The organism is Pseudomonas triticifolii, from assembly GCF_014358015.1.
GTDB classification, from domain to species: Bacteria; Pseudomonadota; Gammaproteobacteria; order Pseudomonadales; family Pseudomonadaceae; genus Aquipseudomonas; species Aquipseudomonas triticifolii.
In genome coordinates this window covers 109,820-160,954 of sequence record NZ_JACONV010000010.1, presented here as the reverse complement: position 1 = coordinate 160,954, position 51,135 = coordinate 109,820, and the positions used below count along the sequence as shown (strand labels likewise).

The following is a 51,135-nucleotide window of genomic DNA, read 5'->3' as shown; positions in this document are numbered from 1 at the left end:
GTCACCGATGTGTCGCTTCAGCAACCGCATCGCCGGCAAGCCGCCTCCCACAGTGAGCGATCGTTTACAACGCAAACGGCAGCGGTATGGACGTTTCCTGCCGCTGTGCCAGGCGCTGTTCGAACTCTGCGGGGTCGTGGATCAGCACGTCCTGCCCGGCGAAGGTTTCTGCCGCGATCAAACGTGACAGCCAGAAACGCACACAGCCCACACGCAGCATCGTTGACCAGAGCCTGGCCTCCGCCGCATTGAACGGCCGCAGGGCGGCGTAGGCACCCAGCATGGCGCGAGCGCGTACCGGGTCAATCTGGCCGTCTTCGCGTGAGCACCAGTCGTTCAGCGCAATGGCCAGGTCGTAGAGCATCGGCCCCGAGCAGGCATTGTAGAAGTCGATCAGCCCGGTCAGGTGCGTGCCTTCGAACAGCACGTTGTCGCGAAACATGTCTGCGTGCAGGTTGGCGCGTGGCAGCGCCAGGATCTGCGACTTGAGGTCTTCGATTTCCTGCAGCGATGTGTCCAGCAGTGCTTTCTGCTCTTCGCCCAGGTGCGACAGGAAGTTGCGGCCCTCGCTCAGCATCCAGTCCAGGCCGCGGTCGGTCTTGCGTTCCAGCACGTGATCGCGTGTCGCGAGGTGCAGGTTGGCCAGCAACTCACCGATCTGTGCGCAATGCTGCGTGTTCGGCTGGCTGATGTGCTTGCCCGGCAGGCGCGGCTGCAGGAGCGCTGGCTTGCCCGCCAGCTCGCGCAATGCCTGGCCGTCGGTGGTGCGCAACGCATAAGGCACCGGCAGGTCGGCATCGTGCAGCACGTCCAGCAGTTCGATGAAGAACGGCATCTCCTGCACCGGTCCGCGCTCGACCAGCGTCAGTACGAACTCACCCTGCTCCAGGCTGATGAAGTAGTTGGTGTTTTCGCTACCGGCGGCAATGCCTTGAAAGTCACGCAGACGGCCGAGCCCATAGGGCGCAAGGAATGTTTCCAGCTCGGGCCGAGCCAGTGGGGTAAAAACGGACATATCAGGACTGCCAGCAATAAGTGAATGTAAGGTGTTACCAGCTGAATATTTCCCACTGCGGGATCAGCATGTCCGGTTGGTCCGAACGAATGAAATTGGGGCTTGTACCATCGGCGCGCACCAGGAAATAGGGTTTGCCATGCTTGGGGGTGATCTTCACCGCATAAAGAAAGCCGTTCTGGCGGTACTCCTGAATGGTCTTGTCACCGTCGGTGCGGATCGTGACATCCGGGGCCGCCGAGGGCGAATCTTCAGCGCTCATCGCGACCAAAGGGCAGAGTGCCAACAAGCCGGTCAACAACAGTCGATTTGCCTTGCGCATGATAACCTTGTCCCTTTGTCGTCAATGGTCCTCGCATTCTAGCGCCGACCCCGCCGAAAAGGTTGATTCTGCTCATGAGCCAAGCACCCCTCGTCCTGGTGGACGGTTCTTCTTACCTCTATCGCGCCTTTCACGCACTGCCTCCGCTGGCCACATCCAAAGGGCTGCCGACCGGCGCTGTCAAAGGCGTGCTGAACATGCTCAAGAGCCTGCGTCGGCAGTACCCGGACAGCCCGTTTGCCGTAGTGTTCGATGCCAAAGGCGGCACGTTTCGTGACACGTTGTACGCCGACTACAAGGCCAATCGCCCGAGCATGCCGGACGACCTGCGCGTGCAGGTCGATCTGTTGCACGCCTGCGTCAAAGGCCTGGGCTATCCGCTGTTGTGCGTTGAAGGCGTAGAGGCAGACGACGTGATCGGCACGCTGGCGCGCAGCAGTGCGGCGGCTGATCGTCCTGTGATCATCTCCACCGGCGACAAGGACATGGCGCAACTGGTCGACGGCCACATTACGCTGGTCAACACCATGACGGGCAGCGTGCTGGACGTGGCTGGCGTAAAAGAGAAATTCGGTGTCGGTCCTGAGCACATTATCGACTACCTCGCGCTGATGGGCGACAAGGTCGACAACATTCCGGGCGTTCCCGGCGTGGGCGAGAAAACGGCCGTCGGCCTGCTGGTCGGCGTGGGCGGCGGGCTGAAGGAGCTGTATGGCAACCTTGACGCGGTCGCGGCCCTGCCGATCCGTGGTGCCAAGACACTGCCCGCCAAGCTTGAAGAACATCGCGCCATGGCGTTCCTGTCCTACGAGCTGGCCACCATCAAGATCGATGTGCCGCTGGACATCGAGCTGGACCAGTTGCATTGCGGCGAGCCAGATCGCGACGCGTTGATGGAGCTGTACGCCGAGCTTGAGTTCAAGAGCTGGATTGAGGACCTGCAACGTGATGCCAAGCGCGCCGGGCAGGAGCTGGCGGTTGAAGAAGAGCCGGTGGTGGCCAGGGAAGCCGCCTACGAGGTGATTCTGGAGCAGGCGCAATTCGACGCCTGGCTCAAGAAGCTGGACGCTGCGCCACTGTTCGCCATCGTCACCCAGAGCAACGGCACCGACGCGCAGCGCGCGCAATTGGTCGGCCTGTCATTTGCCATCCAGACCCACGAAGCGGCGTACATCCCGCTGACTCATTCCTACATGGGCGTGCCGCAGCAACTGGATCGCGACACCGTGCTCAAGGCGCTCAAGCCGCTGCTTGAGGACCCGAACAAGATCAAGGTCGGTCAGCACGCCAAGTTTGCGATCAATCTGCTCGCCAACTGTGCGCTGGGTGGTGACCAGACTCAGGGCATCGACCTGCAAGGCGTCAAGTTTGACACGATCCTGGAGTCCTACGTGCTGGACTCCACCGCCACTCGCCATGACCGCGACAGCCTGGTGGCCAAGTACCTCACGCACACCCCGATCAACTTCCAGGACATCGCGGGCAAAGGTGCCAAGCAACTGACATTTGATCAGATCGCCATTGAGCAGGCGGGTAGTTATGCCGCCGAAGAGGCTGATCTGACCCTGCGCCTGCACGAAGTCTTCCAGGCCCGGCTGGCTGCGATTCCGACGCTGCAGCCCGTATTGAACGACATCGAGATGCCGCTGGTGCCGGTGCTGGCGCGCATCGAGCGTCAGGGCGCGCTGGTGGATGCCAACCTGTTGGGTATCCAGAGCGTGGAGTTGGGCGACAAGATGACGGCGCTGGAGCGCGAGGCCTTCGCCATCGCCGGTGAGGAGTTCAACCTGGGCTCGCCCAAGCAGTTGGGCGTGATTCTTTATGAAAAACTGGGCATGCCGATCATCAGCAAGACGGCGACGGGTCAGCCGTCCACGGCCGAAGCGGTGCTCGCCGAACTGGCCGAGCAGGATTTCCCGCTGCCCAAGGTGCTGATGCAATACCGCTCCATGAGCAAGCTCAAGAGCACCTACACCGACCGCCTGCCTGAACAGATCAACCCGCGCACCGGCCGTATTCACACCTCCTATCATCAGGCGGTGGCCGTGACCGGGCGTCTGTCGTCCAGCGATCCGAACCTGCAGAACATCCCGATTCGTACCGCTGAAGGCCGTCGTATCCGGCAGGCGTTCGTCGCGCCCAAGGGCTACAAGCTGCTGGCGGCCGACTATTCACAGATCGAGCTGCGGATCATGGCGCATCTGGCGCAGGATGAAGGCTTGCTGCACGCCTTCCGCAACGACCTGGACGTGCACCGGGCCACGGCAGCCGAGGTGTTTGGCGTCGAACTGGAGAATGTCACCAACGACATGCGTCGCAGTGCCAAGGCGATCAACTTCGGTCTGATCTACGGCATGAGCGCCTTCGGTCTGGCCAAGCAGATTGGCGTCGACCGCAAGCAGTCGCAGGCTTACGTGGATCGCTACTTCGCGCGTTACCCAGGCGTGCTCCAATACATGGAGCGCACGCGGGCTCAGGCGGCGGAACAGGGCTTCGTCGAAACCATTTTCGGTCGTCGCCTGTACCTGCCTGACATCAATGCCAAGAACCCTTCACTGCGCAAAGGCGCAGAGCGTATGGCGATCAACGCGCCGATGCAGGGCACGGCGGCCGATATCATCAAGAAAGCGATGATTGCCGTGAACGGCTGGCTGGACGAATCCGGGCTGGACGCGCGGGTCATCCTTCAGGTGCACGACGAACTGGTGCTGGAGGTGCGTGAAGACCTGGTGGATCAGATCAGCACCCAGATTCGCCCGCACATGAGCAGCGCCGCAGCATTGGCGGTGCCGCTGCTGGTGGAAGTCGGTGTGGGCAACAACTGGGACGAGGCGCACTGATGACGTAGTGGCGAAGTTGTCATCAATTTCGCCAAACGTTGTAGGAAATGTGAACTTTTCTTCATCGCTGGAACTTAACCGTCCAGACAGGAGTCAGAACACACGATTGGCTGACAAGCCAGTCATGCTCCTATGTTGTGTTAAGTGTTGGCAGATATCCGGATCTCACCCTAAGGTCCGGCCTTAGACCCCGAACTTCCCCCTCCCCATACGAAGTCCGGGGTTTTTTTTGCCTGCGATTTACTCGGCAGGCGCCTTGTCTTCCAGTTCCATCCAGTCGGCCAGCACGGTGTAGGCTTCTTCCAGGCCCATGCGCTTGGGTGCCGAGAACAGCTGAATGGTGACGGCCTCACCCCAGCCCTTGCGGATGTCCGACTGAACCTTGAGCAGTGTGTTCTTGGCTGCGCCGTAGGTCAGTTTGTCGGCCTTGGTCAGCAGAATGTGCATCGGCATCTTGCTCGCCACGGCCCAGTCCAGCATGAGCAGGTCGAAGTCGGTCATTGGATGGCGGATGTCCATCATCAGGATCAGACCCTTCAGGCTTTCGCGGCTGCCCAGGTAGGCTTCCAGGTGACGCTGCCAGTGCTGTTTGAGCGGGATCGGCACCTTGGCGTAGCCGTAGCCCGGCAGGTCGACCAGACGGCGATCCTCGTCCAGGCCAAAGAAGTTCAGCAACTGGGTGCGTCCCGGCGTCTTGGATGTACGCGCCAGGCTGGCGTGGGTCAGGGTGTTCAGTGCGCTGGACTTGCCCGCGTTGGAACGACCGGCAAACGCGACTTCAAACCCTTCGTCGTCGGGGCATTGGTCGACCTTGGCGGCGCTGAGCATGAAGGTGGCCTGTTGGCACAGACCGAGGATGGGGTTTTTGAGTTGCATGTGATTTCCGGTGAAGGCCCTGCCCGCAAGGCGTGTGGCAAGGGTGTCGTTTCCGTTTGGGTAGCGCGAGTATATAATGCCGCAACTTTTGTGTGTGCTTTCGTCTCCTGATGGGAGCCTGCACAGTCGAGCGAGATCAATATGCGCATTAGAACGCAGTCCGCTTTCAACCTGAAAGGTTTTTGCTGAGTCATCGGGCTTTAGGGCCGTTGTCACAGGATCAAAGGCGATGCCGCTGCGCTGTGTGGAATGTGCAGGGACAGCAGTGGCCAGCATTTGCCGACTGTCCTTCCGGACGCGCCAGTCATGGGCTACGCGACTTTTTACCCCCTTGGCTGATCGGATGACCTGATGAACACATTCCTCGTGAGTTTGCTGCTGGCGCTGGGCCTATGCGCCTCCTCCCAGGCTGCCGACCCGGCGGGCAACGCCACCGCCGGACAGGCAAAGACCGCCGTGTGCGGCGCCTGTCATGGCCCGGACGGCAACAGCCTGGTTCCCGGCTTCCCCAAACTGGCAGGCCAGGGTGAGCGCTACCTGCTCAAGCAACTGCGCGAGATCAAGGACGGCAAGCGCGTGGTCGTGGAAATGACCGGCCTGCTCAATAACCTCAATGATCAGGACCTCGCCGACATCTCCGCGTTCTATGCGGGGCAGCAAGGCAGTATCGGCGCAGCGTCACCGGATCTGGTGGCGAAGGGCGAGGCATTGTTCCGGGGCGGCAGGCTGGATCAGGGTCTGCCTGCCTGTACCGGCTGTCACTCGCCTGATGGCACCGGCAATATCCAGGCAGGTTTTCCTCATCTTGGCGGCCAGCATGCCGATTACATCAAGAAGCAGCTGATGGCATTCCGTGAAGGTGATCGGACCAATGACGGCGACACCAGGGTAATGCGTGCCATTGCTGCGAGGCTGAGCACACAGGATATTGAGGCGCTGGCGCACTACATTCAGGGTCTTCACTGAAACGTGGAAATTGCAGCTCTGGGTATGACCTGCTTCACGCCGCCTTCAAAAAGGGCCACGTGCCTGCCCTTTTTTGCGGTTGCCAGCGTTACACTAACGAACTCAAGCCTTCGCGTTCGGTCGAAAACACCGTCGCTTGAAGGCGACTCAATCTGCCCAGGAGTAAAGCATGCGTAATCTGATCATCAGCGCCGCGCTGGTTGCCGCCAGTCTGTTCGGTATGTCCGCTCAAGCTGCCGAGCCTATTCAGGCAGGCAAGCAATACGTCGAGCTGAGCAGCGCTGTGCCGGTTGCACAACCCGGCAAGATCGAAGTCGTGGAACTGTTCTGGTATGGCTGCCCGCACTGCTACGCGTTTGAGCCGACCATCAACCCATGGGTTGAAAAACTGCCATCTGACGTCAACTTCGTGCGTATTCCAGCCATGTTCGGTGGCCCATGGGATGCCCATGGTCAGCTGTTCATCACCCTGGACACCCTGGGCGTAGAGCACAAGGTCCACGCCGCTGTGTTCGAGGCGATTCAGAAAGGTGGCAAGCGTCTGACCGACAAGAACGACATGGCTGACTTCGTCGCCACTCAAGGTGTCGACAAGGAAAAATTCCTGAGCACGTTCGACTCCTTCGCCGTGAAGGGCAAGATCACGCAGTACAAGGAACTGGCCAAGAAGTATGAAGTGACCGGTGTTCCGACCATGATCGTCAACGGCAAGTATCGCTTCGACCTCGGCTCTGCCGGTGGTCCGGAGGCGGCCCTGCAGGTTGCCGACCAGTTGATCGCCAAAGAGCGAGCGGCTGCCAAGGCCGCGAAGTAAGCGCCGCTCATGGGCCGCTGGGGCAAGGGCACAGAACGAGTCGTTGGCCTGCATGATCCGCGGGTCAACGAACATCATCTGACGCAAACCGGTTTGCCGGAAGACGGCAGGCTGCGGCTGCTCAGTTTCAATATCCAGGTCGGTATCAGCACTGAGCGGTACCGGCACTACCTGACTCGCAGCTGGCAGCATCTGCTGCCGCATGTGGGGCGCGCGAGTAACCTGAAGAAGATCGGTGAGCTGCTTCACGACTTCGATCTGGTCGCTCTGCAGGAAGTCGATGGCGGCAGCATGCGCTCAGGCTTCGTCAATCAGGTCGAGCACCTCGCCCAGCTGGGTGGTTTTCCGTATTGGTATCAACAACTAAATCGCAACCTCGGTCGCTTTGCTCAGCACAGCAATGGCGTACTGAGCCGTCTGCGCCCGGCCAAGATCGAAGATCATCCATTGCCCGGCCCTGCGGGGCGTGGTGCGATTCTGGTTCGCTTCGGCGAAGGGGATGACGCGCTGGTGGTGGTCATGATGCACCTGGCACTGGGCACGCGTACCCGAACCCGGCAACTGGCCTACATCCGTGAACTGATCGGCGGCTATCGTCATCAGGTGTTGATGGGCGACATGAACACCCATGCCAATGATCTGCTGGAGCATTCGCCGCTGCGCGACCTGGGCCTGCTCGCGCCGCAGATCGAAGCGACGTTCCCCAGCTGGCGGCCGCAACGCTGCCTTGATCACATTCTGCTCAGCCCGACCCTGACACTCGAACGCGTGCAGGTACTGGCCCAGCCCATTTCCGATCACCTGCCGGTTGCTGTCGAGATTCGCCTGCCTGCGTCACTGTGTGGGGACTCGTTGCCTGTGCCTTCTGGTGGAAGCCTTGCATGAGCGACGACGCGGAGCGTTGGAAAGAGAAGTACCTCAAGGGAATCGAACAGCAGGATAAGCTCGAAAAGCGCTGGGATGCGCGGCTCGACCTGCTGCGTCGGGGCCTGGTGCGCAGCAGCCTGGCGGCAGAAGGCTCGGACCGGGCCGTCGATGAATGCATGAAGGAAATGCGCGAAATCGTGCGCAAGGACGACATGGATGCCGGGCTGGCGGCGCTGATTCCCCGTCTCGAAAAGGCGGTGCTGGATTCCGAGCATCGTCGTGAGGTACGGGTCGGGCAAATCAGTGCAGCGTTGACTGCACTGGTCACGCAACTGCAGGCGCTGGATCTGCCACGCGAGGTGCGCAAACCGCTCAAGCGCTTTGCCAAGGGGCTTGAAGAGCGCGCTTCCCAGGCCCGCGAACTGCCGTTGCTACTCAGTGAGCTGAGCGGATTGCAGGGCAAGGCTCTGACGCTTCTGGAGAAAGCCGACGAAGGCCATCGTCCCGGATTGCTGGAGCGCCTGTTCGGCTCTCGTGATGAGCATGGCGAGGGTCATCCTCAACCTGACGCAACGCGCCCTGATGCTCCTTCCGAGCCACAGGCTGTTGCCCCTCATCCACAGCAGGCCGAGTCGCGCTCCGAGCCTGACGAGCACGAGGAAAAAACCGCCACGGCAATTCCTGCTGCTGAGCCTGCGAGGCTCGTCGATCCGGCTGCCGAATCTTCCCCACAAGCCGCTGTCATTGCCCCGGTTGAAACGCCGCAATCAACGCCTGAAGTTCATGCGCCAGTCGCTCAGGTGGCTGAACCCACACCGTTGCCGGTCGATATGCCGCCCGCGCCACTGGCTGCGCTGGTTTCGGCGCCTGTGCGCAGCGAGACGCCGATTGAGGGCCTGGTGACGCCGACACCAACGGTCCCCTATCAGCAACAGCCTGCCAGTCCGGTGGTCGAGTCGTCGGATGACACTGACGAAATCGAAGCAGAAGACGGCCCGGAGGGCGAGGAAGGCTATGCCCTGCCCTCGGCGCCTGAGCCCAGCTACAGTTCGGTGGCCGCGCATATCGAAGAAACGCTGCTGGGCCTGCTTGCTGACCTGACCTTGTCCGAGCATTACCGGCCTCAGGTCGAAGCGATGCAGTTACGCCTCAAGCACGGGCTGAACTGGTACGAACTCTTGCCGATCCTCGATGATCTGGCAGTCCTGATGCTCGCCATCAACAATGGCGGGCAGCAGGAATTCGGCATCTACCTCAAGCAATTGAACGAGCGGCTTGAGTCCTTTCAGAGTCATCTGCAGGCCGCCAGCGAGGATCACGCTGAAAACCGCTCCACGGCGCGTGTCCTCAACGAGCAGTTGCGTGAACAGGTCGGCGGGCTGCAAAGCAGCGTGCAGGACGCCTCCGATCTGCCCAGCCTCAAGCAAGTGCTGGATAACCGTCTGGAAGGCCTGCTCAGCACTATGGACCATTACCAGCGTTCGCGGGACGAGCGTGAGCAGGAGGTCGCGTCACGGCTGCAAGGCCTGGCCGCCCGTGTGGCGAGCATGGAGCAGGAAGCGCTGGGCTTTCGGACCCATCTGGAAGAGCAACGGCAGAAGGCGCTGCTCGACCCGCTGACCGGGTTGCCGAATCGCGCGGCGTGGGGCGAACGGCTCGAACAGGAGATCGGCCTGTGGCAGCAGCGCAAGAACAGCCTGCTGGTCGGCATTCTGGATCTGGATCATTTCAAGCGCATCAACGACGGCTACGGGCATCTGGCAGGCGACAAAGTGCTGAAAATCGTCGCCAGTGTGCTGAAAAAGCGCCTGCGCCCCGGTGACTTTCTGGCGCGCTTCGGGGGTGAGGAGTTTGTCGTGCTGTTGCCTGCCACACCTGTGACGGCGGGCCTGGTGCTGCTGGAGGATTTACGTCAGGCCGTCGAGCTGTGCCCGTTTCATTTCAAGGGCGAGCGCGTCACCATCACCGTCTCCATGGGCGTGACGGCATTGCGCACTGGCGAGCGCAGTGACGTGGCGATCAAGCGTGCCGATCAGGCCTTGTATCGGGCCAAGGAAAACGGTCGCAACAAGGTCGAACAGGGCTAACCTGCACATCCGGACCTGAACGGGCTACGCGCCACATGAGCTATTTCTGTGTCTTTTGTTATGATGTTGCATTTCCCGTGGACGTAGTCTGATCTCATGAAGCTGTATTTCTCTGCCTTCCTTCTGCTGGTCCTGACCGCCTGCTCCAGCGGCCCCAGGCTCGACACCAGCCATCCCTCGGCCAATTTCGACGGTCGTATCCAGTACGTTGTGATGCACTACACCTCGACGTCGCTTGAGCGATCCCTGCAGTTGCTCACCCATGGCGAGGTCAGCAGTCATTACCTGATCGGTGATGATGATCCGGCAACCATCTACAAACTGGTCGATGAAAGCGCTCGCGCCTGGCACGCGGGTGAAAGTGAGTGGGACGGCAGGACCTGGCTCAACTCCAGCTCCATCGGGATTGAGATCGTGAATCCGGGTTATACCGAAACCCCGACAGGCCGCCTGTGGTATCCGTACACCGAAGCGCAGTATCAGTCGATCAAGGTGCTGCTCAAAGACATCGTCCAGCGTAACAAGATCGATCCCAGACACATCATCGGGCACAGCGACATAGCACCTTCACGCAAGCTCGATCCGGGGCCGCTGTTCCCGTGGAAACGTCTGGCTGCCGAGGGGCTTGGCATCTGGCCGGACGAGCGGCTGGTGGCGCAGCGTCAGGCAGCGCTGATGAATAACCTGCCAAGCATCGGCTGGTTCCAGCAACAACTGGCACGCCTGGGCTACACAACGCCTCAGACTGGCGAGCTGGACGTTGCTACACGACAGGTCCTGACCGCTTTCCAGATGCATTACCGCCCTGAGCGTTTCGACGGCGAGCCTGACGCGCAAAGCGCCGCCATCCTGCAGGTGCTCAACCAAGCCAACTGAGTGCAAGGCCGCCGGTTTATCCGGCGAGCTATCTGCGCACCAGTTGCTATAACTGATGGGTACTCCCAGAGAGTATCCTCAGATGCTTACTGCACCAACGCGTCGTCACACCCTTTTATCCCGCCCCTGGTTGCTGGTTTTGCTGACCACCTTGTTGAGCGCAGCCGTGCTGCTGCTGGGCAGCTTCGCGCTGGCAGTGCACCAGGCGCGGCAGAACGAGAGCCTGCAGATGAATGCGCAGGGCGAGCGTTTTCTGGTCAGGCTGGAACAGTTGTTCGGTCAATTGAGGGCCGGGCTGGATCAGCTCGAGCATCAACCCCTGCGCCGCTGCAGCCCGGAAATGGTCAGCCGTCTGCGAGAAGTCATTGCCGGTCATCGCTTCATTTACGAGGCGACTTTTGTTGGCGATTCGCGCACCTGCTCCAGCTGGGCCCCGAAAAGGCCGCAAGTTCAGACCCGGACGCCTGATATACGCGGCCCTACTTATGATTACTGGCTCAACACCTCGGCCCAGCCCGACGATAACCTGGCGGCGCTAGTATTGGGCCGTGGTGACTTCAGGGTTTCGACTTCGCGAGGACACCTGACGGATGTTGTGGATCTTCCCGCGGGTGGCAGCCTGCTGGTGGTGCTGGATAGCGGGGCTCGCGCCATACCGGTTTTAGGCCCTGCGCAGGCGTGGCCGGTTTCAGGCCGGTGGGTCGAGGGTAACGAGCCGCTGTTGACCACGCCCGCGCAGTTGATCTACCGCATGGCCACGCAGAGCCCCGAGTATCAGTTGGTATTGATCACACCCCGCAACGGGTTGCTCGAAAAAATCACCGGCGCCTGGTGGCTGCTGGTGCCCGCCAGCCTGTTGGCGTCGTTGTGCATCGGCGCGCTGACGTTTCAGTTGCTGCATCAACGCACATCGCTGGGAGCCGAGCTGAAGGCCGCCCTGCGACGTAACGAGCTGAAGGTGCTGTATCAGCCGATCTTCAACCTTGAGACGCGGCTGTGTGTCGGCGCTGAAGCGCTGGTGCGCTGGCACCGGCCGGACGGCACGCTGACCAGCCCCGACCTGTTTATACCGATGGCGGAAAGCACCGGGCAGATCCGGCAGATCACCGATTTTGTGCTCAGGCAGTCGCTGGAGCAGTTGGGCCCGTTGCTGCGAGCCAATCCGCATTTATATATCTCGATCAACCTGGCGGCCTGCGACGTCATGTCAGCGCGCATCGGGCGCGTAACGGCCAGGCTTCTGGCGCTGCACGGGGTGGCGGCGCGGCAGATCGCGTTTGAGGTGACCGAGCGAGGCTTGATTGATGTGGTGATGGCGCGCAATCACTTGCAAATGCTGCGTGATCGAGGACATCAGGTGTTGATCGATGACTTTGGCACCGGCTATTGCAGTCTGGCGTACCTGCAGACCCTGCCGGTGGATTGCCTGAAAATCGACAAGGCGTTTGTGGATGCGCTTGGCTACGACGCGGCCAGCAGTGGCGTCGCGCCGCATATCATTCGTATGGCGCATGCGCTGCACCTGAAGGTCATTGCCGAAGGGATCGAGTTCGAATCACAGGCTGCGCTGCTCAGGAGCGAGGGTGTTATCTATGGCCAGGGCTGGCTGTTCGCCCGGCCGCTCAGTGCGGTGAAATTCGCCGAGCAGGTGACCGGCGGTCGACGTCACGCATCCAGACGCAAGGATGACGTGGCCTGAGTGCAGGAGCCTGAAGCGCACGTGGACGGGCTCACCGACAGGCCAACTCTTATCAAACAACCCATAAGTCACTGAAGAAACTGGATTTTGTGGGAGCGGACTTGTCCGCGAAAAGGCCGGTACATCCGACGCATATGCGGTGGCTGAAACACTGCATTCGCGGACAAGTCCGCTCCCACGACGCCCGGTGTTTGCTGCGCGACAGCGCTACGTCGAAGACGTGGTGGCGCCTCCCACAAAACAGTGTGTTGCTTCAGCAGATGACGTCAGTTAAGAAGCGCGGCTGTCGGATCAAAGCGGCAACGCCATGTAGAACTGCGTGCCCTGCCCCGGTCTTGAATAGACACCCATGCGTCCGCCGTGCAACTGGACGATTTCCTTGCACAGCGCCAACCCCAGACCCGCGCCGCCTTTCTTGCGTCCGACCTGAACGAAAGGCTCGAAAATCCGCCCCTGTTGTCCGTAAGCAATACCTTCGCCGTTGTCTTCGACGCTGATGATCGCGCGTTCGCCGTGGCGTTTGCCCTGCAAGCGGATCAGGCCGTTTTCTGGCGTGTGGCGCAGTGCGTTGTCCAGCAGGTTGTCCAGCACCCGCTCCAGTTGCGCCTGATCGGCATGCAGACGAGGCAAGGGCTCCTGGATGTCGAGCATCAACATGATGCCCTGCTCCTGAGCCTTTACTTCGAAGCGCGCCTTGGCTTCTTCGAGCAGCTCTTCAATCGAGCACGGCCCCAGCTTGAGTTTCTGCAGGCCGTTCTGATAGCGCGAGAAATTCAGCAGGTCATTGATCAACTGCATCAGGCGCTGCATTTCTTCGGTGACGGTGTTGAGCAGATCGGCCTCGCGGGAATCGGGCGAAAAATGCAGCCGTTCTTGCAGGAGTCCGAACGCCATGTGCATGCCTGTGACCGGCGTGCGCAGTTCGTGTGAGGCGCGCAAGACGAATTCACTGCGCACGCGCTCGAACGCTCGTTGCTCGGTGACGTCGTGCAGCACCATCACCGCACCCAGAATATGCCCTTTGGTGTGGCTGACCGGCGTCATGCTGTAGGTCAGCAGGCGTGATTCATTGTCGATTTCGATCGAGAGGTCTTCAGGGGCGCGCTCAAGGCTGCCGCCGCGCAGAATCAGGTGCAGTTGTTCATCCAGCTCCGGTCGTTCCAGTGCCGCGCCGAGGGTCTGCCCGAGCCGGCTCTCGTCCCAGCCCAGTTGGCGCTGGGCCACAGGATTGAGGTGCTCCAGCCGGCCTTGTCGGTCAATCATCAGCAGGCCGTCGTCAATGCTGTCCAGGACTGCCTGCAGGCGCTGCTGGCCCGCCAACAGTTCGTCGATGTTGGTCGCCTGATGCTGACGCAGCGCCTCGGCCATGATGCCGAAGCGCCGGGTCAGCAGGTTCATTTCGGCGGCAGAGGAAATAGGCAGCGTGACTTCGTAATTGCCCTGCCCGATTCGATCAGCCGCCTTGGCCAGTGCCTCGATAGGCGCGCCAAAGCGTCGCGCGATGCCGTGGGCTGTCACAAAGCCGATGCACAACACCGCAAGTCCTACCAGCCCGAGCAGCCCGGCAATCCACAAGGCACGCTCTCTGGAGTTGATCTCGGCATTGCTGATGTTTTCCAGCGCCTGACGATGTATGTCCAGCAAGCCATTGCGCAATGTATCGAAACTGTCGCTTAGCTGCGGATTGCCACGAATACCACGCTGATCGGTCCCCAATCGGTCCCAGTCCCGGATAAAACGCTGATAGTCCGTTCGGGTTTTTTCGAAACCTGTGCGCACGTTCTGCTGCGTGTCTTGCCCCGACCCTTCACCGAGCAACTCCTGAAACTGGTTCTGGGTTTTTTTGAGCAACGCCTCGTTGCGCTCCGAGCCGGTCATCAGGACCAGTTGGTCGCCAAGGTTCTGCCGCAGTTTCAGGCCCAGATCCAGAATGGCGAAGTTGTGCTGAATCAGCGACTCCTGGGTTCTGGCCATCTGCATCACGCTGACCAGACCCAATAGCAACCCGAGCAATGCCACCGTAATGAGGGCAGAAATGCTCAGGAACAGTCGGGTGCGCAACTTCATGGCCAGTTTCATGTGAGGTCAATCATAAGTTGTACTGCTTACGTTTTCGATACAGCGTAGAAGCATCGATGCCCAATGTCTTGGCGGCCTGATCGAGTGTGTCACTGGTCGCCAGAACGGCACCGATATGTGCTTTCTCCAGCTCGTCCAGGCTCAAGGCCGCACCGACGCGAGGCGCGTTGTTGGCGGGTTGTTCGGCCATGCCCAAGTGGCTGATCTCTACGCGCTCCTGCGGGCAGATGATGCTGGCGCGCTCGATGACGTTGCGCAGCTCACGAATGTTGCCTGGCCAGCGATAGTTGAGCAGCGCGGCGCGTGCTTCTTCGCTGAAACCTCGTGCGGGACGGGCATATTCCTTGACGAAGCGGGCCAGGAAACGGTCAGCCAGGGTCAGAATGTCTTCGCTGCGCTCGCGCAGTGCAGGCAGGTGCAGGGTGATGACGTTCAGGCGATACAGCAGGTCTTCACGGAAACGCCCGCTGCGAACCATGTCTTCCAGGTTCAGGTTGGTCGCCGCGAGAATACGCACGTCGGCACGACGGGTGACCGGATCGCCCACACGTTCGTACTCCTTGTCCTGAATGAAACGGAGCAACTTGGGTTGCAATGTCAGGGGAAAATCGCCGATTTCGTCGAGAAACAGTGTGCCGCCGTCGGCCTGATTCACGCGGCCAAGGGTGCTTTCGCTGGCACCGGTAAACGCCCCGCGGCTGTGACCGAACAGTTCGCTCTCCATCAGTTCTGCTGTCAGCGAGGGGCAGTTGATGGTCACGCAGGATTTCTTGGCCCGCTTGCTCCAGCCGTGGATCGCTCGCGCCAGCTCGCCCTTACCGGTGCCGGATTCGCCCAGAATCAGGATATTGGCGTCGGTCACAGCGACCTGACGTGCCGTTTCCAGAATCGCCATCATCGACGGGCTGTGGGAATCCAGGCCGTCCTTGGGTTTGCGAATCTCGCCTTCCAGCGCTTCCAGCCGAGCCGACAACTGCCGCACTTCCAACTGCTTGGCGGTCGCCAGTCGCAGCTGGTCCGGGCTGCAGGGTTTGACCAGATAATCGGCTGCGCCGGCCTGAATGGCGTCCACCGCAGTATCCACCGCGGAATGCGCCGTCACGATGACGACGCGCATCCACGGCGCTTGAATTCGCATTTGTGCCAGAACGTCCAGACCATTGTCTTCGCCCAGGCGCAAATCCAGAAAGCACAGGTCGAAGACCTGGCGTTGCATCAACGTGTCCGCCTGCGCTGCGCTGTTGGCAGTGGCGACACTGTAGCCTTCGTCTTCCAGACAGTACCGGAAGGTGCGGAGGATGGCGGACTCATCGTCCACAAGCAGAATACGGCCCTGATTCTCAGTGGCTGCTTCCATTTTTCCTACGCTCCTTAATGAATTGTCTTGGTTAGTCTCGGAATCATCGGGCAAGTTGCATGGTCAATTCTGATTGATTCTGCGGCAAGCATGGTAGCTGTCTGTTCGTTTAATGGCGAACACGCTGATTAATCCGTGTTTATGTCGCTAAAACCGTCTATTCGGAGACGAAAAGCCACCTCAGAAGGAACGTGCCATGTACTCATTGAAAAAAATCGCCCTGCTCACGGCTGCGGCTGCCTTGCTCGGCAGTGGTCCTGCATTCGCGCAAACGACGCAAGGCGACCTGCCCACGCAGCTGGCCGAAGCTCGTCAGGAAGGCTCGATCTGGACCGCCTTTGCGCTCAACAAGCACTTGAGCCCGTTCAAGATCAGTGTCGACGTCGAGCAGGGCACCGCCACCCTCAAGGGTAAGGTTGAGAACGAGGTCGACCGCGAGCTGGCCGAACGTATCGCGCTGGACATCAAGGGCATCGAGAAGGTGGATAACCAGCTGGAGATCGACGCGTCGGTCGCCAGCGAGGCAGACACCCGAACCCCTATGGCCCAGCGTTTCGAGGACGCCACGCTGGTTGCAACGGTGAAGTCCAAGCTGCTGTGGAGCAGTGTCACTGAGGCGCTGACCATCGATGTGGACAGCAAGGACGGGGTCATTACGCTCAAGGGCCGCGCTCAGAGCCCTGAAGCCAAGGAACTGGCCGGCAGCCTGGCGAGCAACACCGACGGCGTGGTCAGCGTCAACAACCTGATCAGCCTGAGCGCTGCGGATTCGATTGCCTCCAAGACGCAGCCGCAGTTGCTCAATGCCACGGAGCAGATCAGCGATGTGTGGATTACCAGCAAGGTCAAATCCAGCCTGATCTATAGCCGTAACCTGGACGGCCTGAACATCAAGGTCGATACCAAGGAAGGCTTGGTCACGCTCAATGGCGTAGTTGCCAACTACGCCGAGAAAGAGCTGGCGGTAGAAATCGCGCGAAACATTCGGGGTGTGAAAGGCGTGAACGCCGACGCGTTGAAGGTGATGGCCCGCAGCGCTGGTTGATGTTCCTCGCGCGCCCCGCAGCGCGCTTCGTGCAGAACGCACGATTACAACCGTGTAATCGTGCAGCTTGCGCGTAACATGCCTCTTTCAGAATTATATAAACCATTGATTTTATTGATTTTTATTTGAATAAAAAAACTGGCATGCACTCTGCAATATCCCTTTCAACGAAGGTCGTACACAACGACTTACACATTGAATGCCCACGCAGGTGGAGGGAGTTTGCAAATGAACAGTCAGCGTATGGCGCAATTGCGTATCTCCCCCCTCCACGTGCAGCAAGGTCTGTTTCTGCTGCTTGCCTTGCTGGTCACCCTGATTGCGATTCAACAGTTCCAGCGTTGGACTCAAGCCGGTGAGGCGACGCAAATCAGACAGCAAATCGTTCACAGCAATGTGTCCTACCGCAGCGTCAATGCTCCGATCGCCCGTGAGACGGCCCTGAGCATTCGGCCCGTGGAAGGCGTCGTATCTGTGACTGAGGCAGCGCCGCAGCAAAAATGGGTCTTCTGACCCGACCTGAAATAACCGAATCATCCAAATTCAAACGGCTGTAAAAAGGAGTATCACCATGCTGAGTTGGGCTATCACGTTTCTGATCATCGCTATCGTCGCTGCTGTACTTGGCTTCGGTGGTATCGCCGGCACTGCAACAGGTATCGCCAAGATTCTGTTCGTTGTCTTCCTGGTGATGTTCGTCGTGTCCTTCTTCTTCGGTCGTCGTGGTCGAGGCTGAGAATGCGCACGTCACTCCGTACGCTGACTGCCGCCCTGTTGTTGGGCGGCAGTGCTGTAGCAATGGCCGCCAACGATGGCCAGGCTCGAGTCAACGAGTTGCTTTCGTCGGCACCCGAGTATCGCCAGACCTGGGCGAAGGTTGTGAAAAAGGAAGAGCGACTGCCCGACTGGGTCATCAATCTCTCCGGCACTTCCGAGCAGATGTCGGCAGTGACGGAAGATGGCGACCAGTATCTGGTGGGTCCGCTGTGCGAGACCGCCGATACTTGTAAGAGCAAGCGCCTTATCGTGGCTTTCAGCTTCGATAAGGAAGATGCCTACGCCATGCTGGTGGACGTGCCTGCAGGCCTGCCTGCGGACAAGTCTCCCACGCGCCACGCTACCTACCGTTATTTGGGCGAGCCTGATGAAGGCATGCAGAAGCTGCTCAACGAGCAGCTGCGCAAGGACCCGAATTGGTATTGATCGAAAGAGGGAGAGAGTCGAGTGACTCTTTCTCGATGCACGGCCTGAGGAAGGTAAGTGCATGACCAGGGGGCCGGGTTGCGTTGATTGAAAGAATCGGCGTGACCTAGGAGTACAGGGAGTACTTCCGTCGAGGGCCGGGTCAGGCAAGCTGCCGCACCAGTAAACTGTTTCGCGACTCGATCCCGTCGAGCGGAAATGGCCTTGCTCGTGCGGCGCTTTACGTTTTTCGCTTCTGGTTTTCCCCCCGAAAGTCCACCGTATATCCAATAAATCCGTAAAAAATCACCTTCCCCTCTGCCCCACGCCGTCCTGATCCCTGAACCCCTCTTTACAACGCAGGCGACGTTTTAGCCGCGTTTGCGCCGAATAACGGCATTCTCCCATGTCGCAAATCGATAGTTTTTGTCGTTTTTGTATGCCGATCCGGCATGAGGTAGGCGTTTACGGCATTAGACTCGCGCGCCTGCCATGGGAATAGTTGCGCCTTTTTTCGCCTGCTACAGAGCTGGGACGCTCGCCTGCGGTGACCTTCTGTGGACATTTTCAAAGTTATCCGCCGCTTGAAATTGCTGTGGAAAAGCACTTTCGGCGTGTCGGTTTTGGAAGTGCCCAAGCCACTTTTAACCAAGGGTAATAATATGAAGAAGGCAAAGCTGAGTCTGGCCTGGCAGATCCTGATCGGTCTGGCACTGGGCATCGCCGTTGGTGCGTTTCTCAACCACTTCAGTGCTGAAAAGGCCTGGTGGATCAGCAATATCCTGCAGCCTGCAGGTGATATCTTCATTCGACTGATCAAGATGATCGTCATCCCTATCGTCGTCGCCTCGCTGGTGGTGGGCATCGCAGGCGTCGGCGATGCGAAGAAGCTGGGCCGCATCGGCCTCAAGACCATCATCTACTTCGAGGTGGTTACCACGATCGCGATTCTGGTCGGCCTGGTTCTGGCCAATGTCTTCCACCCCGGCACCGGCATCGACATGAGCACGCTGGGCACGGTCGATATTTCCAAATATCAGCAGACCACTGCCGAGGTTCAGCACGATCACGCGTTTATCGCCACGATCCTCAACCTGATCCCGTCCAACATCTTTGCGGCCATGGCGCGTGGCGAAATGCTGCCGATCATCTTCTTCTCGGTGCTGTTCGGTCTGGGGCTTTCGAGCTTGCAGGCGGACGTCCGTGATCCTCTGGTCAAGATGTTCCAGGGTGTCTCGGAAACCATGTTCAAGGTCACGCACATGATCATGAACTATGCACCGATCGGTGTATTCGCGCTGATTGCCGTGACCGTCGCCAACTTCGGCTTCGCCTCGTTGCTGCCGCTGGCCAAGCTGGTGATCCTGGTGTACGTCGCCATCGCATTCTTCGCGTTCGTGGTATTGGGCCTGATCGCCCGTGCCTTCGGCTTCTCGGTGGTGAAGCTGATGCGCATCTTCAAGGATGAGCTGATTCTGGCCTACTCCACTGCCAGTTCCGAAACCGTGCTGCCGCGCGTTATCCAGAAGATGGAAGCCTACGGCGCGCCAAAAGCGATCTGCAGTTTCGTGGTGCCGACCGGTTACTCCTTCAACCTCGACGGATCGACGCTTTATCAGAGCATTGCGGCGATCTTCATTGCCCAGTTGTACGGCATCGACCTGTCCATTGGCGCACAACTGATGCTGGTCCTGACCCTGATGGTCACCTCCAAGGGCATCGCGGGCGTTCCGGGCGTGTCCTTCGTGGTGCTGCTGGCCACTCTGGGCAGCGCAGGCATCCCGCTGGAAGGCCTGGCCTTCATCGCAGGTGTCGACCGCATCATGGACATGGCCCGTACCGCACTGAACGTGATCGGTAACGCCTTGGCCGTACTGGTTATCTCGCGTTGGGAAGGCATGTACGACGACGCCAAGGGCCAGGCCTACTGGGAATCCCTGCCGCACTGGCGCAGCAAGGAACCCGTCCCGCTGGGCCGCCCTGCGGCGGAGTGATTGCTGAATGGCAAAATACAAAACCCCGGCTTCCCGGGGTTTTGTGTTTCCAGGGGTGTTGAGGAAGCATGAATTTGGCTTTTCGTTTTTTTTAACGGCTAGAATTTGCCGGCGCTATAGCCCAGGTATGGGCGATTCCCTCGCCGCCAAGGAAAGCTGTGACCAATCCTTATTTTCCCGCTTTGATAATCGGCGGCTGTCATATTGATCTGTCTCACCTAGAGCCTTTCTCGTTCGAAGTCCACAGCCAGCTCGCCGGAAAAACGCTTCGCGTACATGTAACCTTTTCGAATCACTGTTTTTCCAAAGGCTATGAGGCAGGCACTCATCCGTTCGCAGAATGGATCATTGATGGGAGCAGTCCTCGGCCCAGAAGGTTTTGCCCGATACGTTACAGGCTGTCCCATAGACTGCCCATGTTGATCCGAAGTCTGGCCGGGTCGCCCAAGACCAAGGTGTGGGAGACTGCTGCGGAGCGAAATTGGTGCTACTCGATCAGGATCGAAGACCCGACAGGCGCATACAATGTTTTCTTTGAGGTAAGAAGAGCTGCAAAGGAACGACGACAGTGGCAGGATTTGCAGCTAGTAGTCGAGAGTGCGTACCACACCGATGAAGATGAGGGCCCTCGCTTGAAAGGCAGCATGGCGTTCGTGTTGTTGTTTGGGAAGACACGATAAGTGTCAACCTGCCGCTACCAGACGTTAAGACGCAGAAACGAAAAAAGGCACCCTTTGACAGGTGCCTCTTTACGTATTCGGTAAAACAGATCCGGACACTGCTCTGGCTTTCGCCTCGGCCCGCCTTGCGCGGACACCCTTCGATGAATCGTTGGGCCAGGAAGCGCTCAATCTCATCCGGTCAGTCGCTTCGATGACTGTACGCTACGAAAAAAACGGCTCAGGCGTCAACGTCTGCTTCAAGTTGGTCGCTCCCCGTAAAAGCATGGCCAAACGCGCCCCCCGATTTCCCTCCAGCCCCCCTCGCCGTTATCATCCCCCGCATCTTGTGAGGGACTTATCCGATGCTCAATGGCCTGTGGCTTGGTTTTTTTGTCGTGGCGGCGATTTCCGCGATGGCGCAGTGGCTGATTGGCGGCAATGCGGGCATCTTCGCGGCGATGGTCGAAAGCATCTTTGCCATGGCCAAGCTGTCGGTCGAGGTCATGGTGCTGTTGTTCGGCACCCTCACCCTCTGGCTTGGTTTTCTGCGCATTGCCGAAAAGGCCGGCATCGTCGACTGGCTGGCGAAGGTGCTCGGGCCGCTGTTCCTGCGGCTGATGCCCGAAGTGCCGCCCGGCCATCCGGCGCTGGGCCTGATTACCCTCAACTTTGCTGCCAACGCCCTCGGGCTGGATAACGCCGCAACGCCTATCGGCCTCAAGGCCATGCGCTCTCTGCAGGAACTCAATCCCAGCAAGGATGCCGCCAGCAACGCGCAGATCCTGTTTCTGGTGCTCAACGCATCGTCCCTGACCCTGCTGCCGGTGACGATCTTCATGTACCGCGCACAGCAAGGTGCTGTAGACCCGACGCTGGTTTTCCTGCCGATCCTGCTGGCCACCAGCGCCTCGACCGTCGTCGGCCTGCTGTCGGTGGCGTTCATGCAGCGCTTGCGTCTGTGGGACCCGGTGGTGCTGGCCTATCTGATTCCCGGTGCGCTGCTGCTGGGCGGCTTCATGGCGTTTCTGGCGACGCTGTCGGCGGCTGCGCTGGCCGGGCTGTCGTCGATTCTGGGCAACCTCACGCTGTTCGGCCTGATCATGATGTTTCTGATCATCGGTTCGCTGCGCAAAGTGCAGGTGTATGAAGCATTCGTGGAGGGCGCGAAGGAAGGGTTTGACGTCGCCAAGAGCCTGTTGCCGTATCTGGTGGCGATGCTGTGCGCAGTGGGCGTGCTGCGTGCGTCAGGCGCGCTGGACTTCGGCCTGGAAGGCATTCGGCACATGGTGGAATGGCTGGGCTGGGACACGCGCTTCGTCGACGCCCTGCCCACCGCGATGGTCAAACCTTTCTCCGGCAGTGCCGCGCGGGCGCTGCTGATCGAGACCATGCAGACTCAGGGTGTGGACAGCTTTGCCGCGCTGGCTGCCGCAACGATTCAGGGCAGTACTGAAACCACGTTCTACGTGCTGGCCGTGTATTTCGGTGCGGTCGGCATCCAGCGTGCGCGCCATGCAGTGGGTTGCGCGCTACTGGCCGAGTTCTGTGGCGTGGTGGCGGCCATTTTCGTCTGCTACTGGTTCTTTGGCGCCACCGCCACCTGACACTGACCGCTTACTGAGCCGGCGCTTCGGGCGCCGCTTCGGCTGCGGGTGCTTCCTGCTTCGGTTGAACCGGCTCGGACTTTTCCGGTGCCGCTTCGGCTGCGGGCTCTTCGCCGGTATCGCCGCCTGGCTTGAGCTTGATGATCCTGCCGGTCGGACGCTTCACGGCAGGCTCGTCGGCGTCAGTGACCGTAAAGCGCAGCACGCCGATCATCTGCCCATCCTCGGTCAGCACCCTCACCTGCCAGCGCCCGACCACGTCCTGAGGGAAGTTCTGCTTGTGGGTCCAGGCGCGATAGCCTTCCTTGCGCCCGCCATGGATATCCAGCGCGATCCGGTCCATTTCCTTACCGTCATGTCGCCACACATGGTAGATGCGTTCCTCAAGGCCGCGTGGCGCGTTGATTGCGGTATAGGCGTACAGGCCGCCGCTGCGCAACTGATTGGCGCTGATCTGTCGGATGCTGTCGCCCGGCGTGCGGTTCTTGTTGTCGAAGTCAGGGCTGACGGCGACTTCGGTCAGCCACAACGTTGCAGGCGGCACCCATGAGCGCAGCAGCCATCCCGCGCCGCCCGCGACCACGATCATCGTGAGCACCATCAGGCCATTGCGCCAGTTGTTCAGGGGAAAGGACGACGCCAGGCTAGGGAAGGACAGCAACATCGCGACGCCAAGCGCCAGCTTGTAACTCTGGGCGGTGGTCAGGTGAACGATGATGGGTAATGCCGTGAGCAATGCGGCGAACAGGGTCAGGGTGTGCAAGGCCATGAACAGCCAGCGCCGTGGGGCGAGCCATTTGTAGTACAGCGGGTCGATGATCGAAATCAGTCCGGCAGCGCCCAGCAGCGCCGTGAACACCGCCTGTCCGCTGTTCCACGTAGTGGTGATGAAAAAGAACGGCAAGACGAAGAACAGACTTTCCTGATGGATCATCTGCGTGCCGTAGCGCAGCAGGCCCTGCGGGATCTCGCGGCCGATGGCCTTGTTGAGTAGCCCGACCATGGTGTTCTCGACCATCAGCCATAACCAGCTGATCAGCATGACCACCGCGATCCAGGTGGCCAGCCCTTCCTGTCGATCCACCAGAATGAAGCTGGCGATGCCGGAGACGAAACCAAAAGCCGCAATGAGCCCCGGATAGCGTTGCATCAGGTTGAGCACGGGTGTCACGAAGCGGTTCAGGTCAGGCATCAGGCAGTTCACTCGGTTTGAAACACTCAAAAACCCGCGCAGCATAACAACGCCGCGCGGGTCCCTGTAGAAAGAGGTGCGTTGCACCTGCACGGCACTTATCGACGATGTGCCCGCCAGCGCCATAGCACCCGTGCCAGCAGCATGACGATCAGCCCCGCGACGGCGGCGATGATCCAATACAGACTGTCGTAGCTGAGCAGCGGTTTTTCAACGCGCATATAGCCAGGTTGTGCCAATAACTGTCGCATCGCCCGATTGGCGGTTTCCAGGCTCACGGCCTTGATGCGTTTGGCGGGGTCGGTGAAGCGACCGTCCTCATAGTCGTTGAGCGCGCCCCAGTAATAATCGGCCAGCGCGCTGTTGCCCTGAACCGCCCAGGCTTGTCGGTCGACGGCCATGTCACGCAGGCGCGCAAAGGTCTCGGGCTGCATACCGTCGTTCTGTAAACGCTCGACCAGAGCGCGTATTTCCTTTTCGGCCCGGTCGGCGTCCTGGCGTTCGACGTCGGCATTAAGGCTCAGGAAGCCCACATCGCCAAAGACTTCACGCTCAGCCGACGGCCCATACGACAGGCTGTGCTTGAGGCGCAACTCGGTATAGAGCGACCAGTCGAGATAGGCCTTGACCAGATCCCAGGTCTCGTCATGCTGGTCGTCCAGCTGCGGCTCGGGATAGATCAGGTGCAGCCTGGCATTCTCCCCGAGCCCGCCGCGTTCGAGCTCGCGTCTGGGTTCGGCCGAGCCATTACTTTCAGCCAGTGGCGGGTGATCAATCGGATCGGTGGGAGCCAGCTTGCCGTAGGTGCGTTCCAGATAGGCCGGCAGCAGCTTGTCCAGGTCGCCGACCACGATCAACGTCATGTTGTTGGCGGCGTACCAAGACGCGAACACGTCTTCGATCTGCTCCAGCGTGATGCCGTCCACTTCAGGGCGTTCGGCGCACTTGAGGCCCAGTTCGATCGCCAGCTGGCTACTGGCACCGCGACTCGAATCGCGTCTGTCGAGCAGGCGCTGCAAGTGCGAGAAATGCCCCCCGTCTTCGCGCTCGACGATACTTTTGACGGTGTCCAGGCGCGCCTGATTCAGCTCGGTGCGGGTCATGACCTCCAGCAACAGATCCAGCACTTTGCGCTGGTTGCGTGCCGGAGCCTCGAGGACGAACGTTGTATCGGTGTTGCTGGTGAACGCATTCCACTCGCCGCCCAACGCCTGCATGCGCTCTTCCAGACCACCTTCGCCGCTGGCGTCGATACCGCTGAACAGCAGATGTTCCAGCAGGTGTGGCAGCTCCTTGTCCTTGCACGGAAAGTCATCGAAGCCAATGCCCACCACCAGACGGATAGCAACGTGACCCTTCTCATAGCCGGGTTTCAGAAGGACTTGCAAACCATTGGGCAGCAGATAGCCCTCGACTTTCAGGCGGTCAAGGGCGAACGAAGGGAGTGAGCCGAGAAGCAGACAAGCGAACAGCAGGCAACGCATAACGCAGCTTTCCTTGCGGGCCGGTATGTTTAACAGACTTCGAGGCTCCCCTTACGTTCACAGCGATTGTTCCGCCGCGCTTTCGCTGGACAATGCCCCGGTATCGGAGGTTTCCAGCACGGCGTAGGCGCTGCTGCAGAATAGCGAATTGAGGCGCTTCATGTCGGCGATCAGTTCCAGGTGCAATGAGCTGGTCTCGATGCTTTGCACCACTTTACGCTGCAGCCGGCTGACATGGGCATGCGCCAGCCGCCGCTCCTGAGCCCGAAAACGACGTTTTTCGCGCAACAACTGCCGCGCGCTCTCCTCGTCGCCACTGAGAAACACCGACAGACCCAGGCGCAGGTTGGACTGCAACTGGATCTGCAGGTCGGCCAGTTCCTCAAGTCCCGTTTCCGAGAACGAACGACGCTGCGACGTCTTCTGCTGCTGGATCTTGCGCAGCATGCGCTCAATCAGTCCGGCAGCCAGCTCCAGGTTAATCGTCAGCTCAATGATCTCGGCCCAGCGGCGGTTATCGTGCTCGCCCAGCTCCTCGCGCGGCATCTGTGCCAAGTACAGCTTGATCGCGCTGTACAGCGCCTCCACGTCATCGTTGAGGCGACGCACTTCCTGAGTGACGGCGGTCTGGGTGCCGCGCAATACAGCCAGCATCGAACCGAGCATGCTTTCGATCAGGTCGCCCATGCGCAGGGTTTCACGCACGGCATTGGCCAGCGCGAGCGCGGGCGTGCTGAGCGCTGTCAGGTCCAGATGGCGAGGTTTGGCCAGGCCGCCGACTTCGTTCTGCTGCGGCAGCAAGGCGGCGCACAGGCGCGCCATGGGGCCAACGGTGGGCAGCATGATCAGGCAACGCATTGTGTTGTAGATCAGGTGGAAACCGATGACCAGTTCCTGAGGGCTGAAGCCCAGCGTGTCGATCCACGCCACCAGCGGGTCGAGCACCGGGATGATCAGCAGCAGGCCCAGCAGCTTGTACAACAGGCTGCCCAGCGCAACCTGTCGTCCTGCGACGTTCTGCATGCTGGTGCTCAGAAACGCCAGCAGGCCGCTGCCGATGTTGGCGCCGATGACCAGACCGATGGCCACCGGCAACCCGATGATTTCTGCGCCCGCCAGGGTGGCGGTCAGCAGTACGGCCGCAAGGCTTGAGTACGAGATCAGGGCAAACATCGCACCGACCAGCGCGTCCAGCAGCAGATCGCCCGTCAATGAAGCGAACAACACCTTCACGCCGGCCGCCTGAGTGATCGGAGCCGCCGCCTCGACAATCAATTGCAGCGCCAGCACGATCAGGCCCAGGCCGATACCCACGCGGCCCAACTGTCCGGCCCGCGTCTGCTTGCGCGACAGAAAGAACACCACGCCGAGGAAAATCAGCAGCGGCGACAGCCACGACAGATCGAAGGTCAGCACCCGCGACATCAACGCAGTGCCGACATCGGCACCGAGCATGATGACCAGCGCAGGCGTCAGCGTCATCAGGCCCTGGCCCACGAAGGAGGTGACCAGCATGGCTGTGGCGTTGCTGCTCTGCACCATCGCGGTCACGAGAATACCGGCGATAAAGGCCAGCGGACGTCTGGACATGTTCTGGCTGAGCACGCGCCGCAGTTGTGCGCCGTAAACACGAAGGATGCCAGTGCGCACGATATGCGTGCCCCAGATCAGCAAGGCCACGGCGGATAGCAAATCGAGCAGGGTCAGCATACGGAGAGCCCCTGAGGTTTGCCCATACAGGCATTGGATTGAAAGGTGCAGCGTGTAGCGAGCGGGGAAGTGTTGTGTAACGCTCTACTAAGCTTTAGTCGGCCTTTGGCCTTGACGCCAGCATCGCACAGGCTCGGTTTCATTGAAATAAAACTGTCATAAATCAACGGTTCACGTCGGCACTGATCATTCTGCTTCCCGGGCTGACAGGGTGAACACGCAACCCGGCCCTAGGCGCTGGTCAGCCATTCCTCAGACGTGAAAAAGCCCGCCATCAACCCTCGGGTCGATGGCGGGCTTCTGATGGCCGCAGGTTACAGGCTGCTATAGAGCGGGAAGATCCCCATCAGCAGTGCCGCGACCAGAATGCACATGCAGACCAGAATCGCCCACTTCAGGGTAAAGCGCTGGTGATCGCCGAACTCGATACCGGCCAGTGCGACCAGCAGGTAAGTCGAAGGCACCAGTGGGCTGAGCAGGTGAACCGGCTGACCGACGATGGAGGCGCGGGCCATTTCCACCGGGCTGATGCCGTAATGGGAAGCGGCTTCGGACAGCACCGGCAGCACGCCGTAGTAGAACGCATCGTTGGACATGAAGAAGGTGAACGGCATGCTCACCAGCGCCGTGATGACCGCCAGGTAAGGGCCCAGCGCGTCCGGGATCACGGCGAGCAGGCTCTTGGACATGGCATCGACCATACCGGTGCCCGACAGGATGCCGGTGAAGATACCGGCGGCGAAGATCAAGCCGACCACCGCCAGAACGCTACCGGCGTGAGCCGACACGCGATCCTTCTGATCCTGCAGGTTCGGATAGTTGATGATCATCGCGATACTGAACGCGATCATGAACAGCACCGGCAGTGGCAGCAGGCCCATGATCAGGGCGACCATCAGGACCAGCGTCAGGCCACCGTTGAACCAGATCAGTTTCGGACGACGGGCATCAGGGAACTGTGACACGCTGATTTCGCTGTGATCGACTTCATCACCTTGCAGGTGCAGTTCACCCAGACGGGCACGTTCGCGTTTGCCGTAGAAGTAGGCAATCGCCAGGATCGCCACCACGCCAGCCAGCATCGCCGGGATCATCGGGACGAAAATGTCCGAGGCATCGACGTGCAGGGCGCTGGCCGCACGAGCGGTCGGGCCGCCCCAAGGCGTCATGTTCATCACGCCACCAGCCAGAATGATCAGACCGGCCATGATGCGTGGGCTCATGCCAACGCGGCTGTACAGCGGCAGCATCGCGGCCACGCAGATCATATAGGTCGTTGCGCCATCACCATCCAGCGAGACCACCAGAGCCAGCACTGCGGTGCCGACCGAAATGCGCATCGGGTCGCCTTTCACCATCTTCAGAATCTTGCGCACGGCCGGGTCGAACAGACCGGAGTCGATCATCAGCGCGAAGTAGAGAATGGCGAACATCAGCATGACACCGGTCGGCGCCAGCTTGGTGATACCGGCCAGCATCATCGGGCCGATCTGCGAGGCGAAGCCGCCGAACAGCGCGAAAACGATAGGCACCAGAATCAGGGCGATCAGCGCGGTCAGGCGTTTGCTCATGATCAGGTACATGAACGCAATGACCATGGCAAAGCCAAGGAAAGTCAGCATGGGAATACTCCAGACGTAATACGGCTACAGAACGATGGAAACGAACGAGTCAGCTCAGTAGGAGCGGTACGTGGAGGGGAAGCGCAAGGAGGGGACGGATCGGAAAATCAGCAAGCATCGGAATCACCATTATTGTTGTTAATTGGGCCAGGGAACGCAGTGAGCGACACCCAGGCTGGCCGGTCTTTTTGCCGGAAGTGAGGCGATGCTAATTGCACAAGCTTTCACCGACCTTTCAATCAGCGTTTATGGGTGTTTTATTGTCACGCGCGGATCGACGCACAACAGGGAGACGCACTCATGAGCCAGCTCAGCACCGGAGGCTGCCATTGCGGCAGCCTGCGTTATCAGTTCGATGCGCCGCTTGCAGACATCGCCCATTGCCATTGTTCCATCTGCAGGCGAACGTCCGGCGCGACGGTCATGACCTGGATCACCGTGCCGCGGGATTCATTTCAATGGCTGGCGGGCAGCCCGCGCGCCTACGACTCTGGCCCGACGTGCGTGCGTTACTTCTGTGGTAACTGCGGAGCCCATTTGGCGCTGTTCACGCGTAACAGCCCGCTGGAGATGGATGTGGCCATCGCCACGCTCGACCAGCCTGAGCGAGCTGCACCGTCGCGGCATATCTTCATCGAGAATCGCTTGCCGTGGCTGCGTCTGGACGAGCACCTGCCGGGGCGCGAGGGAGAGATGGATTGATAAGGATGCGGTAGTGATCGTTATCCACAAATCTTCATGGCGGAATACGATGTCTGAACGTGAGAGCGGACTTGCCCGCGAATACTGTTTTTCAGACGCCGCATCTTCGTCGGATGGACCAGCTTTCGCTGACAAACGCAGCGCAGCATGGCCTGCACTCACGGCTGAAATCGTGCCCGTTCCAGATGCTCATCGCGACGTGTGTCTCACGATGAGCGCAGACGTATGCATGATCAGGCTCTAAAGGACGTTACTGACTGAACTGAGACGCCAGTTCGCGCAGCAGCACTTCGGCTTCCAGCACCTTTTTGACCGCTTCGTTGGCTTTTTCGCGGGTCAGGCCCAGGCGCTCGAACAGCTCATCGGGAATGTCCTGCTGAGGCCCTGAGCCGACACCGTTGGCGTTCAGCAAGCGCACCGCCAGGAACACCAGGTTGGCGTAGGCATGGTGTTCACCGGCGTAGTCGGGGTCGTGCTGGAAGCGCAGCGCAGTGGCGAGTTCGTCCGGCATGTCCCAGTAACGCATCAGCCAGGCGCCGATCTGTTCACGGCTGATCCCGAGCAAATGGTGCTCGATGAAGCTGTGGTGCAGGTGCGGATTGACTTCCAGCTGACGGCAGATCAGCGAGAAGTGTGGCGGGAACACGTGCGCCAGCAACAGGTAGCCAAAGTTGTGCAGCAGACCCGCGAGGTAGGTGAGCCCGCCCTCAGGTCGCTTGGCACGCGGAATGGCGCGGGTCAGGCCTTCGATGACGGCTGCGGTGTAGATCGACTGCTGCCAGTAGGGCGTGGTCTGTTGCGGTTGATCCTTGGGCAGGCTCAAGGTCTTGCCCAGCGCCAGACCCAAGGCGAGGTTGATGACCAGATCGAAACCCAGCACACGCACGATGGCGTCTTCGACCGAGCGGATCTTGCCGGTCGAGGCGTAGTAAGGCGACGCAGCCCAACTGACGACCTGAGCCGCCAGCGCAGGATCGGTTTCGACCACGCCGGTGATGTCATCGATGGTCGCGTCGGGATCGACCCGCAGCTTGATGATTTTTTGTGCAGTGCCGGCCAGTGGCGGAATTTCCAGGGTCGCTTCCAGACGCTGCTGAATACGACGCGCCGTGAAGGCATGCATGGCCTTGGTGATCTCGGCCGGGTCGTCGTCAGGGCGATCAAGGTTAGGATGAATCGCGCCTACAAGCTGACCGAAATGGGCCGCGCTGGCCTTGCTCAGCATGCTCTTGAAATCCTCGCTGCCGATTTCCAGCAGGATGCCGGGCTCGCCGGAACCCACCAACAGCGTCGGTTCCTGTAGCAGGCGTTCGTCGTAGAGACATGGCGAGCTGGTGAGCGCCGGCAGGCCGGGCAGAACGTGCAGGCTGTGCTTGGCCAGCATGCGCAGCAGGCGGTCATGTGGCACAGCAGTCAATTGCCGGCCGGTCAGTTCGGTGATACGGCTGAGGTCGAGCAACTGGCTTTGCGGAAACAGGATCAGCAGCGCGCCGACGGCGTCTTCGACCAGAACAGCCTGGACTTTGCGTGCCGGCTGCAGGCTTGGGTTGTCCACGACTTCGTTGTAGCTGATAGCCAATTTTTCAAGCAACTGCCGGATTACGGAAGGGGCGTGATGCGAATCATCGACGTGAGCAACTTCTGTCATGGTCTTTGTCCAAATTCCTACAATGAACGAAGTATAACCACCTTATTTGATTTGGGTCTCATGCGCTTTCCAAACCGTTGCCTGCATCACACCTGGCCATACTGCTGGCCATGACGAAGCCAGCGTTCCAGTAACGGGCTGACGTGTTGCGGCCAACGCTCAAGCAAGGCTTGGGCGGCGTCGCGAACGGCGGGGAGCAGATCGGCGTCGCGCATCAGGTCAGCGACCTTGAACTGCAGCAGGCCCGTCTGTCGGGTTCCGAGCATTTCGCCGGGGCCGCGCAGCTCCAGGTCTTTTTCGGCGATGACAAAGCCGTCGTTGGTCTCGCGCATGATGCCCAGGCGCTGACGACCGATCTGCGAAAGCGGCGGGTGATAAAGCAGCACACAGTGACTGGCTGCGCTGCCGCGTCCGACCCGGCCTCGCAATTGATGAAGCTGGGCAAGCCCGAGCCGCTCGGGGTTTTCGATGATCATCAGGCTGGAGTTGGGTACATCGACACCGACCTCAATCACGGTCGTGGCGACCAGCAGTTGCAACGCGCCCTGTTTGAACTCGGCCATGATCGCGGCTTTCTCGACAGGCTTCATCCGCCCGTGGATCAGCCCGACACGCAGTTCTCCCAGTGCGCTGCTCAGCTCTTCGAACGAGGTCTCGGCGGCCTTGCAGGTCAGCTCTTCCGACTCTTCAATCAGTGTGCACACCCAATACGCCTGTCGGCCTTCGGCGCAGGCGGCGCGCACCCGCTCGATCACTTCCATGCGGCGGCTGTCGGCGACCAGCACGGTATTGACCGGCGTACGGCCTGGCGGCAGTTCGTCGAGGATCGAAGTGTCGAGGTCCGCGTAGGCGCTCATGGCCAGGGTGCGGGGAATCGGTGTGGCGGTCATGATCAACTGGTGCGGGCACATCAGGCCGCCGACGCCTTTCTTGCGCAGCGCCAGGCGCTGCTGGACGCCGAAGCGGTGCTGTTCGTCGATGATGACCAGCGCCAGGTTCTTGAACTGCACTTCGTCCTGAAACAGCGCGTGAGTGCCGACCACCATCGGCGTACCACTTGCGATCTGCTCAAGCGACGTGGCGCGCGCCTTGCCCTTGAGTTTGCCGGCCAGCCACGCGACGCCCACGCCCAGCGGTTCAAGCCAGCGCTGAAAGTTGACGTAGTGCTGTTCAGCGAGGATTTCGGTGGGTGCCATCAGCGCCACCTGATAGCCGGCCTCCAGCGCCTGCAGAGCAGCCAGTGCGGCGACGACGGTCTTGCCCGCGCCCACGTCGCCCTGAATCAGGCGCAGCATGGGTTCGGGCTGACTGAGGTCGTAGGCCACTTCCTTGCCGACGCGCTGCTGCGCGCCGGTTGGCGGGAAGCCAAGGTTGGCGAGAAACTGCTTCGGCAGCTTCTTTGCCAGCGGCAAGGCGGGTGCGCGCTGTGAGCGCAGGCTCTCGCGCAGGCGCTGTTGAGAAAGCTGGTGAGTCAGCAGTTCTTCAAATGCCAGACGGTGCTGCGCCCAGTGATGACCCAGCGCCAGTTCATCGACATCAGCATCGGCCGGTGGGTGATGCAGATAGCGAATCGCGTCGTCCAGTGGCGCCAACTGATAATCCCGGGCCAGCTCTTCAGGCAGCCAGTCCGGCAGGCTCTTGGGGCCGAGCATCGCCAGGCTTTGCTGGCAGAGCTGGCGCAGGCGCTGCTGGGTAAGGCCTTCGGTGCTGGGGTAGATCGGCGTCAGCGTCTGCTCGACGGGCGCAGGCTCGTCGCCCGTGATTGCGCGGTATTCGGGGTGGTAGATCTCAAGGCCTGAAGCGCCGGGCCGTGCTTCGCCGAAGCAGCGCAGATGCGTGCCTCGCTTCATGCCTTCTTTCTGGGCATTGCTGAAATGGTAAAAGCGCAGGCTGACGACACCGGTGCCGTCGCCCAGGCGGACCAAAAGGCTGCGCCGCTTGCCCATCACCACATCCGCGCCGCTCACGACGCCTTCGATCACGGCGTCCTGGCCGGGCCGCAATGCGCCGATGGGTACGATGCGGGTGCGGTCTTGGTAACGTAACGGCAGATGAAACAGCACATCCTGCAGGTTTTCCAGACCGACCTTGGCCAGCTTTTCAGCCATGGCCTCGCCGACACCCTTGAGTGCCGTGACCGAGACTTTGGAAAGCTCGCTCATGCTTGCTGCCTAGCTCGCTTCTGATTTGGGACGTGCCACTGAACACAGGCGAACGGAGTCAGCGAGAATCTCGATTGCCTTGGGCCTCGGGAAGCTGGCGCGCCATGCGATAGCGACGGTGCGGAAGGGCACGGGTGGCGTCAGCGGACGTACTTCAATCACACCGGGTGCATAGTGATGGCTGTCGACGGCCGACAACGGCAGGATCGAAATCCCCAGGCCTGACGCAACCATGTGGCGAATGGTTTCCAGCGAGCTGGATTCCACGGTGGTGTGCCTGGCACCCTCGCTGCCTTTGGTCAGTGTAGGACAGGCTTCGAGCACCTGATCGCGAAAACAATGGCCTTCACCCAGCAACAGCAGACTTTTGTCATTGAGGGCGGAAGCGTCGATGGTGGTCTTCTGCGTCCACGGATGGTCAGCAGGCATCAGGACCGAGAACGGCTCGTCGTACAGCGGCAGGGTCAACACATCGGCTTCATTGAAGGGCAGCGCGATGATGACCGCATCCAGCTCACCGTTACGCAGCTTGTCGCGCAGCACGTGAGTGAAGTTTTCCTCGATGTACAACGGCATTTGCGGGGCGACCCGATGCAGTTGCGGGATCAGGTGCGGAAACAGGTAGGGGCCGACGGTATAGATGGCGCCTACTTTCAGCGGCGCAGTCAGCTGGTTCTTGCCGGCCTGAGCCAGTTCGCGGATGCCTTGCGCCTGCTCAAGCACCTTTTGCGCCTGGGCAACGATGCCTTCACCAACGGGTGTCAGGCGCACGGCGCTCTTGCTGCGCTCGAAGATCAGCACACCCAGTTCGTCTTCGAGTTTTTTGACACCCACTGACAGCGTAGGCTGGCTGACGTGGCAGCGTTCGGCGGCATGGCCAAAATGCTGCTCCTGGGCAAGCGTAACGATGTAGCGCAATTCTGTAAGGGTCATAACGTGCGTCCATGAAGTTGCGGCCCCAGCATAGCGGGTGCAATCGATAGACGCACGTTATCAGAAGCACTCTTGAGTAACAAAAGTGTGATTCAGCGTTTATCCAGGGAATAAACGAACGGTGCGAGGATTTCGATGGTGCCGTTGTTGAGAATTTCCCCGGGCGGCTTGGGCAGCGGTTGCGCGCGACGGATCATCTCCATGGTCGCACGGTCCAGTGCCGGGCTTCCGGAACTGCTGGCAATCTCGTAGGACGTGACGTTGCCCTGTGCATCCACAACGAAGCGCAGACGAGCAACCCCCTGCATACCGCGACGGCGAGCATCCTCGGGGTACTTCTTGTATCGGCTCAAGTGCTGCAGCAAGAGACCCTGCCAGGTGGGCAATGCGGTGCTCGGCGGTGTCGGCGTCGCGACGGGTGTCGGTGCGGCCGATTTTTCGGGTTTGGCCGTGCTCGGAGGCGTATCCACCGGTTTTTCTTCGGCGGGTTTTTCCTCAGGCTTCGGTGGCTCAGGCTTCTTCTGCGGCTTGGGGGGCTGCGGTTTGGGCTTGGGCTTTTCCACCTTTTTGGGCACGACGATTTCCGGCTTCGGCGCTTCCGCGACCTCCGGCATCGGCACCTGCTCTTCGGGTGCTGGCGGCTGAGGTGGCAGCGCGACCTGCGGCGGTGGCGGCGGTGCGGGTTCCGGCAACGGTGCCAGCTCGACCATCATGGCTGCCGGCGGCAGCTCGATGGCCTGAGAGGCCGGCCAGCGAAGGGCGATAATGATCGCGATCGCATGGACAGCCAGCACCAACAACAGACTACCGCTATAGCGCGTCAGTTTTTGGCGCGTAGTGATCATTTCTTACCAACCGTCTCAAGGCCTACCAGACCGACTTTCAGGTAACCCGCGCCCCGAAGCGTGTTCATGACCTCCATCAGATCGCCGTAATCTACGCCCTTGTCGGCCTGGAAGAAGATCGTGGTGTCTTTCTTGCCCTTGGTTCGGACGTCCAGCACCTGACCGATCTGCTCGCGTGCGACCTTCTCTTCACCCAGGTACAGGCTCTTGTCTGTCTTGACGCTGAGAAAAATCGGCTTCTCGGGCCTGGGCTGCGGTTTGGCGGTGGACGCCGGCAGGTCGACCTTGATGTCCACAGTGGCCAGCGGGGCGGCCACCATGAAGATGATCAACAGCACCAACATGACGTCAATGAACGGCGTGACGTTGATTTCGTGGTTTTCGGCGAGATCGTCGTCGCCTTCTTTCAGATGCATGCCCAAGGTTCAGCCCACCTTGACCATGTGCGGCGATTGACTGCGCTCAGCGGCTGGCTGGTGATCCAGATCACGGCTGACCAGCAGCAGGACCTGAGCCGATGCGTCGGCCACCTGTGCCTTGTAACCGGCGATGGAGCGGGCGAAGACGTTGTAGATCACTACGGCAGGAATCGCGGCAACCAGGCCCAGCGCGGTGGCCAGCAAGGCTTCGGCGATACCCGGTGCGACGACGGCGAGGTTGGTGGTCTGTGTCTTGGCGATGCCGATGAAGCTGTTCATGATGCCCCACACCGTACCGAACAGCCCCACGAACGGGGCGGTGGAACCGATGGTCGCCAGCACGCCGGTGCCGGAGCTCATGTTACGGCCACAGGCGGCGACCAGACGCTCCAGGCGGAAGCTGACGCGCTCCTTGATGCCCTCGCGCTCGCGGCTGTTGGTCGACAGGTGCATCTCTTCCATGGCGTCGTGTACCAGCAGATTTGCCAGTGTGCCTTCTTGTGCGGCGGTCTGGCTGGCCTCGGACAGGGTGCGGGCCTTTTTCAGGTTGGCGATTTCGGTGCGCAGACGACGCTTGGCGCCCAGCAGCTCGAAGCCCTTGGCAATCCAGATGGTCCACGTGATGATCGAAGCAATCGCCAGACCGATCATGACCGCCTTCACGACCACGTCAGCGTTCTGGTACATACCCCACGGCGACAGGTCGTGGGACATGCCCAGGCTGTTGCCTTCGGCGGCGGGTTCTGTCTCTTGGGATTGCGCGCGCAGGGACTCTAATGAAGCACGAAGTTCCGGTGGGAACTGAGCTATTTTTTCCTGAAACTGCTGGTCAGTGAGCGTCTCGATCGACTGTGCGTCAGGCAGCTGTGTAGGGGCCGATTGATCAGCCAGCGCAAAGGGCGCGAACATCAGGCTCAAGACAAGAGCAGCGATACCTCGCCATGCGCGAGGCAGGCTGAATAGCTTGGTTGGCGAAGCGATTGAGTGAATACGTGTCATGCTGGCCTGGCCTGGAAGTGGAAAATGGGGGGTTGTTCCAGTCGCCGTGCGTTGCAATCGGCGTTCGATGGGGAACAAATGGGTGGCCATTATTGCAAATCGTTCTTGTTAACAAAAGTAATACAGTAACTTTTTTACATATTGGCTTGAACATCCGGCGCTTTTTGATGACTTTGTAACGTGCCCCACCACCGTATTCTGGAGATATGAAATGCCTGTCCCTTCCGTTTTGATCGCTGGCTGTGGCGACATCGGCTCCCGTCTGGCCGCCCGGCTGCTCGCTCATGACTGGACGGTCTACGGGCTAAGGCGCACGGTTTCCGGGCTTGCGCCTGGCATCGTTCCCGTCGAAGGCGACCTGTTCGATGCCCAAAAGCCTGCTGCCTGGCCCTCGTCGACGCTGGATTACGTGGTCTATTGCGCGACGCCTTCGCAGCGTGACGAAGCCGGTTATCGCAAGGCCTATGTCGATGGGCTGCGCCACGTGCTGAGCTGGCTGTCGACTCAGGGTCAGCGGCCTAAGCGTCTCTTTTTTGTGTCCAGCAGCGGCGTTTACGGACAGCAACAGGGCGAATGGGTCGACGAAACGTCCGCCACTGAACCCGCAGGCTTTTCCGGGACGGTGATGCTTGAGGCCGAGCAACTGGCCCTCAACAGTGGCCTGCCTGCGACTGCGGTAAGGCTGACCGGCATCTATGGACCGGGCCGCGCCGATCTGTCCAATCGCGTGCGTCAGGGTCACAGTGTCAGGATCGACCCACCGGTTTACGCCAATCGCATTCATGCCGACGATGCCGCTGGCCTGCTGGCGCATCTGCTTCAGGCCGATGATCAGGGCGTGGCGCTGGATGATTGTTATCTGGGCGTGGACGACGACCCTGCTGCACTGGCCGATGTGGTGTCGTGGATACGTGAGTATCTGGGCGTTACCGAATGGTCTGACGAGGTCAGCGTGCAGCGAGTCGGCAGCAAGCGTTGCAGCAATGCGCGAGCAAGGGCCCTGGGCTGGACGCCGATGTACCCCGACTATAAAGCGGGTTACGCCGCCTTGCTCGGCTAAGCATTGATCAAGGCCCGGTTAGCCATTCACATCGCTTTGCGCGATTCGAACCGGGCGTGGATCAGCATGCCGACCACCATCGCGAGCGTGAACGCGATGGGCTGCCAGTTGCCGCTCAGGAGCAGCGCTACTGCCGGGCCGGGGCAAAGGCCTGCCAAGGCCCAGCCAGCGCCAAACAACAGGCTGCCAAGAACGAGCCGGCGGTCGATGACTTTAAGGGTCGGAATCTGCATCGGTGCGCCAAGCAGCGACGTGCGGCGGCGCTTTGCAACGAAAAATGCGACGCTGCTCGGCACGAGCGCTCCGGCCATGACAAGGGCCAGTGAGGGATCCCAGTCGCCTGCAATGTCCAGAAACGCGAGCACCTTTGCAGGGTTGGTCATGCCGCTTAGGTAAAGCCCCAGACCGAAGAGCAGCCCGGCGATCAGTGCAGTCAGTTTACGCATGCTTACACCCCGGCCACGTGACGAATCAGATAAACGCAGGCGAAGCCGCTGCCCATGAAACAGCAGACGGCAACGATGGATCGTGGCGACAGCCGTGACAGTCCGCATATGCCATGTCCACTGGTACATCCGGCACCATAGCGAGTACCGATCCCGACCATCAGCCCCGCAATCAGCAGGGTGTAGACACCGGTATTGAACGAAGCCTCAGGCAGCCTTGAGCCCAGTGACCAGATCAGTGGCGAGGCCAGCAGACCGGTGAGGAAAAGCAGTTTTTCGCCACGCCCTTCGCCCGTGCCTGACAGAACGCTGCCGAGCAATCCGCTGATGCCGGTAATTCTGCCGTTGAGCAAGATGAACAGGCTGGCTGCAAGGCCGATCAGCAAGCCTCCGGCCAGCGACGTCCAGGGGGTGAAGTGGCTTGAAAGGCTTATCATGTCTCACACCTGGCAGCAGGATGATCGGATGGCAGCCGAGGCAGGCTGCTCAGTTGTTGGTAGATGAGTGCTGAAACCATTGCACAAAAAAGCGCCCATGAAGGACGCTCTTTGTTGATCGGGCTTTACGAACCCACGCTTACTGTTGCTCGAGCAACCAGCGGCGAGTGCCCGGACGCAGTTCAGGCATCTGGTCGGCACCGGCATTGTTCACGGCCTGGAAGATCTCCAGTTGCTTGCCTTTGCGAGCGAAGATCCACGGATTGCCTTGCTCGGCCTTCTCCAGCCACATGCTGTCGTATTCACCGCTCATGGCTGCGCAATCGCCAGCGAGACACAGCGCGAAACGATCATTTTCGGGAAGACCCTGCACGCTGCCGTCCGGCATGAACTGCACCGTGCTGCCTTGGCCGTCGCCTTCAACGATGGTCCATTTGCCGCCCATGTAAGCTGCATACAGCGCTTTTTCAAAGCTGCTGCCCGGCTGGGCGCCGTCAGGTACGGAATTTTTCGGCTTTTCGAAGTGCTGCTCAGGGCCTGACTCGCTGGCCGCCTGAACCAGTTCGTCACCCTTGACGCTCAGGTCTTCGAAGAAATTGCCGTAGAAGTCGATGTGCAGCTTGCCCTCGGCGGCGCTGACGATCTTGCCTTCACCCAGCTCGAAGCCATTGGAGTAGACCGCCTGGTTGGCCTTGGAGTTGATTTGCCACTCCAGATTCGGGCCGTTGGCGAGCAGCGCCTGACGCAGGTTGCCCTGCTTGACTGCCGCGTCGATGGCGGTCTGGTTGATCCAGGTGCCGTCCGGGTTGCGGTCGGCGTGACTGGCGCAGCCACCGAGAATGACGGCCAGCAGCGAAATGGCGAGCGCGGAGCGCATAACAGATTCCTTCCTTCAGGGAGAGCGCAGCGTAGCAACGCTGCGCTGGGGATTTATTCGATGACGAGAATCGCGTCCATCTCGACCTGCGCGCCACGCGGCAGTGCGGCAACGCCGATGGCTGCGCGTGCCGGGTAAGGCTGTGCGAAGTAGGTGCCCATGATCTCGTTGACCTTAGCGAAATGGCCCAGGTCGGTCAGGAAGATGTTCAGCTTGACGATGTCCTTGAACGAACCGCCTGCCGCTTCGGCAACGGACTTCAGGTTCTCGAAGACCTGGGTGATCTGGGCTTCGATGCCGTCGACCAGTTCCATGGTTTTCGGATCAAGAGGGATCTGCCCGGACATGTAGACGGTATTGCCAGCTTTGATCGCCTGAGAGTAAGTGCCGATGGCCGCTGGGGCCTTGTCGCTGGTGATGACAGTCTTGGTCATGAAGAACTCCTGAAAGTGGATGGTCTACGAGCGCATACGGGTGATGCGTGTGACCCCGGTCAGTGCGCGTAGTTTCTTGATCACGCGGGCCAGGTGCACACGGTCGTGCACGCTGACCACAAGCTGGACCACGCTGATGCGACCATCGCGTTCGTCCATGCTGATTTTTTCGATGTTGCCGTCGGCGGCGTTCACGCTGCTGGCCAGCAGGGCGATCAGGCCGCGCTGGTGCTCCAGCTCGACGCGCAGTTCGACATTGAATTCGCCTGTCACATCCTTGGCCCACGAGAGCTGGATGCATTTTTCCGGGTTATGACGGATTTCGCTGATATTGCGGCAGTTGTCCAGGTGCACGACCATGCCCTTGCCCGCAGACAGGTGGCCCACAATCGGATCACCCGGTATCGGCGTGCAGCACTTGGCGTAGCTAAGGACCAGGCCCTCGGTGCCGCGAATCGCCAGCGGACCTTCCGGGCTTGGCAACTGATCACCTTCGCCAAGCAGGCGGCGGGCTACCACGTAGGCCATGCGGTTGCCCAGGCCGATGTCTTCGAGCAGGTCTTCCAGCACTTCGACGCGGTATTCGTTCAGCGCCAGCTGAATGCGCTCTGCCGGGATTTTGTCCAGGCTGCTTTCGAAGCCGTTAAGCACTTTGTTCAGCAGGCGCTCGCCCAGGCTGATGGACTCTGAGCGACGTTGCAGCTTCAGTGCATGACGAATATGTGTGCGCGCCTTGCCGGTCACGACGAAGTTCAGCCATGCAGGGTTTGGACGTGCGCCGGGTGCGCTGACGATTTCAACCGTCGAGCCGCTCTGCAGTGGCTCGGACAGCGGTGCCAGTCGGCGGTTGATCCGGCAGGCAATGCAGCTGTTGCCGACGTCGGTGTGCACCGCATAGGCGAAGTCCACCGCCGTGGAGCCTTTTGGCAGCTCCATGATCCGGCCCTTGGGCGTGAAGACATAGACCTCGTCCGGAAACAGGTCGATCTTGACGCTCTCGATGAACTCCAGCGAGTTGCCGGCACGCTGCTGCATTTCCAGAACGCCCTTGACCCACTGGCGGGCGCGGGCATGCGTGCCCTTGGGTTGCTCGTCATCGCTGGACTTGTAGAGCCAGTGCGCAGCGATCCCGTTGTTGGCCATTTCTTCCATCTCGCGGGTGCGGATCTGGATTTCGATGGGCACGCCGTGCATGCCAAACAACGTGGTGTGCAGCGACTGATAGCCGTTCGCCTTGGGGATCGCGATGTAATCCTTGAAGCGACCCGGCAGCGGTTTGTACAGATTATGAACAGCGCCCAGTACGCGGTAGCAGGTGTCGACCTTGTCCACGATGATACGGAACGCGTAGACGTCCATGATCTCGTTGAAGGCGCGACGCTTGCCGCGCATCTTCTTGTAGATGCCGTAGAGGTGCTTCTGCCGACCACTGACATCACCTTCGATGCCGTCAACGGCAAGGCAATGGCTCAGTGATTCTTCGATCTTGTTGACCAGTTCCTTGCGATTGCCCCGGGCGCGCTTGACGGCCTGGTTGATCCGCGAGGAACGCATCGGGTACATGGCCTTGAAGCCCAGGTCCTCGAATTCGATACGCACACTGTGCATGCCCAGGCGGTTGGCGATGGGTGCGTAGATCTCGAGGGTTTCCTTGGCGATGCGGCGACGCTTTTCACCGGACAGGACTTCCAGTGTGCGCATGTTGTGCAGGCGGTCGGCGAGCTTGACCAGAATCACGCGAATGTCGCGCGCCATGGCCATGGCCATCTTCTGGAAGTTTTCCGCCTGTGCTTCGGCCTTGGTCTCGAAGTTCATCTGGGTCAGTTTGCTGACCCCGTCGACCAGTTCGGCCACGGTTTCGCCAAATTGCGCGCTGAGCGCTTCCTTGGCAATGCCGGTATCTTCGATCACGTCATGCAGCATCGCAGCCATCAGGCTTTGATGATCCATGTGCATGTCGGCAAGGATGTTCGCCACTGCAAGGGGATGCGTGACGTAGGCTTCGCCGCTGCGACGGCGCTGGCCGTCGTGGGCTTGTTCGGCGTAGTAGTACGCTCGGCGGACCAGATTGACCTGATCTTTGCCGAGATAGGCCGACAGTCTATCGGCGAGGGCGTCTATGCTCGGCAAGGCGCTACCCCCTGCCGATGGCTTTTACCCTGCGCCGTACTGCGTCGACCCGGCATAGGCTTAGACGGCCTCGTTGGACTCGTCCTCGAACGCTGCGAACAATGGTTCATCTTCAACGATTTCGGCTTCTGCGATAACGGCGTAGTCCATCAGGCCAGCAGCGATTTCACGCAGGGCCACAACGGTAGGCTTGTCGTTTTCCCACGCCAGCTTCGGCTCTTTGCCGCCGGTGGCGAGTTGACGCGAACGCTTGGTAGCGAGCATGACCAGCTCGAAGCGGTTATCGACGTGTTCTAGGCAGTCTTCAACGGTCACGCGGGCCATGGGTATTCCTCGTAGCAAATGCGTATGCGCGATGCCCGGATGGGCGAGCGGACTCGGTAGTTTACAAGCGGAGTGCTGTAAGCAGCAAGCGGCAGGCCACAGGCGATGTGCTTTTGACCTGCAGTCTGCCGCGTTGAAACAGTCCGATCAAGCCAGCAATTGCTGAAAAAGCTCGCTGTATTGTTCCTGCTGATGCTGCTGGGTCAGGCGGTTGGCGCGGAAAATGGCTTTCAGGTCGGCCAGTGCGCTGTCGAAATTATCGTTGACCACGATGTACTCGTATTCGACGTAATGGCTCATTTCGCTGACCGCTTCGCGCATTCGGGTTTCGATGATTTCGTTGCTGTCCTGGCCACGGTTGGTCAGACGCTGACGCAATGCCTGCTGGGAGGGCGGCAGAATGAAGATCGAGCGGGCGTGCGGCATCTGCTCGCGAACCTGTTGCGCGCCCTGCCAGTCGATTTCCAGAATCAGGTCATGGCCTTCATCCAGTGTCTGCTGCAGGTGGCTTTGAGACGTGCCATACAGGTTGCCGAAGACTTCGGCCTGCTCCAGAAAATCGCCGTGGTCGATCATGCGTACGAATTCGGCGCGGTCGACGAAGTGGTAGTTCACGCCGTTTTCTTCGCCGGGACGCATGGCGCGGGTGGTGTGCGACACCGAAACGCGGATCTGCGGTTCAGCCTCGGTCAGGGCATTGACCAGGCTGGTCTTGCCCGCGCCGGACGGCGCGGAAATGATGTACAGGGTGCCGGATTTATGGGTCATGTCAGGTTCAGCCTTACTCAATATTCTGCACTTGTTCACGCATCTGCTCGATCAACACTTTGAGGTTGACGGCAGCCTGTGTGCTGCGTGGGTCGAAGGCCTTGGAGCCCAGGGTGTTCGCTTCGCGGTTGAGCTCTTGCATCAGGAAGTCCAGACGGCGACCCGCCTGACCGCCGGTCTTGAGCACGCGCCGCACTTCGGTGACGTGGGTGCTCAGGCGATCCAGTTCTTCGGCCACGTCGCTTTTTTGCGCCAGCAGGACCATCTCCTGCTCCAGGCGCTGCGGATCCAGCTCGGCCTTCATGTCTGCGAAGCGATCCAGCACTTTCTGGCGCTGAGTGGCCAGCATCTGGGGCACAAGCGTACGCAGGGTGGCGACTTCTTCAGTGATGGCGCTCAACCGCTCGTCGAGAAGTTTCGCCAGGTCGGCTCCCTCGCGTCCACGGCCATTCTTCAATTCGGTCAGCGCCTCGTTGAACAATGTCAGGGCTTCGCTGTTCAGCACCTGCGGGTCATTGGCGTCGGCCACCAGCACGCCCGGCCAGGCCAGCACCTCAAGAGGGTTCAGCGGGGCCGGCTGCTGGATCAGGCTGGCGACGGATTCGGCCGCAGCGATTAACTGGCTGGCACGCTCGCGATCCACCTGCAGGGGCTTGCCTGCGGTTTCTTCCACGAAACGCAGGGTGCATTCGACCTTGCCGCGCGACAGGCCCTGACGCAGAGCTTCACGTATTGCGCCTTCCAGATCGCGGAATGATTCCGGCAGACGCAGGTGCGGCTCAAGGTAGCGATGATTGACCGAGCGCAGTTCCCAGCTCAGTGTGCCCTGGGCACCGGCCCGTTCGACTCGGGCAAAGGCAGTCATGCTGTGCACCATGGGAATACCTCTAGATTCAGTCCAGGCAGTTGAGCCCGCGCGAGGGGCGGACCGTTGCAATGGATGTCATGAAAGCCGACAGGCTGCAAAGGCGCAGGATTGTAGCGCAGTGCGGCGCAGGCTCCCAATCCGAGAGTATGACAAACGATGCGAGGTGTTTTTTGCAGCCGCATGCCAGGCCGCAAAGTCCCGATCCAGAGCCCTGAGCACCCGAAAAAAATACGGGCCTGACTTTTAGAGATGCCCAGCCCGGACGATGGCCTCTATAATGCTCGGCAGTTTTCCGTCTCAGTACAGGTATCCCAGATGAAACGTCCAAGTGGTCGCGCCGCCGATCAGCTCCGCTCGATCCGCATCACCCGCAACTACACCAAACACGCCGAGGGTTCTGTGCTGGTCGAGTTCGGTGACACCAAGGTGATCTGCACCGTCAGCGTCGAAAACGGCGTGCCGCGCTTTCTCAAAGGTCAGGGGCAGGGTTGGTTGACTGCCGAGTACGGCATGCTGCCGCGTGCGACCGGCGAGCGTAACCAGCGTGAAGCCAGCCGTGGCAAGCAGGGTGGTCGTACCCTGGAAATCCAGCGTCTGATCGGCCGTTCGCTGCGTGCTGCGCTGGACATGTCCAAGCTGGGCGACGTCACGCTGTATGTCGATTGCGATGTCATCCAGGCTGACGGCGGCACGCGCACTGCCTCCATCACCGGTGCCATGGTTGCCTTGGCTGACGCCTTGAAAGTGATCAAGAAGCGTGGCGGCCTGAAAGGCGGCGACCCGCTCAAGCAGATGATTGCTGCGGTGTCGGTCGGCATGTATCAGGGCGAGCCTGTGCTCGACCTGGACTACCTGGAAGATTCCGCTGCCGAGACCGACCTGAACGTGGTCATGACCAGCGCAGGCGGTTTCATCGAGGTGCAGGGCACCGCAGAAGGCGCGCCGTTCCAGCCTGAAGAGCTGAACGCGATGCTGGCGCTGGCACAGAAGGGCATGACTGAATTGTTCGAATTGCAGCGCGCCGCATTGGCCGACTGATAACCAGGAGCGTGACCATGAGTGACAGCCAGCTATCGCCGCAGAAACCGGCTCAAAGCGCCCGTCAATGGGCGATGTTCTGTCACTTGTCTGCGTTTTTCGGCCTGATCTTTCCGTTCGGAAACCTGCTGGGGCCTCTGATTCTCTGGCAGGTGAAGAAAGAGGCGGATCCGTTTATCGATGCGCAAGGCAAGGAAGCACTGAACTTTCAGATCACCGTCGCGATTGCGGCCACGGTCAGCATGCTGCTGATGGTCGTAGTCATCGGCTTTGCGCTGCTGATGCTGGTCGGGATCGGCGCGTTGGTGCTGACCATCATCGCAGGTGTCAAGGCCAACGAAGGGGTGGACTATCGCTACCCGTTCACCTGGCGCCTGTTGAAGTAAGCGCGGTCGCGAGCAACGCAAAAAGCCGACTTCAAGTCGGCTTTTTCGTGTTCGGGTGCCGCCTGACGATCAGATCGTCAGGGTCCAGTCGTAATCCACGATCAGCGGCGCGTGCTGCGAGAAGCGCGGCTGGCGGGGCAGACGGGCGCTGCGCACGAAGCGGCGCAGACCTGGCGTCAGGATCTGGTAGTCGAAGCGCCAGCCCAGATTCAGCATCTCGGCCTGCTCGCTGTCCGGCCACCAGCTGTACTGATCACCTTCGCGACTGACTTCACGCAGGGCATCGACATAACCCATGGTGCCGACAATCTCGTCCATCCAGGCACGCTCGGGCGCCAGGAAGCCAGGAGATTGCTGGCTGTCACGCCAGTTCTTGATATCGAGTTTCTGCTGCGCCACATAGAGCGAGCCGCAGTAAATGTACTCGCGACGCTTGCGGCGCTGCTTGTCCATGTATTTGCCGAAATCGTCCATGAGCTTGAATTTCTGATTCAAGTCTTCGTCCCCGTTCATCCCGGAAGGGAAGAGCAGGGTCGCAATACTGACTTTGTCGAAATCGGCTTGCAGGTAACGCCCGTAGCGGTCGGCTGTCTCGAAGCCGAGGCCGCTGATCACCGCCTTCGGTTGCAACCGCGAATAAAGCGCCACGCCACCCTGAGCGGGGACTTCGGCTTCGCAGGCATAGAGGAAGTAGCCATCCAGCTGAAAGGCTGGATCATCCAGTTCAAAGGTGGAGGCGCGGGTGTCCTGTAAGCAGATGACGTCGGCATTCTGAGCTTGCAGCCAGCTGAGCAACCCACGCTCGACCGCAGCCTGAATGCCATTTACGTTCACACTGATGATCCGCATAAATGGCCCCAAAAATCACGTGCGTGTATGATACCCGAGGTCTACCCAATTAGCTAAATCCGTGCTTTCAGGGCTTTTTTCATGCAAGCGTATCAACGCGATTTCATTCGTTTTGCCATCGATCGCGGTGTACTGCGCTTCGGTGAGTTCACTCTCAAGTCCGGACGCACCAGTCCGTACTTCTTCAATGCCGGTCTGTTCAACAGCGGTTCTGCTCTGGCTCAGCTCGGTCGCTTCTATGCGGCAGCCGTGGTCGAGAGCGGCATTGCCTTTGATGTTCTGTTCGGGCCTGCGTACAAAGGCATTCCTCTGGCGGCCGCGACCGCCGTGGCGTTGGCCGAGCATCACGACCGCGACCTGCCCTGGTGCTTCAACCGCAAGGAAGCCAAGGCGCATGGTGAGGGTGGTAGCCTGGTCGGCGCACCGCTGGCCGGTGATGTGCTGATCATTGATGACGTGATCACTGCGGGTACTGCCATTCGTGAAGTGATGCAGATCATCGCTGCGCAGGACGCCAAGGCAGCCGGTGTGCTGATCGCACTCAACCGTCAGGAGCGTGGCAACGGCGAATTGTCGGCCATTCAGGAAGTGGAGCGCGACTTCGGCATTCCGGTGGTGAGCATCGTGTCGCTGAACCAGGTGCTGGAATTCCTCGCCGACGATCCGCAGCTCAAGCAGCATTTGCCTGCTGTCGAGGCTTACCGCGCACAGTACGGGATCTAGGATGCAGATCTGGCGGGCGCATAGGCGATGCCCGTCAGGCGCGTTGCAGAGGCTCGTGCGCGCGTCAGGCGTATTGGGTTTGTCGCTGGGAGTGCTGTGTTCTGCCCTGGTGCAGGCTGCCGATATCCCCGAAATGCGACTTTATCGGTACATCGATAATCGCGGCGTGACGGTCATCGACCGCCTGGGCGTGCCTGCCGAGTACGTCGCCAAAGGTTATGAAGTGCTCAATGCCCGAGGCCGGGTGGTGCAGGTGATACCGCCTGCGCCCACCGCCGAGCAGATTCGTCAGGCCGAGGCCGACAAGGTTCAGGCCGACGCCAATGCGAAGTTGCTGAGCCTATACAGCAGCGTTGCCGACGTGGACCGCGTCAAGGCGCGCAAGCTGGCCGAGCTGGACACGCTCATCGGTGTTGCTCAAGGCAACCTGCAAGGGTTGGCCACTCAGCAGCGCAATTTGCTGGGGCAGGCGGGTGATCAGGAGCGTGCCGGGCGTCCGGTTCCGCAGACGATCATCGAGCAGTTGAACGACGTGCGTGATCAGCAAGTGCGCCTGCAGGGCGATATCACAGGCTATCAGGCGGCACGCGCCAAGGCCGAGGCGGGCTTTGCCGAAGACCGCGTTCGTGTGCAGCAACTCACGCAGCACCTCACTCAGTAGTCCGCTTAAGTCGATGCCATGAAAAAGGCCCTGTCAGCAGATGCTGACAGGGCCTTTTTGTCGTGCAGAGAATCAGTGACGCTTGCGATTGCTGATCAGCGTACCCACACCTGTGTCGGTGAAGATTTCCAGCAACACGGCATTCGGAACGCGACCGTCGATGATGTGCGAGGTGGTCACGCCACCTTGTACTGCTTCCAGCGCACACTTGATCTTGGGCAGCATGCCGCCGTAGATCGTGCCGTCGGCAATCAGCGTGTTCACTTGCTCGGTGGTCAGGCCGGTCAGGACCTGGCCTTGCTTGTCCATCAGGCCGGCGATGTTGGTCAGCAGCATCAGTTTCTCGGCCTTGAGGGCTTCGGCAACCTTGCCGGCGACCAGATCGGCGTTGATGTTGTACGACTCGCCGTCGGCGCCGACGCCGATTGGTGCGATCACCGGGATGAAATCACCCTTGACCAGCATGTTGAGCAGGTCGGTGTTGATACCGACCACTTCGCCCACATGACCGATGTCGATGATTTCAGGCTTGGTCATCTCGGGTGTCTGACGCGTGACGGTCAGCTTCTTCGCACGAATCAGCTCCGCGTCCTTGCCGGTCAGGCCAATGGCGCTGCCGCCATGGCGGTTGATCAGATTGACGATGTCCTTGTTGACCTGGCCACCCAGCACCATTTCCACAACGTCCATGGTCTGGGCATCGGTGACGCGCATGCCGTCGATGAAGTGGCTTTCGATCGACAGGCGCTTGAGCAGATCACCGATCTGTGGCCCTCCACCATGGACAACCACCGGGTTGATACCGACTGCTTTCATCAACACGATGTCGCGAGCGAAGCCGGTTTTCAGCTCTTCGCTTTCCATGGCGTTGCCGCCGTACTTGATAACCAGCGTCTTGCCGACGAAGCGGCGAATGTAAGGCAGCGCTTCGGAAAGGACCTTGGCTACATTAGAGGCGGCATCACGTTCGAGGGTCATTCAGGGCTCCAGTCAAAAGGGGGAAAGCAATCAAAAAGGAAGATCGAGGTCCGGCGCAACTTTCTTGAGCTCGGCGTGGAACACGTCCTTGATGCGCTGCAACTCGGCCTCGGTTTCGGCTTCGAAGCGCAGCACCAGTACCGGCGTGGTATTGGACGCGCGAACCAGGCCCCAGCCCTTCGGATAGTCTACGCGGACTCCGTCGATGCTGGTCAGTTTGGCGTCGCCCCACTGGGCGTCTTTCTCAAGGGCCTCGATGATGCTGAACTTCGTGACGTCCGTCACCTTGATGTTGATCTCAGGCGTCGAAATGTCATTCGGGAAGGTCTCGAACAGGTCTTCGGCCGAGGTCGATTCCTGGCTGAGAATTTCCAGCAGGCGTGCCGCGCTGTAGATACCGTCGTCGAAGCCGAACCAGCGTTCCTTGAAGAAAATGTGGCCGCTCATCTCGCCAGCGAGCAAGGCACCGCTTTTCTTCATCTCTTTCTTGATCAGCGAGTGACCGGTTTTCCACATCACCGGACGACCACCGTGTTCGCTGATCAGCGGCGTCAGGCGGCGTGTGCATTTCACGTCGAAAATGATGTCGGCACCTGGATTGCGCTTCAGCACGTCCAGAGCGAACAGCATCAGCAGGCGATCCGGATAGACCACATTGCCCTTGTTGGTCACCACACCGACGCGGTCGCCGTCGCCGTCGAACGCCAGGCCCAGGTCGGCACCGGTTTCGTTGACCTTGGCGATCAGGTCCTGAAGGTTTTCCAGCTTGCCCGGATCCGGGTGGTGGTTTGGGAAGTTGCCATCGACTTCGGCAAACAGGGAAATCACTTCACAGCCCAGCGCTTCGATCAGTTGCGGGGCGATCACGCCTGCTGCGCCGTTGCCGCAATCGACCACGACCTTGAGCTTGCGGGCCATGACGATATCGTCCTTGATCTGCTTGAAGTAGCGATCGAGGATGTCGACTTTGGTGATGCTGCCCTTTTGTGAGGTCAGGTTGTTGGTCTTGATGCGCTCGTGCAGCGCCTGAATCTGCTCGTTGGCGAGGGTGTCGCCGGCGATCACGATCTTGAAGCCGTTGTAGTCTTTCGGGTTGTGGCTGCCGGTCAGCATGACGCCGGTCTTGCCCGCCAGCACGTTGGCTGCGTAATACAGCGCAGGCGTCGGCACCAGACCGACGTCGCTGACGTGGCAGCCGCTGTCGTGCAGGCCCTGAATCAATTGTTCGACCAGCTCGGGGCCGGAAAGGCGGCCATCGCGGCCAACGCTGACGTTGGGTTCGTTCTGCGCAAGGCTCTCGGAGCCAATGGCGCGGCCGATCCAGTAGGCGGTCTCAGCGCTGAGGGTGTCCCCGACCACGCCACGAATGTCGTAGGCGCGAAAAATGGTGTCGGGGAGTTTGGGTGCCACGGATGCTGGGCTGTTCATAGCGATGGGATGCTCCGATCTCAGGAAATCCTGGTTTTCGTCGAGAAGGTCGATATCGAGAATATCGGTATCTTGAAACAGCGGATCTGTCCAGTCGGTGCCAGGAGCAGCGATAGGATTCGACGCGCTGCCTGTCGTCATATGGGCATCGTTTTCTTTGCTCGTGACCGCGGCGGGAGGGGCCGTGGGTTTATCACGAAGCGAAACACGAGCCAGGGCCTGAGCCAGGCCGCCAAGGGCTGGAAGGCTCAAACCGAACGGTTTGACGGCTTTTCCGCTCGAGAGTTCTTGAAGCAACTGATCAAGCTGACGAGCGTCAGCACAAATACGCTTCTGCAAGGCCCGCTCGTTGCGGTGCAGGCCCAGTAATACGCCTGCTGCAGCGATCACCAGAGCCAGCAATAAAAGCACGATCGAGGACGCTGTTTTTGAGGTTGTGGCTGGCGAGAACTCCAGTTTCCAGCCGGGATAACCCGTGTCAAAGCTCTGCGGCTTGCCGCCAACGGGTTCGCCGCGCTGCAGGAAAACCTGAGCGGGACCGGTGCCGAACTGTTGACTCAAGACCACTTGCCCGACATCGGCAGGCAGTGTCGGCAATGCATTGAGCAAGCGCTTGGGATCGAACGCCAGCAGCAGCGTGCCGCTGACAGGCTGGCTGGCATCGGCCCGCACGGGGGCGGCGCTGTAGATCAGCCAGCGCTCGCCTGTCTTGCGTGCCTCGGGTGCAACGGCTTCTCCGCGTGCTGCCTTGTTCAGCATGTCCAGCGTGGCGAACGTGACAGGCAGTGAGCCTGTCGGGTCGACATCGGTCATGCCCTTGGGGTTGAGTCGCGCGCCTGCCAGGCCGTCCCAGCGTGTCAGTTGATCCTGCGCTGTCGCCAGTGCTGCGGCATCGCCGTTTTGCAAAGCCTGGACCAGCGCTGCACTCGTAGCTGCCGCCTGAGTGTCGGCACTGATTTGCCCGAGTGCCAGATTCACGGCCTGAGCCTGGCTGCTGCCCAGCGCTTGCGCAAGCCCGCCCTGATCCTGCGGGTTATTGGCGACGGCCAGCCAGGCAACGGCCATGGCCGCTGCAAGGCCGATCGCGGCGGGAACGAGCCCAGGGGAGAGTGCCTTTATGCTCGCAGCAGGCAGCGCAAAGGTAGCCGATACGGCTTGTTTTGAAGCGCTGTGCTGACTGCCTTTCAACGACTACTCCCCATGCTTAATCCCTATGAGCTGATGCGGCGTTTCGGTTGGCGATCAGTGACTGCCGGAATGCCCGAAACCGCCTGCGCCGCGCTGGCTTTCATCGAACGCTTCAACCAGTTCGAAGTGCGCCTGTACCACGGGCACCAGCACCAGTTGCGCGATGCGCTCGCCAACCGAGAGGTTGAATGCAGTCTGGCCACGGTTCCAGCAGGACACCATCAGCTCGCCCTGATAGTCAGAGTCGATCAGGCCAACCAGATTGCCCAGCACGATGCCGTGTTTGTGGCCCAGGCCCGAGCGCGGCAGGATCATGGCGGCCAGGCCCGGGTCACCGATATAGATCGACAGGCCTGTGGGGATCAGCAAGGTCTGGCCAGGTTCAAGAACGGTGTCCTCCTTGAGCATGGCGCGCAGGTCCAGGCCGGCGGAACCGACAGTCGCATAGGCCGGAAGCGGGAATTCGTTGCCAATACGAGGGTCGAGGATCTTGGCTTGTAGAGCGTGCATGCGTGATTAAACCTGATTCATACGGTCGG

The 51,135-nt window shown here is 60.2% G+C and carries 46 protein-coding genes and 5 pseudogenes (1 of these 51 running past the window's edge); 21 read left to right on the top strand and 30 right to left on the bottom strand.

The window, feature by feature from the left end:
- Nucleotides 1-64: 64 nt before the first annotated feature.
- Nucleotides 65-1,015, bottom strand: a complete 951-nt coding sequence (locus tag H8S56_RS15315; RefSeq protein WP_024685165.1) for a homoserine kinase — start codon at nt 1,013-1,015, stop codon at nt 65-67.
- A 34-nt stretch (nt 1,016-1,049) separates the two neighbouring features.
- On the bottom strand, nt 1,050-1,337 hold the full coding sequence (locus H8S56_RS15310; protein WP_024685164.1) for a DUF2782 domain-containing protein: 288 nt from the start codon (nt 1,335-1,337) through the stop codon (nt 1,050-1,052).
- Nucleotides 1,338-1,411: 74 nt separating this feature from the next.
- Here H8S56_RS15310 and polA point away from each other — a divergent pair, with 74 nt between their 5' ends.
- Nucleotides 1,412-4,177, top strand: coding sequence for a DNA polymerase I (gene polA, locus H8S56_RS15305; protein WP_187519097.1), 2,766 nt, complete (start codon nt 1,412-1,414; stop codon nt 4,175-4,177).
- A gap of 240 nt (nt 4,178-4,417) precedes the next feature.
- Here polA and yihA read toward each other — a convergent pair whose 3' ends face one another.
- Nucleotides 4,418-5,053 carry a ribosome biogenesis GTP-binding protein YihA/YsxC gene (gene yihA / locus H8S56_RS15300; protein WP_024685162.1) on the bottom strand — a complete coding sequence of 212 codons (636 nt, stop codon included), beginning with the start codon at nt 5,051-5,053 and terminating at the stop codon, nt 4,418-4,420.
- 351 nt (nt 5,054-5,404) lie between these two features.
- Here yihA and H8S56_RS15295 point away from each other — a divergent pair, with 351 nt between their 5' ends.
- From H8S56_RS15295 to H8S56_RS15270, 7 genes and pseudogenes are all read left to right on the top strand, one after another.
- Nucleotides 5,405-6,019 carry a c-type cytochrome gene (locus tag H8S56_RS15295; RefSeq protein WP_187519096.1) on the top strand — a complete coding sequence of 205 codons (615 nt, stop codon included), beginning with the start codon at nt 5,405-5,407 and terminating at the stop codon, nt 6,017-6,019.
- Nucleotides 6,020-6,188: 169 nt separating this feature from the next.
- Nucleotides 6,189-6,833 carry a thiol:disulfide interchange protein DsbA/DsbL gene (locus H8S56_RS15290; protein ID WP_024685160.1) on the top strand — a complete coding sequence of 215 codons (645 nt, stop codon included), beginning with the start codon at nt 6,189-6,191 and terminating at the stop codon, nt 6,831-6,833.
- A 9-nt stretch (nt 6,834-6,842) separates the two neighbouring features.
- The gene (locus H8S56_RS15285; protein ID WP_024685159.1) at nt 6,843-7,718 is read left to right on the top strand and encodes an endonuclease/exonuclease/phosphatase family protein; all 876 of its coding nucleotides are present in this window, start codon (nt 6,843-6,845) and stop codon (nt 7,716-7,718) included.
- Nucleotides 7,715-8,260 (top strand): annotated as a pseudogene (locus H8S56_RS24930) (hypothetical protein); the annotation flags it as partial. The gene H8S56_RS15285 and the pseudogene H8S56_RS24930, both read left to right, overlap by 4 nt.
- Nucleotides 8,261-8,602: 342 nt before the next feature.
- Nucleotides 8,603-9,787 (top strand): annotated as a pseudogene (locus tag H8S56_RS24925) (GGDEF domain-containing protein); the annotation flags it as partial.
- 96 nt (nt 9,788-9,883) lie between these two features.
- Nucleotides 9,884-10,663 (top strand): N-acetylmuramoyl-L-alanine amidase, encoded by a 780-nt coding sequence (locus H8S56_RS15275; protein WP_024685157.1) that lies wholly within the window; start codon nt 9,884-9,886, stop codon nt 10,661-10,663.
- 82 nt (nt 10,664-10,745) lie between these two features.
- The gene (locus H8S56_RS15270; RefSeq protein WP_024685156.1) at nt 10,746-12,362 is read left to right on the top strand and encodes an EAL domain-containing protein; all 1,617 of its coding nucleotides are present in this window, start codon (nt 10,746-10,748) and stop codon (nt 12,360-12,362) included.
- 291 nt (nt 12,363-12,653) lie between these two features.
- Here the strand turns inward: H8S56_RS15270 and H8S56_RS15265 are convergent.
- The 3 genes and pseudogenes from H8S56_RS15265 to algB all read right to left on the bottom strand — a co-directional run.
- Nucleotides 12,654-14,030 (bottom strand): annotated as a pseudogene (locus H8S56_RS15265) (sensor histidine kinase); the annotation flags it as partial.
- Nucleotides 14,022-14,336: pseudogene (locus H8S56_RS24920) on the bottom strand (KinB sensor domain-containing domain); the annotation flags it as partial. The pseudogenes H8S56_RS24920 and H8S56_RS15265, both read right to left, overlap by 9 nt.
- 115 nt (nt 14,337-14,451) lie before the next feature.
- Nucleotides 14,452-15,798 carry a sigma-54-dependent response regulator transcription factor AlgB gene (gene algB, locus H8S56_RS15260; RefSeq protein WP_024687379.1) on the bottom strand — a complete coding sequence of 449 codons (1,347 nt, stop codon included), beginning with the start codon at nt 15,796-15,798 and terminating at the stop codon, nt 14,452-14,454.
- 196 nt (nt 15,799-15,994) lie between these two features.
- Here algB and H8S56_RS15255 point away from each other — a divergent pair, with 196 nt between their 5' ends.
- The 7 genes from H8S56_RS15255 to H8S56_RS15230 all read left to right on the top strand — a co-directional run bounded on the left by H8S56_RS15255 (nt 15,995) and on the right by H8S56_RS15230 (nt 22,285).
- Nucleotides 15,995-16,843 (top strand): BON domain-containing protein, encoded by an 849-nt coding sequence (locus tag H8S56_RS15255; RefSeq protein WP_024687380.1) that lies wholly within the window; start codon nt 15,995-15,997, stop codon nt 16,841-16,843.
- 228 nt (nt 16,844-17,071) lie between these two features.
- Nucleotides 17,072-17,356 carry a hypothetical protein gene (locus H8S56_RS15250; protein ID WP_187519093.1) on the top strand — a complete coding sequence of 95 codons (285 nt, stop codon included), beginning with the start codon at nt 17,072-17,074 and terminating at the stop codon, nt 17,354-17,356.
- 58 nt (nt 17,357-17,414) lie between these two features.
- A complete protein-coding gene (locus H8S56_RS15245; protein WP_002555679.1) occupies nt 17,415-17,579 on the top strand; it encodes a DUF1328 domain-containing protein in 165 nt (54 codons plus the stop codon).
- Between the two features lie 2 nt (nt 17,580-17,581).
- Nucleotides 17,582-18,046: an inhibitor of vertebrate lysozyme family protein gene (locus H8S56_RS15240; RefSeq protein WP_187519092.1), complete on the top strand. Its 465-nt coding sequence runs from the start codon at nt 17,582-17,584 to the stop codon at nt 18,044-18,046.
- A 641-nt stretch (nt 18,047-18,687) separates the two neighbouring features.
- Nucleotides 18,688-20,019 (top strand): glutamate/aspartate:proton symporter GltP, encoded by a 1,332-nt coding sequence (gene gltP / locus H8S56_RS15235; RefSeq protein ID WP_024687383.1) that lies wholly within the window; start codon nt 18,688-18,690, stop codon nt 20,017-20,019.
- Between the two features lie 158 nt (nt 20,020-20,177).
- Complete coding sequence (locus H8S56_RS24530; RefSeq protein ID WP_328803407.1) at nt 20,178-20,699, top strand: hypothetical protein; 522 nt, start codon at nt 20,178-20,180, stop codon at nt 20,697-20,699.
- A gap of 344 nt (nt 20,700-21,043) precedes the next feature.
- On the top strand, nt 21,044-22,285 hold the full coding sequence (locus tag H8S56_RS15230) for a nucleoside recognition domain-containing protein (protein WP_187519091.1): 1,242 nt from the start codon (nt 21,044-21,046) through the stop codon (nt 22,283-22,285).
- Between the two features lie 10 nt (nt 22,286-22,295).
- Here the strand turns inward: H8S56_RS15230 and H8S56_RS15225 are convergent, their stop codons facing one another.
- The 4 genes from H8S56_RS15225 to H8S56_RS15210 all read right to left on the bottom strand — a co-directional run bounded on the left by H8S56_RS15225 (nt 22,296) and on the right by H8S56_RS15210 (nt 28,293).
- A complete protein-coding gene (locus tag H8S56_RS15225; protein WP_024687385.1) occupies nt 22,296-23,477 on the bottom strand; it encodes a DUF5924 family protein in 1,182 nt (393 codons plus the stop codon).
- A 98-nt stretch (nt 23,478-23,575) separates the two neighbouring features.
- A complete protein-coding gene (locus tag H8S56_RS15220; protein WP_187519090.1) occupies nt 23,576-24,961 on the bottom strand; it encodes a M16 family metallopeptidase in 1,386 nt (461 codons plus the stop codon).
- Between the two features lie 57 nt (nt 24,962-25,018).
- Nucleotides 25,019-26,671 (bottom strand): Na/Pi cotransporter family protein, encoded by a 1,653-nt coding sequence (locus H8S56_RS15215; RefSeq protein WP_187519089.1) that lies wholly within the window; start codon nt 26,669-26,671, stop codon nt 25,019-25,021.
- 314 nt (nt 26,672-26,985) lie between these two features.
- Nucleotides 26,986-28,293, bottom strand: a complete 1,308-nt coding sequence (locus H8S56_RS15210; RefSeq protein ID WP_024687388.1) for a CitMHS family transporter — start codon at nt 28,291-28,293, stop codon at nt 26,986-26,988.
- A gap of 300 nt (nt 28,294-28,593) precedes the next feature.
- Here H8S56_RS15210 and H8S56_RS15205 point away from each other — a divergent pair, with 300 nt between their 5' ends.
- The gene (locus tag H8S56_RS15205) at nt 28,594-28,995 is read left to right on the top strand and encodes a GFA family protein (protein ID WP_187519088.1); all 402 of its coding nucleotides are present in this window, start codon (nt 28,594-28,596) and stop codon (nt 28,993-28,995) included.
- Between the two features lie 250 nt (nt 28,996-29,245).
- Here the strand turns inward: H8S56_RS15205 and H8S56_RS15200 are convergent, their stop codons facing one another.
- The 7 genes and pseudogenes from H8S56_RS15200 to H8S56_RS24915 all read right to left on the bottom strand — a co-directional run.
- A complete protein-coding gene (locus tag H8S56_RS15200; RefSeq protein WP_187519087.1) occupies nt 29,246-30,643 on the bottom strand; it encodes an aminoacyl-tRNA deacylase and HDOD domain-containing protein in 1,398 nt (465 codons plus the stop codon).
- 86 nt (nt 30,644-30,729) lie between these two features.
- Nucleotides 30,730-32,805, bottom strand: a complete 2,076-nt coding sequence (gene recG, locus H8S56_RS15195; RefSeq protein ID WP_187519086.1) for an ATP-dependent DNA helicase RecG — start codon at nt 32,803-32,805, stop codon at nt 30,730-30,732.
- A 9-nt stretch (nt 32,806-32,814) separates the two neighbouring features.
- Nucleotides 32,815-33,738, bottom strand: coding sequence for a hydrogen peroxide-inducible genes activator (locus H8S56_RS15190; RefSeq protein WP_187519085.1), 924 nt, complete (start codon nt 33,736-33,738; stop codon nt 32,815-32,817).
- Nucleotides 33,739-33,830: 92 nt separating this feature from the next.
- Nucleotides 33,831-34,583, bottom strand: a complete 753-nt coding sequence (locus H8S56_RS15185; RefSeq protein ID WP_024687393.1) for an energy transducer TonB — start codon at nt 34,581-34,583, stop codon at nt 33,831-33,833.
- Nucleotides 34,580-35,005, bottom strand: coding sequence for a TonB system transport protein ExbD (gene exbD, locus H8S56_RS15180; protein ID WP_024687394.1), 426 nt, complete (start codon nt 35,003-35,005; stop codon nt 34,580-34,582). The genes H8S56_RS15185 and exbD overlap by 4 nt, the downstream gene beginning before the upstream one ends.
- A 3-nt stretch (nt 35,006-35,008) precedes the next feature.
- Nucleotides 35,009-35,716: a tonB-system energizer ExbB gene (gene exbB, locus H8S56_RS15175; RefSeq protein ID WP_408003819.1), complete on the bottom strand. Its 708-nt coding sequence runs from the start codon at nt 35,714-35,716 to the stop codon at nt 35,009-35,011.
- 152 nt (nt 35,717-35,868) lie between these two features.
- Nucleotides 35,869-36,001, bottom strand: a pseudogene (locus H8S56_RS24915) (tonB-system energizer ExbB); the annotation flags it as partial.
- Nucleotides 36,002-36,212: 211 nt separating this feature from the next.
- Between H8S56_RS24915 and H8S56_RS15170 the strand changes: the two are divergent.
- The gene (locus H8S56_RS15170) at nt 36,213-37,061 is read left to right on the top strand and encodes an SDR family oxidoreductase (RefSeq protein WP_187519083.1); all 849 of its coding nucleotides are present in this window, start codon (nt 36,213-36,215) and stop codon (nt 37,059-37,061) included.
- Between the two features lie 26 nt (nt 37,062-37,087).
- Here H8S56_RS15170 and H8S56_RS15165 read toward each other — a convergent pair whose 3' ends face one another.
- The 8 genes from H8S56_RS15165 to H8S56_RS15130 all read right to left on the bottom strand — a co-directional run bounded on the left by H8S56_RS15165 (nt 37,088) and on the right by H8S56_RS15130 (nt 43,354).
- Nucleotides 37,088-37,507 carry a YeeE/YedE family protein gene (locus tag H8S56_RS15165; protein ID WP_187519082.1) on the bottom strand — a complete coding sequence of 140 codons (420 nt, stop codon included), beginning with the start codon at nt 37,505-37,507 and terminating at the stop codon, nt 37,088-37,090.
- A 2-nt stretch (nt 37,508-37,509) separates the two neighbouring features.
- Entirely contained in the window at nt 37,510-37,944 is a 435-nt protein-coding gene (locus tag H8S56_RS15160; RefSeq protein WP_024687398.1) for a YeeE/YedE family protein, read from the bottom strand.
- 139 nt (nt 37,945-38,083) lie between these two features.
- Nucleotides 38,084-38,821 (bottom strand): hypothetical protein, encoded by a 738-nt coding sequence (locus tag H8S56_RS15155; RefSeq protein ID WP_024687399.1) that lies wholly within the window; start codon nt 38,819-38,821, stop codon nt 38,084-38,086.
- Nucleotides 38,822-38,874: 53 nt separating this feature from the next.
- Nucleotides 38,875-39,255: a RidA family protein gene (locus H8S56_RS15150; RefSeq protein ID WP_024687400.1), complete on the bottom strand. Its 381-nt coding sequence runs from the start codon at nt 39,253-39,255 to the stop codon at nt 38,875-38,877.
- 24 nt (nt 39,256-39,279) lie between these two features.
- Nucleotides 39,280-41,385 carry a bifunctional GTP diphosphokinase/guanosine-3',5'-bis pyrophosphate 3'-pyrophosphohydrolase gene (gene spoT / locus H8S56_RS15145; protein WP_187519081.1) on the bottom strand — a complete coding sequence of 702 codons (2,106 nt, stop codon included), beginning with the start codon at nt 41,383-41,385 and terminating at the stop codon, nt 39,280-39,282.
- Nucleotides 41,386-41,445: 60 nt separating this feature from the next.
- The gene (rpoZ, locus tag H8S56_RS15140) at nt 41,446-41,709 is read right to left on the bottom strand and encodes a DNA-directed RNA polymerase subunit omega (RefSeq protein ID WP_004887180.1); all 264 of its coding nucleotides are present in this window, start codon (nt 41,707-41,709) and stop codon (nt 41,446-41,448) included.
- A gap of 147 nt (nt 41,710-41,856) precedes the next feature.
- On the bottom strand, nt 41,857-42,477 hold the full coding sequence (gene gmk, locus H8S56_RS15135) for a guanylate kinase (RefSeq protein WP_024687402.1): 621 nt from the start codon (nt 42,475-42,477) through the stop codon (nt 41,857-41,859).
- Between the two features lie 13 nt (nt 42,478-42,490).
- Nucleotides 42,491-43,354, bottom strand: coding sequence for a YicC/YloC family endoribonuclease (locus H8S56_RS15130; RefSeq protein ID WP_187519080.1), 864 nt, complete (start codon nt 43,352-43,354; stop codon nt 42,491-42,493).
- Nucleotides 43,355-43,660: 306 nt separating this feature from the next.
- Between H8S56_RS15130 and rph the strand changes: the two genes are divergently transcribed.
- Both rph and H8S56_RS15120 read left to right on the top strand, forming a co-directional pair.
- Complete coding sequence (gene rph / locus H8S56_RS15125) at nt 43,661-44,383, top strand: ribonuclease PH (protein ID WP_003313989.1); 723 nt, start codon at nt 43,661-43,663, stop codon at nt 44,381-44,383.
- A gap of 17 nt (nt 44,384-44,400) precedes the next feature.
- Nucleotides 44,401-44,769 carry a DUF4870 domain-containing protein gene (locus H8S56_RS15120; RefSeq protein WP_024687404.1) on the top strand — a complete coding sequence of 123 codons (369 nt, stop codon included), beginning with the start codon at nt 44,401-44,403 and terminating at the stop codon, nt 44,767-44,769.
- Between the two features lie 69 nt (nt 44,770-44,838).
- Here the strand turns inward: H8S56_RS15120 and H8S56_RS15115 are convergent, their stop codons facing one another.
- The gene (locus H8S56_RS15115; RefSeq protein WP_024687405.1) at nt 44,839-45,618 is read right to left on the bottom strand and encodes an exodeoxyribonuclease III; all 780 of its coding nucleotides are present in this window, start codon (nt 45,616-45,618) and stop codon (nt 44,839-44,841) included.
- A gap of 81 nt (nt 45,619-45,699) precedes the next feature.
- Between H8S56_RS15115 and pyrE the strand changes: the two genes are divergently transcribed.
- Complete coding sequence (gene pyrE / locus H8S56_RS15110) at nt 45,700-46,341, top strand: orotate phosphoribosyltransferase (protein ID WP_073170539.1); 642 nt, start codon at nt 45,700-45,702, stop codon at nt 46,339-46,341.
- A 133-nt stretch (nt 46,342-46,474) separates the two neighbouring features.
- Nucleotides 46,475-47,002: a DUF4124 domain-containing protein gene (locus H8S56_RS15105; RefSeq protein ID WP_235986796.1), complete on the top strand. Its 528-nt coding sequence runs from the start codon at nt 46,475-46,477 to the stop codon at nt 47,000-47,002.
- Nucleotides 47,003-47,074: 72 nt separating this feature from the next.
- On the opposite strand, the gene argB is transcribed toward H8S56_RS15105, so the two are convergent.
- The 4 genes in view from argB to coaBC are tightly spaced (at most 54 nt apart) and all read right to left on the bottom strand, a layout consistent with a single transcriptional unit that may run on beyond the window.
- The gene (argB, locus tag H8S56_RS15100) at nt 47,075-47,980 is read right to left on the bottom strand and encodes an acetylglutamate kinase (protein WP_024687408.1); all 906 of its coding nucleotides are present in this window, start codon (nt 47,978-47,980) and stop codon (nt 47,075-47,077) included.
- Between the two features lie 30 nt (nt 47,981-48,010).
- Nucleotides 48,011-50,596, bottom strand: coding sequence for a phosphomannomutase/phosphoglucomutase (locus H8S56_RS24710; RefSeq protein ID WP_187519078.1), 2,586 nt, complete (start codon nt 50,594-50,596; stop codon nt 48,011-48,013).
- A gap of 54 nt (nt 50,597-50,650) precedes the next feature.
- Entirely contained in the window at nt 50,651-51,106 is a 456-nt protein-coding gene (gene dut / locus H8S56_RS15090) for a dUTP diphosphatase (RefSeq protein WP_024687410.1), read from the bottom strand.
- A gap of 6 nt (nt 51,107-51,112) precedes the next feature.
- Nucleotides 51,113-51,135, bottom strand: the final stretch of a protein-coding gene (gene coaBC, locus H8S56_RS15085; RefSeq protein ID WP_024687411.1) for a bifunctional phosphopantothenoylcysteine decarboxylase/phosphopantothenate--cysteine ligase CoaBC. 1,186 nt of this gene lie beyond the right edge of the window; the window shows 23 of its 1,209 coding nt (coding positions 1,187-1,209); its start codon lies off the right edge, out of view; the stop codon is at nt 51,113-51,115.

Excerpts from the sequence above, each read along its gene's own strand:
- H8S56_RS15315 (WP_024685165.1), bottom strand. The coding sequence starts at position 1,015 with ATGTCCGTTTTTACCCCACTGGCTCGGCCCGAGCTGGAAACATTCCTT.
- H8S56_RS15310 (WP_024685164.1), bottom strand. The coding sequence starts at position 1,337 with ATGCGCAAGGCAAATCGACTGTTGTTGACCGGCTTGTTGGCACTCTGC.
- polA (WP_187519097.1), top strand. The coding sequence starts at position 1,412 with ATGAGCCAAGCACCCCTCGTCCTGGTGGACGGTTCTTCTTACCTCTAT.
- yihA (WP_024685162.1), bottom strand. The coding sequence starts at position 5,053 with ATGCAACTCAAAAACCCCATCCTCGGTCTGTGCCAACAGGCCACCTTC.
- H8S56_RS15295 (WP_187519096.1), top strand. The coding sequence starts at position 5,405 with ATGAACACATTCCTCGTGAGTTTGCTGCTGGCGCTGGGCCTATGCGCC.
- H8S56_RS15290 (WP_024685160.1), top strand. The coding sequence starts at position 6,189 with ATGCGTAATCTGATCATCAGCGCCGCGCTGGTTGCCGCCAGTCTGTTC.
- H8S56_RS15285 (WP_024685159.1), top strand. The coding sequence starts at position 6,843 with ATGGGCCGCTGGGGCAAGGGCACAGAACGAGTCGTTGGCCTGCATGAT.
- H8S56_RS15275 (WP_024685157.1), top strand. The coding sequence starts at position 9,884 with ATGAAGCTGTATTTCTCTGCCTTCCTTCTGCTGGTCCTGACCGCCTGC.
- H8S56_RS15270 (WP_024685156.1), top strand. The coding sequence starts at position 10,746 with ATGCTTACTGCACCAACGCGTCGTCACACCCTTTTATCCCGCCCCTGG.
- algB (WP_024687379.1), bottom strand. The coding sequence starts at position 15,798 with ATGGAAGCAGCCACTGAGAATCAGGGCCGTATTCTGCTTGTGGACGAT.
- H8S56_RS15255 (WP_024687380.1), top strand. The coding sequence starts at position 15,995 with ATGTACTCATTGAAAAAAATCGCCCTGCTCACGGCTGCGGCTGCCTTG.
- H8S56_RS15250 (WP_187519093.1), top strand. The coding sequence starts at position 17,072 with ATGAACAGTCAGCGTATGGCGCAATTGCGTATCTCCCCCCTCCACGTG.
- H8S56_RS15245 (WP_002555679.1), top strand. The coding sequence starts at position 17,415 with ATGCTGAGTTGGGCTATCACGTTTCTGATCATCGCTATCGTCGCTGCT.
- H8S56_RS15240 (WP_187519092.1), top strand. The coding sequence starts at position 17,582 with ATGCGCACGTCACTCCGTACGCTGACTGCCGCCCTGTTGTTGGGCGGC.
- gltP (WP_024687383.1), top strand. The coding sequence starts at position 18,688 with ATGAAGAAGGCAAAGCTGAGTCTGGCCTGGCAGATCCTGATCGGTCTG.
- H8S56_RS15230 (WP_187519091.1), top strand. The coding sequence starts at position 21,044 with ATGCTCAATGGCCTGTGGCTTGGTTTTTTTGTCGTGGCGGCGATTTCC.
- H8S56_RS15225 (WP_024687385.1), bottom strand. The coding sequence starts at position 23,477 with ATGCCTGACCTGAACCGCTTCGTGACACCCGTGCTCAACCTGATGCAA.
- H8S56_RS15220 (WP_187519090.1), bottom strand. The coding sequence starts at position 24,961 with ATGCGTTGCCTGCTGTTCGCTTGTCTGCTTCTCGGCTCACTCCCTTCG.
- H8S56_RS15215 (WP_187519089.1), bottom strand. The coding sequence starts at position 26,671 with ATGCTGACCCTGCTCGATTTGCTATCCGCCGTGGCCTTGCTGATCTGG.
- H8S56_RS15210 (WP_024687388.1), bottom strand. The coding sequence starts at position 28,293 with ATGCTGACTTTCCTTGGCTTTGCCATGGTCATTGCGTTCATGTACCTG.
- H8S56_RS15205 (WP_187519088.1), top strand. The coding sequence starts at position 28,594 with ATGAGCCAGCTCAGCACCGGAGGCTGCCATTGCGGCAGCCTGCGTTAT.
- H8S56_RS15200 (WP_187519087.1), bottom strand. The coding sequence starts at position 30,643 with ATGACAGAAGTTGCTCACGTCGATGATTCGCATCACGCCCCTTCCGTA.
- recG (WP_187519086.1), bottom strand. The coding sequence starts at position 32,805 with ATGAGCGAGCTTTCCAAAGTCTCGGTCACGGCACTCAAGGGTGTCGGC.
- H8S56_RS15190 (WP_187519085.1), bottom strand. The coding sequence starts at position 33,738 with ATGACCCTTACAGAATTGCGCTACATCGTTACGCTTGCCCAGGAGCAG.
- H8S56_RS15185 (WP_024687393.1), bottom strand. The coding sequence starts at position 34,583 with ATGATCACTACGCGCCAAAAACTGACGCGCTATAGCGGTAGTCTGTTG.
- exbB (WP_408003819.1), bottom strand. The coding sequence starts at position 35,716 with ATGTCCCACGACCTGTCGCCGTGGGGTATGTACCAGAACGCTGACGTG.
- H8S56_RS15170 (WP_187519083.1), top strand. The coding sequence starts at position 36,213 with ATGCCTGTCCCTTCCGTTTTGATCGCTGGCTGTGGCGACATCGGCTCC.
- H8S56_RS15165 (WP_187519082.1), bottom strand. The coding sequence starts at position 37,507 with ATGCGTAAACTGACTGCACTGATCGCCGGGCTGCTCTTCGGTCTGGGG.
- H8S56_RS15160 (WP_024687398.1), bottom strand. The coding sequence starts at position 37,944 with ATGATAAGCCTTTCAAGCCACTTCACCCCCTGGACGTCGCTGGCCGGA.
- H8S56_RS15155 (WP_024687399.1), bottom strand. The coding sequence starts at position 38,821 with ATGCGCTCCGCGCTCGCCATTTCGCTGCTGGCCGTCATTCTCGGTGGC.
- H8S56_RS15150 (WP_024687400.1), bottom strand. The coding sequence starts at position 39,255 with ATGACCAAGACTGTCATCACCAGCGACAAGGCCCCAGCGGCCATCGGC.
- rpoZ (WP_004887180.1), bottom strand. The coding sequence starts at position 41,709 with ATGGCCCGCGTGACCGTTGAAGACTGCCTAGAACACGTCGATAACCGC.
- gmk (WP_024687402.1), bottom strand. The coding sequence starts at position 42,477 with ATGACCCATAAATCCGGCACCCTGTACATCATTTCCGCGCCGTCCGGC.
- H8S56_RS15130 (WP_187519080.1), bottom strand. The coding sequence starts at position 43,354 with ATGGTGCACAGCATGACTGCCTTTGCCCGAGTCGAACGGGCCGGTGCC.
- rph (WP_003313989.1), top strand. The coding sequence starts at position 43,661 with ATGAAACGTCCAAGTGGTCGCGCCGCCGATCAGCTCCGCTCGATCCGC.
- H8S56_RS15120 (WP_024687404.1), top strand. The coding sequence starts at position 44,401 with ATGAGTGACAGCCAGCTATCGCCGCAGAAACCGGCTCAAAGCGCCCGT.
- H8S56_RS15115 (WP_024687405.1), bottom strand. The coding sequence starts at position 45,618 with ATGCGGATCATCAGTGTGAACGTAAATGGCATTCAGGCTGCGGTCGAG.
- pyrE (WP_073170539.1), top strand. The coding sequence starts at position 45,700 with ATGCAAGCGTATCAACGCGATTTCATTCGTTTTGCCATCGATCGCGGT.
- H8S56_RS15105 (WP_235986796.1), top strand. The coding sequence starts at position 46,475 with ATGCGACTTTATCGGTACATCGATAATCGCGGCGTGACGGTCATCGAC.
- argB (WP_024687408.1), bottom strand. The coding sequence starts at position 47,980 with ATGACCCTCGAACGTGATGCCGCCTCTAATGTAGCCAAGGTCCTTTCC.
- dut (WP_024687410.1), bottom strand. The coding sequence starts at position 51,106 with ATGCACGCTCTACAAGCCAAGATCCTCGACCCTCGTATTGGCAACGAA.